The organism is Amphritea sp. HPY (assembly GCF_050870985.1).
Lineage (GTDB): Bacteria > Pseudomonadota > Gammaproteobacteria > Pseudomonadales > Balneatricaceae > Amphritea.
The window spans coordinates 3,849,488-3,907,158 of sequence record NZ_CP194015.1; the positions used below are offsets into that span (position 1 = coordinate 3,849,488).

Genomic DNA, 57,671 nt, shown 5'->3' on the forward strand with positions numbered 1-57,671 from the left:
CCGGTGACTACCAAAGTCCAGCCCTGGGGTAACCGCTATTTTTTCCTGTTCCAGCAGTTCCCAGCACAAGTCAAACGTATTATCGGTCAGGTGCGAAGCATCAGCGTACACGTAGAAAGCACCTTCCGGCGTCAGCGGCACTTCAAAGCCGAGCTCCCGCAAGCCTGCAACCAGCAGGTCACGACGCTTGCGAAACTCCTCCCGGCGAGACTCCAGGATATCAATAGTTTCCGGCTGAAATGCGGCCAATGCGGCATATTGGGCAACGGTTGGCGGTGAAATAAACAGGTTCTGAGCCAGGCGTTCTATCTCTGGCACCGCATTCTCCGGTACTACGGTCCAACCAAGGCGCCAACCGGTCATACCGAAATATTTAGAGAAGCTGTTCAGCACAAAGGCATCCTGATCCACTTCCAGAACAGAGGTCGCATCGAAACCATAGGTCAGACCGTGATAAAGCTCATCTACCACCAGATGGCCACCGCGACTGCGCACGGTCTGTGAGATCAGCTCCAGCTGTTCCTTATGTACTACGCTACCGGTTGGGTTGGCAGGAGATGCCAACAGGATACCGGCGGTACTTTCCTGCCAGTTCTGTTCAATCAATTCAGGCGTTAGCTGAAAGTTATCACTGGCATCGACCGGCACCAGCTGCCCCCGCGCTTCGATCAAACGCAGAAACTGACGATTACAGGGATAACCGGGATCTGCCATCATGAAGGTCTGCCCCGGGTTTGCCAGCGTCGCAAACACCATCAGCAAAGCGCCCGATGCACCGGCGGTCACCATCACTCTTTCCGGTGCAATATCCAGCCCGTAACGCTGTCCATAGAATTGCGCGATCGCTTTGCGCAGCTGAGGAATACCTGCGGCCGGTGTGTATTGGGTCTGCCCTGCTCTGATCGCTTCAATTCCAGCTTCAGCAATCGGCGCGGCGGTTGGAAAGTCAGGCTCACCTGCTCCCATGTGCACTACATCATGGCCCTGGGCATCAAGCTCTTTCGCCCTTTTAAGTAGATCCATCACTTTAAATGACTCGATATCTGCGACCCGGTCCGACCAGTTAATCATGTCAAAGCATCCTAAACTGCGTTATCTCAAAGAAACCGAATTATACATTAGTACTAATATCAGCGCTGTTCTAAACTGCTATATTGATTCGATAGGGATGTGGCGCAGCACAAGCGGGCCATACAAGCTATTGATCAAACTGGCGAAAGCGCCACTAAAAAGTAGATATGAACAGTTTTTCATTGCGAGGGCTGGTCTAACCAGCAAGGTTCTGGTAACTTCAGCTCCCTTCTGATATTAGGATTAAGTCGGTTTCCGATCCCTATATAAACCGGCCACACAGATCAGGCGGAGATGCCTGATTATAAAGAGAGAAGCGAGGCAGCAATATGCCGAATCAAGAAACACAGTTCACTCACTTTGAGCCTTATCCGATCAACAAGGATGAGGAGTACATGAATGAACCTCAAAAAGACCACTTCAGAGCGATTCTGAACTCCTGGAAGCAGGAGCTGATGGAAGAGGTCGATCGTACAGTAAGCCATCTGCAGGAAGATGCGACCAACTTTGCTGATCCTAGTGACCGCGCAAGTCAGGAAGAGGAGTTCAGCCTCGAACTGCGCACCCGTGACCGCGAGCGGAAGCTGATCAACAAAATATCTAAGGCGATGGATAGCATCGACGAAGATGACTATGGCTACTGCGATGCCTGCGGTGTTGAAATCGGCGTTCGCCGACTGGAAGCACGTCCGACAGCATCACTTTGCATCGACTGCAAGACGCTGGCTGAGATCAAAGAAAAGCAACTCGGTATCTGATCGGTAAGCGGTCAGCATAGCGCTGACCGCTGTCCTGATGACTTATATCGGTCGCTTTGCACCATCCCCTACCGGCCCTTTGCATTTCGGCTCCCTGCTCGCCGCCCTGGCCAGCTATCTTGATGCCCGAGCCAATCAGGGGCAATGGTTTCTTCGTATTGAAGACCTCGATCCGCCCCGGGAGATGCCTGGCGCTACGGATCTTATTCTGTTCTGCCTGGAAAAGTTTGGTTTCGAGTGGAATGGCAGTGTAATCCGCCAAAGTGATCGCAGTGAAATTTACCAGGACCGGTTACAGGCACTTCTTAAAAGTGATCTGGCATACCGCTGCAACTGTTCACGACAACAGATCAAACAACGCACCGGCAGCAGCCTTTACGACCGTTTCTGTTATAGCCATCCACCAGCAAAAACAGAACTATGCGCAGTGCGCTGCCTGTGTGATACCGATATTCCTTTTCAGGATCTTATTCTCGGCCAGCAACAATTCCCGGAATACACAGATGATTTCGTAATTCACCGCCGTGACGGATTATTCGCTTACCAACTGGCAGTAACAGTCGATGATGCAGAACAAAACATAAGTCATATTGTAAGGGGCTCCGACCTGCTGGACTCCACCCCTAAACAGCTACATCTGCAACGTCTTTTCAATTACCCTCAGCCCCTTTATGCTCATATTCCTGTCGCAACCAATTCACAGGGTCAGAAACTGAGCAAGCAAACTTTTGCCCGACCACTCAACCAATCAGACCCGGTACCGCAACTCGGGCAGGCACTGCAGTTTCTGGGCCAGCAACCGGAACCCGACATACTCTCCTGTCCGGCACCAGAACTGTTGCGATGGGCAACCGAAAACTGGAAGATTGAACGCATACCGGCCAGCACTGCTATCGAATGGAAGGAGGCAGACTAACATGCATTTTTACCGCCTGCTGATCGTGCTGCTCCTGGGCAGCTACCTGCTAGCTCCGATCATGGAAGATTGGTGGCTTGATGGTAGTGCCGCCTGGTATCGCCCGTTTATTATCTGGGCAATGCTGATCCTGTTCGCCGCGATACTTGAATGGAGACGTCGCTACGATGAGTTCTGACACTAGCAGACCCGAACTGGAGACGCGCAGCGTATGAATTTTAATCTCGGTGAACTGCTGCTGATCGGCCTGACCTACCTGACCTTTCTATTCGGCACAGCTTATATTACAGAGCGCGGCTGGATCTCCAAGAAAGTGATCTACCACCCGATCACCTATGTACTCTCTCTGGGGGTATTCACCAGCGTCTGGACTTTCTATGGTACTTTCGCCATGGCAAAAACGTCTGGGAATAGCTTTCTAGCTTCATATCTTGGTGCCAGCGCTGCCTTTTTCTTCGCTCCAGTAATTCTGATTCCGATACTGCGAATCACCCGCACCTATCAGCTCAGTTCGGTGGCGGACCTGTTTGCTTTTCGTTTCCGCTCCGGCCCGGCCGGGACCCTGACGGCAATTTTCAGTGTTATAGGCACATTACCCCTGATATCCATTCAGATTCAGGCAGTAGCGGACTCCCTCAACATCCTCAATGACGATCTCACTCCGAATCAGATCGCCATGGGATTCTGTACCATTATTGCCCTATTCTCTATTCTGTTCGGCGCACGTCATCCGTCACTGCGGCAAAACCGTACCGGCCTGATCGTCGCAATCGCCACCAGCTCACTGATTAAGTTGATCGCCCTGTGCGGTATCGCACTGTTCGCGCTATTTTCGATCCTTGACGGCCCTGAAGGGCTGAACAACTGGCTGATCAGTAATCCACAGCATCTTGAGCCATTCAACACGCCTCTGGATAGCGATACCTGGCGTACCATGCTGCTGGGGTTTTTCTCCGCGGTATTGGTGATGCCCCATACCTTTCATATGATGTTTACAGAAAACACCTCCTCCAACAGCCTGTATAAAGCAAGCTGGGGAGTGCCGTTATACCTGTTCCTGTTAGCACTGGCGGTACCACCAATTCTGTGGGCAGGCATCAAACTGGGCGTAACAGAAGACCCCTCCTTTCTGATTCTACACCTGGGCATGGCACTCAACTCCGATATCCTCACTGTACTGGCATTTATCGGCGGCCTGGCCGCCGCGACTGGCGTTATCATAGTCGCCACAATTGCCCTGGCCTCAATGCTCCAGAACCATGTGATCCTGCCCCTGATTCCACCAGCCAGTAGCCGCCAGTTTTATCCCCGCTTGCTCTGGTTGCGTCGGGCGCTGATTATAGGCCTGATGCTTGGTAGCTACCTGTTCTACACCGAGGTGGGTATCCGCCATAACCTGCTCTGGCTCGGCACACTGACATTTATCGCGTTTATGCAATTCCTGCCCGGCTTACTGGCCACCCTGTTCTGGCCCGGAGCCAACCGGACCGGTTTCTGCCTGGGACTGATCGCCGGCATGGCTATCTGGACTATCAGCATCATGTCAAAGTTACTGATCTCTCCAGAGCAGGCAATTGCCGGTGAACTACTGTTTGAACAGGAGTGGCATGAACTGGCAATCTACTCACTGGCGGCCAACATCTGTGTATTCCTGATCACATCCCTACTTACCCAAACATCCGATGAAGAGCTGCGCGGTGGCCACGCATGCCTTTACAACATGCAGCGCCCCCTGGCCGCCACCCTGAATATCCGCCATAGCAGCGAGCTGGTTGAACTATTAAGCCGACGTTTAGGCCGTGAAGCCGCACAACGGGAGATCAATACCGCCCTGCAGGAACTGAACCTGCACAGAGAGGAACTGATCCCTTTCGACCTGATGCGCCTGCGCACCCTGGTGGAAAACCGGCTCAGCGCACTACTTGGCCCTGTTGAAGCAAGTGCCCTGCTCAATCCCACCAGCGGCCAACCCTTATGGGACGATTTCCGTACCCGGGACATCCACCTGCTGGAAGGCCAGCTGGAAAATTATCAGGCCCGGCTGACCGGCCTTGCTGCGGAGCTGGACAACCTGCGCCGGCACCACCGTATGACATTACAGAAACTACCGATCGGTGCCTGCTCTCTGGATGATAAAGGCCAGGTAATATTCTGGAATGCGGAGATGGAGCACTTCACCGATTTACATACATCCTCTGTCCTCAGTAAGCGGCTCGATCAACTCCCCCCTCCCTGGGGCGAATTACTAGCAGACTTCTCTCATCAGGATCGGGCTCACCTGCTGTCCCACCACTTGCAATTAGACGGGGAAAACTGCTGGATCAGTTTGCACAAAGCAAGCCTGGCCGAAGACACCGAGGCGATGGTTATTCTGCTGGAAAATGAGACTGAAAATCAGATATTGGTAAACCGACTCTCCCATAACGAACGCCTGGCATCAATCGGCCGCTTTGCCGCCGGTGTGGCCCACGAAATCGGCAATCCGGTCACCGGCATAGCCTGTCTGGCACAAAATCTGAAATACGAGACCGACAACGAAGTCATCCTGGAAAGCGGTGAGCAGATAGTGGAACAGACCCACCGCATCACCCGCATAGTGCAATCTCTGATTCGCTTTGCCCATACCGGACAGGGTGATACCCACCAGTCCCAGGAGCTGGTCCCCCTGCATGAATTGGTCGCTGAAGCGATCCATCTGGTATCTTTAGATAGCCGGGGTAAGCAGATACAATTTCATAACGATATTGAGTCCAGTCTGATGGTTACCGGCGATCCACAGCGACTACTGCAGGTATTTGTCAATTTGATCAACAATGCCTGCGACGCCTCTGAAGCCAGCTCAAACATCTGGACCGAAGCAGAGCTGACCGACAACTCAATAAAGATCCTGATTACTGATGAGGGCAGCGGTATCGCCCCCGAGCATCAGGCAAAACTGTTCGAACCGTTCTTCACTACCAAAGATCCAGGCAAAGGAACCGGCCTCGGCCTGCCTTTAGTCTATAACATCATCGAAGAGCATTATGGTAGTATTAGTCTATTGAGTCCCGCCAATAAAAATCAGAACACAGGCACTCAGGTGGTTATCACCCTACCCAGAAGCTCTCAGGATACACAGTTGCAGCAACAATCCTGACTGAGCCAATATCTTGGAAGCAAAGGTAAACCGAATGAGCCGTATTCTGATCGTAGAAGATGAAACGATTATCCGTTCCGCATTGCGACGCCTGCTGGAACGACACGACTATAATGTCGAAGACGCAGCCTCCGTTGACGAGGCTACCCGTCAATTCAACCTTAATGAATTTAGCCTGATCATCAGCGACCTGCGCCTGCCCGGCGCACCGGGAACAGACCTGATCGACCTGGCGAAAGCCGTGCCTGTGGTCATTATGACAAGCTACGCCAGCATGCGCTCTGCCGTTGATGCTATGAAGCTGGGCGCCGTCGATTATATCGCCAAGCCGTTTGATCACGATGAGATTCTGGAAACCATTGCCAACATTATTAAATTACGTGGTGATGCTCAGCCGGCAAAAAACAACGAATCCGAATCCCCGGCATCGAAAAATCAGATGGTGGGTAACTGCCAGCCGATGCAGGATCTGTTCAAGCGCATAGGCAAAGTCGCAAGAACCGATGCTACGGTTCTGATACAAGGCGAATCAGGTACCGGTAAAGAACTGGCAGCCCGGGCTATTCATCAGCAAAGCGCTCGCGCAGATTCACCGATGGTGTCTGTAAACTGCGCATCCATTCCTGAAACCCTGATCGAGTCTGAGTTATTTGGCCATGAGAAAGGCGCTTTCACCGGAGCTGATAACGCCCGCAGCGGACTGATCGAAGCTGCTGATGGTGGCACCCTGTTTCTCGATGAGATCGGCGAACTACCGCTGGAAGCCCAGGCCCGCCTGCTACGCTTCCTGCAGGAGGGTGAAATCCGCCGGGTTGGTGCCGTACATTCAAAACAGGTTAATGTTCGCCTGATAGCAGCGACCCACCGCAACCTGAAAGCACTGGCCAAGAGTGGCGGGTTCCGCGAAGACCTCTACTACCGACTCTATGTAATGGAGCTACAGATGCCTCCGTTACGTGCCAGAGGCGAAGATATTATTGAGATCGCACAGCAGTTTTTACAACAGAGCTGCCAGAAACTAGGCTCCAGCCTGCTTCAATTCAGTCCAGACGCCCACAATACGATGCTTCGCTACCAATGGCCTGGCAATGTTAGGGAGCTGCAAAATGCAATTGAGCGGGCGGTAATACTGGCCGAAGACCATATGATCACGACTGATTTGTTGGGTTTAGATATCGAGCCTGTATCACTGGCGTCACTGGAGAGTAATTACGCCAGCGGTAATAGCTTAGTAATGAACACCAGCGGCGAACAGATCGCTGAGAGAGCTGACAGCAACCTATCACTGGATGATTACTTCCAACGCTTTGTACTGGAGAACCAGGAGGCTATGAGCGAAACAGCGCTGGCTAAAAAACTGGGCGTTAGTCGCAAGTGCCTGTGGGAACGTCGCCAAAAGCTGGGCATTCCACGTAAACCAAAGAAGTAAGCGTATAGGTCGCACCGCTATCCTGATTTAGTCGCAATCAGGATAGCAGTCTTATCCCCTAAAAGTGTTACTTTTACCCCCGTTACGCAATTGCAGCATGAGTAGTCTGGTAACACTTTCCGTAACGCAGGGGTAACAAAAATGGTTTAGATACATTTAACCTTCACAAGATATACTTAGCAAACAACGACTTACGAACTATGGCACAACACATGCTTCATTAACGAGCAACAAGAAAAAAAATACTTAAAGCAAACACTCACAATAAAAATAAAACCCAGATTGTGCGCTGAATAAGTAACCCGCCTCAAACAATAATAATAATGAGGCTTACAAGCTGATCGCTGATTTTGACACCTTAATACAACGGTCCCGAATCAGTGCTCTTAGAAACAAAAACAACAAGCTAAGACTAGCGTTGTTGTCCGATAGGCGGTCAGCTTACCCATCCTCTTGTTACATCTTTTTTCTTCTGTAACCTCTTCTATGCTGTTTTCTCCTATTTATCTCCATTGATTGAAAATTAGCCTGACATCGCTTATATCAACAGCGTTTCATGATATTATGCGCGTCTCATAATTCAGCCAGTACCCTCTCGGATATGAATAAGAAGGCAACTCCATTGATCGGCAATATAGTTAGACGTCTGTTTGGGCGCAATGCGACAGAGCAAGATACCACTCCTTCGCAAACCGATAACAACGCAAAGCGACGCCTAATCTCCGAAGAGGAGCACAGAATTCCGCGCCGCAATCTCAATGATGCAGCGATGAAAACGGCTTACCACCTGCAGGATGAAGGCTACGAAGGCTATCTGGTCGGCGGCTGTATCCGCGACCTGCTGTTGAAGAAACGCCCCAAAGACTTTGATGTTGCGACTGACGCAACTCCGGAACAGGCTCACGCCCTGTTCCGTCGTTCCCGTCTGATTGGACGCCGCTTTAAACTGCTGCATGTTCGTTTTGGCCGCGATCTTATAGAGGTGGCGACTTTCAGGGCCAGCCACGATAGCCAGCCGAAGAATGGTGACGGCGAGCACGGACGCCAGAGCGACAGTGGCCTGATCCTGCGTGACAATGTATATGGCACCATAGAGGAAGACGCTCTGCGCCGTGACTTTACCGTCAATGCTCTCTACTACTGCCCGAAAGACCACTGCGTTTACGACTTTGCCAACGGCTATAACGACCTGCTGAACAAAACCCTCCGTATGATCGGCAACCCGGAAGCACGCTACCGCGAAGATCCGGTACGCATGCTCCGCGCTGCCCGCTTTGCCGCCAAGCTGGACTTTACAATAGAGCCTGCCAGCGAAACCCCAATCCCAGAGCTGGCCTATCTTCTGAAAGATATCGCTCCGGCCCGGCTGTTTGATGAAGCATTGAAAATATTTCAGTCAGGCCATGGTGTGCAGTCCTACCACCAGCTACGCAAGCATAATCTGATGGATCCTTTGTTCGGTCAGACCAATGACTGCATTGATAATCCGGGCAACTATCCGGTTGAGAAACTGGTACTCAATGCCCTCAGCAATACCGATCGTCGCCTACAGCAGAACAAGAGCGTCACCCCGGCCTTCCTGTTTGCCGCCCTGCTTTGGTACCCAATGCAGCGCCGCATGGAACAACTGCAAAAAGAAGGTATGCACTCGGTACCGGCAATGCACGAAGCGGCCAATCAGGTGATTGGAATGCAGATCAGACAGACGGCCATTCCACGACGTTTTTCCACCCCGATCAGGGAGATCTGGGAGTTGCAGCTGCGCCTGCCACGTCGCCAGGGCAAACGTGCCGAGCGTTTGGTAGAACATCCCCGCTTCAGAGCAGCTTACGACCTGCTGGTACTAAGAGAGAACAGCGGTGAAAACCTCGACGGACTGGCTGCCTGGTGGACCGACTATCAGGCCAACAACCCGCAAAGCCGCAACACTATGACCCGTGACCTGGGTGCAGACGAACAACCTCGCAAACGCCGCAGGCGTCGTCGCCCGGCCAAGAAAAGCGGACCACAAAGCGGTGAGTGATAGCTGGCAAACATGTTATATCGGTCTGGGTAGCAATCTGGATAGCCCCCGTGAACAGGTTTCCAGCGCCCTGACCGAGCTTACCCAACTACCGCAGTGCCGTAACCTTAAGCACTCCAGCTTATACCGCAGCGATCCGGTCGGCCCTGCCGGTCAGCCAGACTATATTAATGCGGTAGCCTGCCTCGAAACCTGTCTCAGCCCACTACACCTGCTTGATGCACTGCAAGGTATTGAACAAGCCCACCAGCGCGTTCGGATTCAACACTGGGGGCCGAGAACGCTTGATCTTGATCTGCTTCTTTATGGCGATCAGGTGATCCAGAATCAACGACTCACCGTGCCACACGCCTTTATGAAAGTGCGCAATTTTGTGCTCTACCCCCTCGCAGAAATCGCTCCGAACTTATCACTTCCAGATGGAACTCAGCTGTTAATACTGCTGAAAGACATCGAAATCGGCACGCTTGAAAAAATTTAATACAGCAAAAAGACCATTAAAAACAAACGCTTATTTTATTCCTTTCGCTTATGCACAATAGAGAATAGTTAAACTGATACTGCATAGGTATAATCCCTTGCCGTGTGAGTAACAATTGACAGGTTCCTCTTATGAGCAGCATTACCCTACATACGCTTATGGCCCGTAAACAGGCCGGTGAAAAATTTGCAGTTCTGACTGCATATGACGCCTGCTTCGCCAATCTGATCAGCACCGCGGGTGTTGAAGTGATGCTGGTGGGCGACTCCCTGGGCATGGTACTACAGGGCAATGACAGCACCCTGCCAGTTTCTGTTGAAGAGATGGCATATCATACCGCGGCGGTGAAAGCAGGAAATCAAGGCTCCATGATCATGGCTGACCTGCCATTTATGAGCTACGGCACCCCTGAACAGGCGATGGATAGCGCAGCCGCCTTAATGCAGGCCGGCGCCAACATAGTCAAACTGGAAGGCGCTGCCTGGCTGGACGAGACAATTTCGTTGCTGGCAGAACGTGGTATTCCGGTATGCGCCCACCTTGGCCTGACCCCTCAGACAGTAAACGTTCTGGGCGGGTATAAGGTTCAGGGACGTGATAATTCCGCCGCTAAACAGATGATCGAAGACGCTGTACGGCTTGAAAAAGCAGGCGCTGGAATGCTATTGCTGGAATGCGTACCAGCTCTTCTGGCCGGAGAGATTACCCGCGCGGTAGACATCCCGGTTATCGGTATCGGCGCTGGTGCAGATACCGACGCACAGGTACTGGTTATGCACGACATGCTGGGGATCACTCCCGGCCGCAAGCCGAGGTTCGTAAAGAACTTTATGGCTGAAAGTGAAGATATCGCCGGCGCCGTCAAAGCTTACGCTGATGCAGTTAAGCAAGGCAACTTCCCGGGACCCGAACACGGATTTGAATAATCATGCAAACGATTCACTCTATTGCAGAGCTTCGCGCTGCTCTGAATGCAGAACGTAAAGCCGGTAAACGAATCGGTTTTGTACCGACCATGGGCAACCTGCATACTGGTCATATCCAGCTGATTCATCAGTCTAATGCGACTGCGGATATCACTGTGGCCAGCATCTTTGTAAACCCGCTGCAGTTTGGCGAGAACGAAGATCTGGATGCTTACCCCCGCACTATGGCTTCCGATCAGGACAAACTGGCCGCAGCCGACTGCGACTACCTGTTTGCGCCGAACATCGAGGAGATGTATCCCAACGGGCAGGTTATTCAGACTCAGGTTGAAGTACCAGGCATCTCGGATATTCACTGTGGAACGACTCGTCCGGGTCATTTCCGCGGTGTTGCTACCGTTGTCTGTAAACTGTTTGGCATGGTACAGCCTGATGTGGCTATCTTCGGTGAGAAGGATTTCCAACAACTGATGGTAATCCGCCGCATGACTGAAGACCTGTTTCTGCCGGTAGAGGTTCAGGGATCACCCATCGCCCGGGCTGAAAACGGTCTGGCCCTGAGCTCACGTAACGGCTACCTCAGCGCCGAAGAACTTGCAATTGCGCCAACCCTGAATAGCACTATCCGCGAGACGGTTAAGCAGATCACAGCCGGCCGCAGAGACTATGCCCAGCTTCAGGAAGAAGCACAGGACGCTTTGGAGGCCGCAGGCTTCCAGCGGGACTACTACAGCATCTGTCGGCGTCACGACCTGCAGCCACCAACCAGTACCGACTCTGAACTGGTTCTGCTGGCGGCAGCCTACCTTGGCAAAGCCCGCCTGATCGATAACATGATTATCGATATCTGAATCACAACGCGCCATCAAATATGATGGCGCGCCCCACTTCTACTTTCGCTGTTCTCCTCCATTAGTTTATTGTGCCATCGTCGGATTGGTTATCTGATCACCTGCTGATAGCGTTGACACAGGTTCCTGACGCGGTATTCATTAGTTATTCCTTAATGCCACCTAACCGGGTTACCCCCATTGCAGTTGCCTGTTGTCTATGTTGTACTGCACTGCACCATATTTAAAATCACTACAAAACAAGACTACAGAGCGATATTCGGCGGTCCGATTTTTATTATCCGATCTGCCAAAAAATGGTCACAGCGGTGGCTAGACTACTGTAGCGATTAGACAAGCAAGAGGTAATATCATGCGTGACGTTGTTGTTGTAGCTGCCGGTCGTACGGCTGTCGGTAATTTTAATGGTTCATTAGCTTCCGTTACGGCCAGCGATCTGGGCGCTACCGTAATCAAGGGCCTGCTGGAAAAATCCGGTGTTCCGGGCAATCAGGTTGATGAAGTCATCCTGGGCCAGGTCCTGACTGCTGGCTGCGGCCAGAACCCTGCACGACAGGCGACTATCAATGCCGGCCTGCCTGTTGAAGTATCGGCGATGACCATCAACAAAGTTTGTGGCTCAGGTCTGAAGGCGATTCAGCTTGCTACTCAGGCGATTCGCTGTGGTGACGCCGAAATCATCATCGCTGGCGGCCAGGAAAACATGAGCCAGTCAGCTCACGTTCTTCCTAACTCCCGCAATGGCGCCCGCATGGGTGACTGGAAGATGGTCGATACCATGATCAAAGACGGTCTGTGGGATGCGTTTAACGACTATCACATGGGCATCACTACCGAGAACATCGTTGAGAAATACGGTTTCACCCGTGAACAGCAGGATGCATTTGCAGCCGCATCTCAAAACAAAGCCGAAGCTGCTCAAAAAGCAGGCAAGTTCGAAGATGAGATCATTCCGGTTGTGATTCCTCAGCGTCGCGGCGACGATATTGTATTCGATACTGATGAGCAGCCACGTCACGGTGCAACTGCTGAAGCACTGGGCAAACTTCGCCCTGCATTCAAGAAAGACGGCAGTGTAACGGCGGGCAATTCCTCTACCATCAACGATGGTGCTGCAGCGGTAATCCTATGCTCTGCTGAAAAAGCAGCTGAACTGGGCCTGCCAGTGCTGGCAACTATCAAAGCATACGCATCTGCCGGTGTTGATCCATCCATTATGGGTACGGGTCCGATCTGCGCGACACAGAAAGCACTTGATAAGGCTGGTTGGTCTGTTACCGACCTGGATCTGGTTGAAGCCAACGAAGCCTTTGCTGCACAGGCCATGTCTGTAAACAAAGACCTGGACTGGAATACCGATATCGTTAACGTTAACGGCGGCGCTATCGCGCTGGGGCACCCTATCGGCGCTTCCGGCTGCCGTATCTTTGTATCCCTGCTACACGAGATGGCACGTCGCGATGCTAAGAAAGGCCTGGCGACATTATGCATCGGTGGCGGCATGGGTACTGCACTGGCGATCGAACGCAGCTAAGCCAACCTAAGGCTAGCCCGAAAAAACCGCGGATTATCCCGCGGTTTTTTTTTACCAACCAAATTAGCAACCAGTCTCTATACTTTCTGTATAACTCTGGCTTGGCTGATCGACATGAAATATAAATATCTTGGCATAACCGTAGCTACCTTGTTAACAATAACTGCTGTCCTTATTCTCACCTGGAATAGCCTGCTCAACTTGTTACCGGGTGAAAAGGCTTATCTGTTTGCTAAAGTGCAAGCATTGCCACCCAGGGCTACACAACAGCTTATTCCCTACTACGGCCCTCACCCTCGCAACTGGCTCCGTACAGAAGATACATTCAGCTACCCTATCGCACTTGGAGAAACAGGACCGGTCAGCCCCAGGAAGGATATTCCTCTGCAATACCCTTTCTCCTGTGACGGTGAACGTTCAAAGCTGGGACAGCCAATAATAGATAACAGCCAGGGCTGGGGGATCAAAGTATCCCGGACAGATACTGCATCAAGCTCTGCCGACAGCCCCGGATACAGTAAAGATTGCCTACACCCAACCCAGGCCTGGTATCTGTACAATCGCATTGGCACTGAAAAATTCTACCCATTGGAACAGGCCAACGGCGATATTGCCAAAGTGGATATTAACGGCGTCAGCAGCGACTTTATTATCCGGGTTGAGATGGGCACTATTAATCGCTTCCTATACGTTATCGCCGCTCTTAAAGGCCCCGATGGCAGCCTGAAACAGCCTGACTCCCAGCTATGGAATGATCGCCTGATCTACCAGTTCAGGGGCGGCGTCGGTATCGGCTATCGGCAGGGAAGAATCAGTCCGGAAGCGATTCCAGAACGCCGCTACCAGCAGCTAAAACTAGGCTATGCCATCGCTTACTCAACCGCCAATCAGACATCAAATCATTATGATATATGGCTCGCAGAAGATACCGCCCTGAGGGTTAAAAATCAGTTCAGCGCGCTCTATGGCCGGCCTTTATACACTATAGGCATAGGCGGCTCCGGCGGTGCCATTCAGCAATACCTTATCGGCCAGAACGGCTCCTCGCTGCTTGATGGAGGGCTTGCGCTGTACTCCTACCCAGACATGCTGAGCCAGACCTTATATGCATTCGATTGTGAACTACTGGAATATTACTTCGATGTTATGGCAGAGAGTCCGCGCTGGCGCAACCGCCAGCAACGCCAGCTAGTGGAAGGACTGAACAGCAACGAATACCCAGCCGACAACAGAGCATATATCTATGAGGCGGCAATGGTCGCCCAGGGACTGCTTCCTCGCTGGCCGGATAGCAGCAGCGAATGCGTACGTAGCTGGCGCGGCTTAACACCGCTGGTCAACAATCCACAATATGCGCACTTCCTGCCCCGCTATAGCAAAACTGTACAGAAACAGACCCACTGGAGCCACTGGGACAGTCTGGAATACATATACGGAACCCGTCCTGATGGTTACGCCATGAGAACCTGGGATAATGTTGGCGTGCAATACGGCTTAAATGCCGTTCGTAAAGGCCAGATAAGCATCAGGGAGTTCCTCCACCTGAACGCCAGCATCGGCGGCTGGAAGCAACCCAACGAGATGATTCAGGAACAGTTCTGGCGCCTCAACGGACAAGGATCATTCTGGGACTTCAGCCCATGGAGCCATCACAACATGAACCTGAGCCCGGATGGCGGTAAAACTCCGGCAGTCAGGACCCGGGCGGATCTGCCGGCTATTCAGGCGGCTTACCAGGCAGGTCATATCTTTATCGGCCAGCTGAACATACCGGTAATCGACCTGCGCCACTACCTTGAACAGGAACTTGATATGCACCATAGCAGCGCCTCCTTCTCAACCAGGCTCAGACTGTTACAACGGCAAGGGCACCACGACAACCAACTAATATGGATATCAGATAAGCACTTCGATCCGACCCCTCAGGCGCTTGAGGCGATGACACAATGGCTGGATAACCAGCGCTTATACGACTCCACAGACCCGCAGCTAACCCGTCCGGATAGCATTAATGATCGCTGTTATGATCAGGATGGGGAAATTATCGCGAACGGAGCAACCGTATGGAATGGCCATTGGAACCAACAATCAGAGGGCCCCTGCATGGCACAATACCCCATCTACAGCACGTCGAGAACTGAGGCCGGTGAAAGTCTTCGCGGTGATATTTTTAAGTGCCAGCTAATGCCGGTCGCACAGGCAATTGAGAGTGGTCTGTATGAGCCAATAGATATGGGCCCACAACAAGCCCGTCTGGAACAGATCTTTGCAGAAGGAGTGTGTGATTACTCTAAGCCAGATCAGGGGCTACCTGAAGGGCTATTGTTAAACTAACAATAGTGGAACTTACGCTAGCCGAATACAATGATCAGGCAGTGGCTATCGCGCCCTTACCGACCCCTTCGTATGCCCGCACCATCACGTCACGGTCCGGATTGCCCAGCTTAACCTGCTGCGCCAGATGATTAGCTATCTGCTCAACCGTGGTCTCTGTATCAATCAGATAACAACGTTCCGCTGGAAGGCGAATTTCGAATTCGCCCTGGGGCGCCTGATAACGATAGTGATGCTCCGCCGCCGGCGCTGTCACAAGGTGATTAGTCGTGCCAATATAGATATCACGAAAAGCCTCAGCCCAGCGCTCTTCCAGCAGACTGTCCCGCTCACCGTCGAGGTAAATCTCAAGCCGCGAGCGATGACCATGGGCAATTCGCTGGCAATTGCCATCGTGCTGCTGCAAGCCGTGACTATAGTGATAAAACACGCCACTGATCGCTTCCGGTACAAAGCTTATTTCCAGCCCTTTTACCTCCTCTGGAAACAGCGCCAATAACTGATCTTTACACCAGCGTGCCAAACCGGTTTCACTGATCTGCTCCAGCTCCACCAGCGCAATCGCCTGCTCAGGGGAGCGGCAATAAAACTCACCGCCTTCCGGATACTGCCAACTAACCGAAGTTTCACCATTATCACGGGTTACCGTCAGGTTATCCATTGCCGCAGGCACTACCAGCGCATGATCGATATAGGTATCGAACCATTGTTTAACGGCTTTTTTTACAATACCAAAATCGCAAATCATACCCTGCTCATTGAGACTCCCATCGAGTACCAGCTGGACCAGCCAGGACTCACCCAGCAGGCCCCGTTGCGGATGTAGGTAGGAGAAATCAACATTAGTCAGGTTATCAACGAACAGCTTCACTTGGCATCACACAGGGTCAGATTTGAAAGGTCGCTATATTATCGCATTACTGCTGTTTTTGCATTCTACACAGGTTCCTCAGGGAACCTTAGAACAAGCTACGTGCCTGAGGTATACTAGCGCTCTTTTTATTGCAGAGCAGATCGATAACGATGCGACTGGACAAATATCTCAGCCAGGCCACCGGTTTACCCCGTAGCCTGACCAAACGCCAGATTAAATGTAAGAACGTTGAGGTCAACGGCGAGGTCAATCAGGATCAGGGTTACCAGGTTAAAGCCGGTGATGAAGTACAAATGGAGGGCCGCATTCTGCCCCCACCAGGCCCTAAGTATCTGATGCTAAATAAACCGCAAGGCACCGTCTGCGCGACAGAAGATGCCGAACATCCGACGGTCATCGACCTGCTGGACCTGCCGAATATTAAAGGGCTGCACCCGGCGGGCCGTCTCGATATCGACACCACCGGACTGGTACTTCTTACCGATGACGGTCAGTGGTCGCATCGTGTTACCTCACCGAAGCAGCTTTGCGATAAAACTTACCTTGTCACTACTGCTGACCCGATCCCTGAGACGGTTATTGCACAGTTCGCAGAAGGCCTGGAACTGCGCAACGAGGATAAACCAACCTTGCCGTCAGAGCTGGAGATCCTGGATAGCCACACTGCCCGGGTCACTTTACACGAAGGCCGTTACCACCAGGTGAAACGAATGTTTGCTGCGACAGGCAACAAAGTTACCGCACTGCATCGGGAAAAAGTCGGCAGTATTACACTGGACCCGGAGCTGGAACCCGGCGAATACCGCTTCCTGACCACTGACGAGATTAAAACTATCTGATGAATGATGCCGCCTTCGACCTGCTCAAACCCGAGCTGGATACTGCCTCTGGCAATGCCCTGTGGATCGCCGACGAAAACGCACTGCGACCTGCTCAGTTAACTGCCGCAAACCAGGCCGTTGCCGTAATCAGCAATCGCTTCGACCTGTGCCAGCGTTTAAAAAGTAATGGCTGGAACTGCAGTTTCAGCGATTTTGATCTTTCGGTTTACCCGGACCGGTCTGTTGATCGCATCTACTACCGGATTTCGAAAGAGAAGCCTGTGGTACATCACATCATCAATGAAGCCTTGCGCTGCCTTAAAGTCGACGGTGAACTTTACATTACCGGCCTGAAGAACGAAGGTATTAAAACCTACCTGACTAAAGCAAAGGGGCTTTTTGACGGTCAGATAGAACTGAGTAAATCCGACAAAAACACCTGGATGGGATTACTGAAGCGTCCGAGTACAGCGGGCAGCGAACCACTGGACGATCAGGATTACTGCCAGCTGCGAGAAGTCGCCAGCGATGAACGCTTCAGCTATATCAGTAAACCCGGGGTATATGGCTGGAATAAAATTGATAAAGGCAGCGAATATCTGATCAGCGAGTTGGATCAGTTTATCGCAGAAATGGCCAAACCACCGGAGCGGATTCTGGATCTCGGCTGCGGCTACGGCTATCTGTCACTTAACTGCCAACAGCTGAATGCAGAAATAACCGCGACAGATAATAACGCCGCCGCAATCGCCATCTGTAAAGAGAACTTCAAACGCAACGACGTCTCCGGCAAAGTTATCGCCGCAGACTGCGCCGCTGATATCGATCAGAAGTTCCCGATGGTAATCTGCAATCCGCCGTTCCATCAAGGCTTCAGTATTGACGGAGACCTTACCGAACACTTCCTGCAAGCAACACGCAGAAAGCTGGAACCTAACGGAATTGCCTGTTTCGTAGTCAACCTGCACATTCCGCTTGAACGCAAGGCAAAAAAGCTGTTCACCACAGTCAGAACCATTGCCGACAATGGCAGCTTCAGACTGGTTATGCTGGCTCGACCTAAATAAATCACTGTAAATCAATAATTTCTGAGGAGTTGGGGATGGCCCTCACCTATCTTAAACAAACCTGGTTTTTCTTCCGTGCAAACCTGCAGCCGATCATGAAGATTCAGCTGCCATTTATCATACTGATCAGCCTGATCAGTATGACAGCGATGCAATCGGTCGACGCTGAAAACCCACAGATGAACGGCTCAATCATGATGTTCTATCTGACCAGCCTGATCTTTTTACCCCTGTATGCAGGGGCGACCATCGCTTATCTTGAGTCGGTTGTAAATGACGATCCGATCACTCTTGGCGCAGCATTAAAAATCGGCCTGACACGCTGGGGACCACTATTCCTAACAAAGCTTGTCAGCGCCGTCGGCATAGTTATCGGCCTGTTCCTGTTTTTTGTTCCGGGTATCTACGTCATGGTGCGCTGGGCATTTGCCGAGTACCACTGTGTAATCCAGAAATCAGGCCCGACTGACGCCCTGAAAGACAGCTGGGATGATACCCAGCCTTACTTCTGGCACCTGCTTAACGGCCTGGCGATGCTGTTTGCGATTCTGGTCGGTGCGAACCTCATGATCGAATGGCTACTCGCCAGCGTTGGCATTGAATCCATGCTGATTCGCGGCCTGCTGGATATCGTTTTCGCATTCCTTAACTGCCTCTATAGCATCTATGGTTTCCGCCTGTACTGCGTTATGCGCGAAGAAGCATAATCCGAAAAGGGCAGACCGCATCGCAAGCGATGCTAGCTAGATGCAAAGCAGAGCTTTGCTTGACAGAACGGAAGGTAAACCTTCCTGCTAGTGGCTAGAAAAAACAAAAACCGCCATCAGGCGGTTTTTTAATATCAAAACACAAGAGTAGCTTACACGGCTTATAGGCTTAACCTGTCAGCCTTAAACCCCTCCTCCCCCCGACTACCCACCAATATCCGTAAAGAAGGCTTTCATGTTTTTTCTAGCAACTAGCAGGGGCCAAAGGCTCCGTTTTAGCCAGAGGCGAAGCCTCAATCTAGCCACTGCCTTTTAATCTACCCACAGATATAGCTTGAAAATGCTGTGAATAACTATTGGATAACCCACTAAAAGCCACTAGTTAAAGGGCTTTCAGCGAATGCATAAAAACTAATCAGCACTCATCACCTGGATAATTCCCACACTAGTTCAGGGTTGATTTAACTTGATAAAAATAGATAATGAGAATCATTATCATTAAACAGAAGGAACTCTGCTATGTCTGCGCTGACCATAAACGCCTGGCTGGAGAGAGAAAAACCGGTAATCACACTTGTTAGCAGCCTGTCCGGTAATACTATCGCCGAATGGCGCGACTCCGCTGTCGCAACATTGATTGAAGACGGCACTGTAACGCTATCAGAGCTCTGTTCGGACAGCCAGAAAGTACAGCAGCAAACCGCCCACGAACTACTGCTGACAGCCTGCGCTACCAGCCTTTGCGCCCGCCGCGGCAACAACTGTTTCAGTTGCATTACCGGCAGGCTATTAGCAAGCTATATGAGCACAATAACAACACTGCAGTGCGCGGCTGAGACGCCACCACCGATCAAACGAGTGGCTGGCTAACATCCTTAAATTAAGCCTACGGCCGTACGAGCCGGGTCACAGAAACAAAAAAACCCGCAAATGCGGGTTTTTTTAGTTAACCATCAATGATGGCCTGGCAGTTAAGTGAGTCTTATTCTACTGACTCGTCCTGCTCCAGATCACGCATGGTCAGCTTAATACGACCACGAGGATCAACATCCAGAACCTTAACTTTCAGGACGTCATCCATCTTGATGTAATCGGTCACTTTCTCGATACGCTTGTTAGCGATCTGTGAAATGTGAACCAGACCATCTTTACCCGGCAGGATATTGATGAATGCACCAAACTCTTCCAGACGTACAACCTTACCTTCGTAGATCTTACCTACTTCAGCTTCAGCAGTGATCTCTTTAACGCGATCTGTTGCCAGCTTAGCCGCAGCCTTATCAGCTGCGTAGATACGTACCAGACCAGTATCTTCGATATCGATAGTTGCACCGGTCTCTTCAGTCAGTGCACGGATAGTTGCACCACCTTTACCGATGACATCACGGATCTTCTCAGGGTTGATCTCGATAAGGGTCATTGCAGGCGCATTGTCCGGCAGCTCTGGACGAGCATAACCGATAACCTTCGCCATCTCTTTCAGGATGTGAGCACGTGCTTCGTACGCTTGCTCAAGTGCGATATCCATGATCTCTTCGGTAATACCAGTGATCTTGATATCCATCTGCAACGCAGTAATACCTGCTTCAGTACCGGCAACTTTAAAGTCCATGTCACCCAGATGATCTTCGTCACCCAGGATATCGGTCAGTACAGCGAAACGCTCGCCTTCTTTAACCAGACCCATCGCGATACCAGCAACTGGTGCCTTCAGAGGTACACCCGCATCCATCATAGACAGGGAAGCACCACATACGGAAGCCATAGAGCTGGAACCGTTAGATTCAGTGATCTCGGAAACAACACGGATAGTGTACGGGAACTCTTCCTGTGTCGGCAGAACCGCAGCAACACCACGACGCGCCAGACGACCATGACCAATCTCACGACGGCCAGCAGACATCATACGACCCGCTTCACCAACAGAGTATGGAGGGAAGTTGTAGTGCAGCATGAATGGATCACGACGCTCGCCTTCCAGCGCATCGATGATCTGCTGATCACGTGCTGTACCCAGAGTACAAGTCACAACAGACTGAGTTTCACCACGGGTAAACAGAGAAGAACCGTGAGTACCGGTCAGTACGTCGATCTCAACTTCGATTGGACGGACAGTCTTGCCGTCACGGCCGTCGATACGTGGCTGACCATCAACGATACGACCACGTACAATTTCTTTTTCCAGTGAGCTGAAGATACCGGAAACTTCATCCGCAGAAGGCTGGCCTTCTTCTTCGCCACACAATTCTTCGGCGGCTTGCGTCTTCAGAGCGCTCAGAGCAGCCTGACGCTGCATCTTATCAGCAGTCTGGTAAGCATCAGCGATACCTGCGCCCGCGACACCACGAACCTGTTCGATCAGCGCTTCGTTCTTCTCAGCAGGATTCCACTCCCACTTCTCTTTGCCCGCTTCAGCAGTCAGTTCGTTGATCGCATTGATCACTACCTGCATCTCTTCGTGAGCATAAACAACCGCACCCAGCATCTCGTCTTCAGACAGCTCCTGAGCTTCAGATTCAACCATCAGAACCGCATCGGAGGTACCGGCAACAACCATGTCCAGCATGGAGCCTTCCAGCTCTTCAAACGTTGGGTTCAGGAAGTAACCCTGCTCTTCGGTGTAACCAACACGTGCGCCACCGATAGGACCCTGGAACGGGATACCGGAGATAGACAGTGCAGCAGAAGTACCGATCATTGCTGCGATATCCGGATCATTCACCTTATCAGCAGACATTACGGTACAGATAACCTGTACTTCGTTCATGTAACCTTTCGGGAACAGAGGGCGGATCGGGCGATCGATCAGACGAGAAGTCAGTGTTTCCTTCTCAGAAGGACGCGCTTCACGCTTGAAGAAACCACCCGGGATACGACCGACTGAGTAGTACTTCTGCTGGTAGTGTACAGACAGCGGGAAAAAGTCCTGACCTGGACGGCCTTTTTTAGCGCCTACGACGGTACACAGAACCTGTACACCAGCCATAGTAACCAGTACAGCACCAGTTGCCTGGCGAGCAACGCGTCCGGTTTCCAGAGTTACTTCATGTTTACCGAACTGAAATGTTTTAGTAATTGCTTGTGGCACGATGTAATTCCTTACTTAATGCAAAACAAAAAAATACCTGTATCACGCAACATCGGCCTCTTTTAGCCAGTACTCTGCTGAACTCTTCTGTCGAATTCGTGTATTAAACTTACCAAAGCTCACCAGAGTACAGGCTGGTTGATGTTTAACGTTTTACAGACCTCGGTTTTTTTTCGAGCTTATAAAAAGAACCGGGGTCATCAAAGATGACCCCGGAACATTATCTTAGCGACGCAGACCCAGACGAGCAATCAGCTCTACGTAACGGGTAACGTTTTTCTTCTTCAGGTAGTCCAGCAGCTTACGACGCTGGTTTACCATACGGATCAGACCGCGACGGGAATGGTGGTCGTGGATGTGACCCTTGAAGTGAGACTGCAGACCAACGATGTTGTGAGTCAACAGAGCAACCTGTACTTCCGGAGAACCAGTGTCGCCTTCGCTCTGAGCATAGTCAGCAACGATCTCAGCTTTCTTTTCAGCAGATAATGCCATTTTTAAAACTCCTAATATGAATATGCACACCACTTAGTGGTGGTATTTAAAGTCGCGTTGGACCGAGCATATTTTCAGTACAACGTCAGATTGCCGGTGCCGCCTAAGCCACACCAGCAAATTCAATATCCGGTTATTGGGTACTCATCAGGCGACGTGGCAGCAACTGCCCACTTTCACTGATCTCACCAATGCCGAGAAACCGCTCACTGGCCGCATCAATGATACGCACCAACGGCTGTGCAGGACACTCACCAGGTGAAAAGTCCAGCACTACACTCTGACCAAAGCAGAGTGTCCGGGTCTGTGCTTCATCCAGCAACAATTCAGGTGCGGATTCAACAGGACTCCAGGGCGGCAATAATAACTCATCCAGACGCATTTGTATGCTTTCAGGACTCGCCTCACTACCCATATCGGCGACAAGTTGCTCAAGATCAGCAAGAGGCATCATCGCTTCTGCTTTGTAAGGCCCCGAATCGAGGCGGCGCAGCATCTGCACATGGGCTCCGCAACCGAGCATTTCGCCCATATCCTGCACTATCGAGCGGATATAGGTACCTTTACTGCAGCGAATATCAAGGTCTACCTCGTCACCACGGAAATCCAGCACCTGAATCTCGTAAACCGTGATCTGGCGACTCTTAACTTCAACTTCGATACCCTGGCGCGCCAGCTTATACAGCGGCTGACCATTATGCTTTAGGGCAGAAAACATGGATGGGACCTGAGTGATCAGGCCGGTAAACTGACTTTGCAGCAGCTGATCGATCTGCTCCAGACTGAGATCGTCCGGTACTGGACGCTCTTCAACAACCTGCCCGTCAGCATCACTGGTATCGGTACGCTGCCCCAGCTTAGCCGTGGTCAGGTAGCGCTTATCAGCGTCCAACAGAAATTGAGAAAACTTGGTGGCTTCGCCAAAGCATAGCGGCAACATACCGGTAGCCAGTGGATCCAACGCACCGGTATGACCTGCTTTAGCAGCACCATAGATTCGTTTAACTATTTGCAGTGCCCGGTTCGACGATATCCCACCCGGCTTATCGAGTAGGAAGATACCGTTGACCGACCGGCCTTTTGCCCGTCTAGCCAATGGTTATTCTCCGTCTTGCGGATCAGTAGCAGCACCGTCTTCAGGCCCGCGCCCCTGATCTTCCCGGGTAGCTTTGAAGATCAGGTCATTGAGACGACGACCCCGATCAACGCTCTCATCGAAATGAAAACGAAGTTGCGGCATAACCCGTAACTTTACTTTCTTCGATAACTGCCCCCGCAGGAAGCCTGCCGCGCTATTAAGAACCTTAAGGGATTCTTTAATAGCACCGGCCTGATCATCTTGTTTACCCATCGCCATAACAGTCACGTAGACATCGGCATAGCCGAGATCTTTAGCTATTTTTACATAGCTGATAGTGACCATACCGAGGCGAGGATCTTTAATTTCACGCTGAACCAGCTGGGCCAGGTCCTTCTGGACCTGGTCAGCTATTCGTTGTGTACGACTGAATTCTCTTGCCATGATATCTCGTAATTACCGCTTACAACGTTCGCTTAACTTCAACAGTGTCGAAGACTTCGATCTGGTCGCCGACTTTAACATCGTTGTAGTTCTTCACGCCGATACCACATTCCATACCCTGGCGAACTTCAGCGACATTGTCTTTAAAGCGACGCAGAGATTCCAGCTCACCTTCATAGATAACCACGTTTTCACGCAGTACCCGGATACGTTTGTTACGGAACACAGTACCTTCAGTCACCATACAACCGGCAACCGCACCGATCTTAGGTGCACGGAAGACATCACGTACTTCAGCAATACCAACAATCTCTTCTTTGAACTCAGGAGACAACAGACCCGTCATCGCCATCTTCACATCATCGATGATGTCGTAGATAACGCTGTAATAACGCAGTTCAATCTCTTCACGCTCAACGATCGCACGCGCCTGAGCATCAGCCCGGACATTAAAGCCGATCATGATAGAGCTGGAAGCCAGTGCCAGGTTAGCATCGGTTTCTGCGATACCACCCACACCACCGGATACGATATTAACCTTAACTTCATCGGTGCTCAGGTCGCCCAGAGAACCTATCAACGCTTCAAGTGAACCACGTACGTCGGTCTTCAGGATAATGTTAAGTGTCTTAACATCGCCGGCCTGCATGTTCTCAAACAGGTTCTCCAGCTTCGCCTGCTGCTGACGCTGTAGTTTAACCTCACGGTATTTACCCTGACGGAACAAGGCAACTTCACGTGCCTTCTTCTCGTTAGAGACTACAGTGAACTCATCACCCGCACCTGGCGTTCCATCCAGCCCCAGGATCTCAACCGGGATAGAAGGACCAGCATTCTTAACCGGCTTACCGTTCTCATCCAGCATGGCACGAACTCGACCATACTGCAGACCAGCCAGAACAATATCACCCTGATTCAGGGTACCGTTCTGAACCAACAGCGTTGCAACCGGACCGCGGCCTTTATCAAGACGGGATTCTACAACAACACCCTTACCTGGAGATTCAGGTACAGCGGTCAGCTCCAACAACTCGGCCTGCAGCAGCACTGCATCAAGCAATGCGTCTACACCTTCGCCGGTTTTAGCTGAGACATTGACAAACTGTACATCGCCACCCCAATCCTCAGGGATTACATCACGCTGTGCCAGCTCGTTTTTAACACGATCAGGATCGGCTTCTTCTTTATCGATCTTGTTGACAGCGATTACCAGAGGCACTCCCGCTGAGCGAGCATGGTTCACTGCTTCTTCGGTCTGCGGCATTACACCATCATCCGCGGCAACAACCAGGATAACGATATCTGTCAGCTGTGCACCACGCGCACGCATCGCCGTAAAGGCTGCGTGTCCCGGCGTATCAAGGAAGCTGACCATACCGTGACCGGTTTCAACATGATAAGCACCGATATGCTGCGTAATACCACCGGATTCACCGGAAGCAACACGGGTTTCACGAATATAATCGAGCAGCGATGTTTTACCGTGGTCAACGTGACCCATTACAGTAACAACCGGTGCACGACCAACCTGCTCACCAACAACATCTTCACTACCGGCGCTTTCGATCAGCTGATCTTCAACAGTGTTTTCCTGCATAGGTACTGCAGTATGACCCATCTCTTCAACTACCAGTGTTGCAGTATCCTGATCGATGACGGAGTTGATAGTTGCCATAGCACCCATCTTAAACATCACTTTAATCAGGTCCGCAGCCTTAACCGACATTTTCTTGGCCAGTTCAGCAACCGTAATCGACTCAGGAATCGCAACTTCATGAATTACCGGAGCAGTTGGCTTCTCGAATGCCTGAGTTGTAGCACTGGTCATTACCGGCTTACGGGAAGGCTTACCGCCACGGCGATTACCACCGTCACGACCACCACCCTTGCGAGATAGTTTCTTGTTACCGCGGCCCGCAGCTGGCTTATCCTGGCTACGGAAATTCTTCTCACGCTTAGCCTTATCAGCTGCAGGTTTAGCCGCCGCAGGCGCACCTGCAGGCTTAGCGCCCGATGGTGCCCCCGCTGGCTTAGCTTTAGCAGCAGGCTTCGCGGCACCAGGCCGTGCTGGTGCTTTAGGCTTCGCAGCCGGTGCAGCATCACGTTTAGCTTTTGCTTTAGCTTCGGCTTCAGCCTTTAAACGTGTCTCTTCACGCTGCTTTGTCTGAGCAGCTTCCAGGTCGGAATCACGACGTGAGCGCTCGTCCTTCTCAGCCGTACGAACAGCATCATCCTGCTGTTTTGTATTATCCGCTTCATCGCGCTTAACGTAGGTACGTTTTTTACGTACTTCTACGTTGATCATTTTCTTGCCGGAAGCACCAGCAACTTTAATCTGACTGGTGGTCTTACGCTTCAGCGTAATTTTCTTCGGCTCGCCTGCTGCTTTTTCACCGTGGCTACGCTTCAGGTGATCCAGCAATTTCTGACGCTCATCTTCGCTTACGGAAGCGCTTGTGTTCTTACCTGAAATGCCGGCTTCCTTCATCTGCGAAAGCAAACGATCAACGGGAACGCCAACTACTTCGGCAAGCTGTTTTACTGTGACTTCTGCCATCTGGGTTATTCTCCTCCGTTGACCTTACTCTTCGTCCGCAAACCATGGTGCGCGAGCAGTCATAATTAATTCAGCGGCTTTCTTTTCATCAAGCTCTTCAATATCCAGCAGGTCATCAACACCCTGCTCAGCCAGATCTTCCATCGTTACAATGCCTTTGCTGGCAAGAACAAATGCCAGGTGACGTTCCATACCGTCCATTTCCAGCAGATCTTGTGCAGGCTCTGCGTTGTCCAGTACTTCTTCATCCGCAATTGCAAGATTTAGCAGAGCATCTTTAGCACGAGTGCGTAGCTCTTCAACGATATCTTCGTCAAAACCTTCAATTTCCAGCATCTCGTCTACAGGTACGTATGCAACCTCTTCCAGAGAGGTAAAGCCTTCGTCAACCAGTACCTCTGCGACATCGTCGTCAACATCAAGGTGCTTAACAAAAACTTCCAGAATTGAACCGGCTTCGGACTGCTGTTTCTCAGTCGCTTCGTCTTCAGTCATGACATTGAGCTTCCAACCAGTCAATTCAGACGCCAGACGAACATTCTGACCGCTACGACCAATCGCCATCGCCAGATTTTCCTGAGCGACAGCAACATCCATCGAACGGGTTTCTTCATCAACAACGATAGAAGCCACTTCAGCAGGAGACATCGCATTGATAACCAGCTGCGCCGGATTGTCATCCCACAGAATGATATCAACACGCTCGCCACCAAGCTCATTGGAAACAGCCTGCACTCGGGCACCACGCATACCCACGCAGGCGCCAACAGGATCTATACGACCATCGTTGGTTTTAACAGCGATCTTAGCGCGGGAACCAGGATCCCGGGCTGCGGCACGGATATCGATAACCTCTTCAGAGATCTCCGGAACTTCGATATGGAACAGCTCGACCAGCATTTCTGAGCAGGAACGGCTCAAAATAAGCTGCGGTCCGCGACCCTCTGTACGAATTTCTAACAGTACCGCACGGATACGATCACCCATACGGAATGTCTCACGCGGTAACAACTGATCGCGCGGCAAAACCGCTTCGGCATTATTACCCAGATCAACAATAATATTATCGCGGGTCACTTTCTTAACTGAACCAGAGATCAGCTCACCCAGGCGATCACTATACAAAGCGACAACTTTAGCGCGTTCAGCTTCACGTACTTTCTGTACAATTACCTGCTTCGCAGTTTGTGCAGCAATACGCCCGAACTTAACCGACTCAACCTGCTCTTCGTGAACATCGCCCGGCTGCAGGCTGGTATCGATCTCTTCAGCTTCCTGCATGGTCAGCTCAGTACCCAACAGTGGCACTTCTTCATTGCTGACAACATTCCAGCTACGATAAGTTTCATAGCCTCCTGTTTCACGGTCGATTACGACACGAATTTCTGCATCTTCGTCGTAACGTTTCTTGGTCGCGGTTGCCAGCGCCAATTCAATCGCCTCAAAGATCACCTCTTTAGAGACATCTTTCTCGTTAGAAACCGCTTCTGCAACCAGTAGAATTTCTTTATTCATCAACTGCCCCAACCTAAAAATTCAATTCTTTTTATGCTCTCAGAACTGAGGAACAATGTTTGCCTTCTCGATATGATCGATAGGCAACAGGTATTCATCCTGATCCACGATCAATACAATATCTTCATCTTCAATACCGCTGAGCACGCCTTTAAAATTGCGACGCCCATCAAACGGCATGCGCAGCTTAAGCTGTACAACATGACCAACATAAGCTTTATACTGCTCGAGTGTGAACAACGGACGATCCATTCCCGGAGAGGAAACTTCAAGGGTGTACTCACCACTGATAGGATCTTCTACATCCAGCACACCGCTTACCTGACGGCTTACTTTGGCACAATCTTCAACATCGATCCCGGCTTCGGCATCGATATAGATACGCAACATGCTATGGCGTCCTTGAGACAACATCTCAAAGCCCCAGAACTGATAACCCAGTGCTACCACTGAAGGCTCAATCAACTCTTGTAACTGATTCATTTTTGCTGACACGCAAAACCTCTAAATACGCTTGCTCTGCAAACAAAAAATGGGTCAAAGACCCATTTCCACATACAGCCTTACCAGGCCGCAAGTACGAAAAAGCCCCTAAAAAGGGGCCAATCAACGTACTTCTTGATCGACAATCTCAAGCCTGCCTATAAAACATGACAGCTGACTGAAATTGGTAGCGGGGGTCAGACTTAACTGACAACCTTCCCCGGCGGTTATAAAAAACTCAACCCGAAGCTGTCTTTTTATATACCTGAAAGAGTACGTTCTTATTACTCTTGAACTTCTGAAAAGTGGTAGCGGGGGCCAGATTTGAACTGACGACCTTCGGGTTATGAGCCCGACGAGCTACCAGGCTGCTCCACCCCGCATCAGAATTCGGCGAGAATTATACTCTCACCTTGCCAGCAATACAATGACTGCCGAACTTTGAATTAGTACCAATAACATCCCGGAGATACTAACCGGCCAGTAACAGCGATCAATTGGACTGTACAGCAACGCCAGCTACTGCTGATCAACGTGGGACAAAGCCCCATCAAGGAATAAAAAAAGCGCCCTGACAGGACGCTTTTTAAATATGGTGCCGAAGGCGGGACTTGAACCCGCACGACCATTAGGTCACCACCCCCTCAAGATGGCGTGTCTACCAATTCCACCACTTCGGCAAAAACTTTATTACTCTGCTGGAGGTACGTCAGCATCACCCGCAGGTAATGACTGTTCTTCCAACACTGGCAACTCTTCCTGAGCCTGACTAGAAGCACTTTCGATCAACTCTGCCGCAGGTACGCCTGCATCAGTGACCGATGTCGCTTTATCTTTAGCAAATACCGCCAGGACAAAACTTGTAACAAACAAGCCTACTGCCAGGACTGCAGTCATCCGCCCCAGGAAGGAACCACTACCCTGACTACCAAATACTGTCTGAGATGCACCAGCACCAAATGAAGCACCAGCTTCAGCGCCTTTACCCTGCTGTAACAAAACCAGAGCAATGATACCGGCAGCCAGCAAAACGTGTATAGCAAGAACCAGAGTTTCCATCTATTTTTCCACTTACTTACGACTATCTGCAGCAGCTGCGCAGATTGTCAAAAATTCATCAGCTTTTAATGATGCGCCACCAATCAGGCCGCCATCAATATCAGTTTGAGCCAGAAGCTCAGCCGCGTTACCAGCATTCATACTACCGCCATATAAGATCGATAGCTGTTCAGCAATAACTTCATCGTTCTGCGCCAACTGCTTACGAATAGCAGCATGGACTTCCTGGGCTTGTTCTGGTGTCGCAGTAAGACCCGTTCCAATTGCCCAAACCGGCTCATAAGCGATAACAGCATCGCTCAGACCGTTAATGCCAACCCGATCAATAACCGCAGCAACCTGAGCACCAACCACCTCGATTGTCTGCCCGGCTTCGCGCTGTCCCAGGGTTTCACCGACACAAAGAACAGGTACTATACCTGCCTCTTTCGCAGCAGCAAACTTCTCTGCAACTAACAGATCGGTCTCACCAAACAGACTGCGGCGTTCAGAGTGCCCCAGAATTACGTATTCACAACCCAGATCCTGCAGCATCGCCAGTGAATTTTCACCAGTAAATGCCCCTTTAGGCTGCTCGCATACATTCTGCGCACCTACAGAGATCGGCGCAGAGCCAAGCCACTGTTTCACCTGTGAAATATAGACCGCAGGTGGACATACCAGCGTAATGACGCCAGCACTATCTTTAGCGCCCGCAGTCAATCCAGCCAGCAAGTCTCTGATCGACTCACTGGTACCGTTCATTTTCCAGTTACCGGCAACTATCGTCTTACGCATGGAGTTCTCTCTGAGTAAAGCGGCGCACATAGTACCCAGTTTAAAAATAAGTTACAAGCAGACTGAGCCCCTAAGAGCAAAATAAGCCGCACTTATTTAATTACGCTCTCGACAGTTTGCGCTAAGTCCTGAGCCAATCCACTAACCCAATCGGCATCATCGCCTTCCACCATAACCCGAACCAATGGTTCAGTCCCGGAAGGGCGCAACAAGACCCGCCCCCGATCGCCTAATCTCTTTTCAATATCTGCAATCGCAGCCTGCACCTCAGGCAAACCAACCACGTCTTTCTTCTCAGTCAGACGGACATTGATCATTGTTTGCGGCATTTTATTCATCGCCAGCTTCAGAGCATGCAAAGACAGATCATTTTCTGCCATCGCCTTCAATACCTGCAAGGCCGCAACAACACCATCGCCAGTTGAAGTCAGATGACGACACACCAGATGACCGGAAGACTCACCACCCAGATACCAATCCTTTTCAGCCAGACCCGCCATCACATAACGATCACCAACATTAGCCCGCATAAACGGTATACCAGCCTGCTTAAACCCTTGCTCAAGGCCAAAGTTACTCATCAAAGTACCGACGACCCCACCACGCAGTCGGCCCTGGCGCTTCAGCTCCATGGCGATAATAAACAACAGTTCATCACCATCAACCTCTTCCCCCTTGTGATCGACCATAATAACCCGATCACCATCACCATCCAGAGCTATACCCAGATCAGCCTGTTCAGCGGTTACTACTTTCTGCAGCAGCCTGGTTGAGGTTGCACCGCAGTCCTCATTGATGTTTATTCCATCCGGCGAGGATGCAATCTCAATCACCTCCGCGCCTAATTCTGCGAATACTTTCGGTGCTATATGATAGGTCGCACCATTGGCACAATCGACCGCGATCTTCATGCCACGCAGGCTCATATCGCTGGACACCGTACCTTTACAAAATTCGATATAGCGACCGGCAGCATCATCAATTCGCCGAGCCTTGCCCAGCTCGGCGGATTCAACCGTGGTCATCGCCATATCCATCTGAGCTTCTATCGCGTGCTCAATTTCATCGGGCAGCTTAGTACCCTGTTCGGAGAAAAACTTGATGCCGTTATCATAAAACGGGTTATGAGAGGCACTGATAACAATACCAGCATTACAATGGAAGGTACGGGTCAGGTAAGCGATTGCCGGCGTTGGCATCGGCCCGAGCAATAGCACATCAACCCCTGCAGCAGCCAGGCCAGCCTCAAGGGCGGACTCAAACATATAGCCAGAAATACGGGTATCTTTTCCGATTATTATTTTACTGCGCCCTTCGCGGGCAAAAACCTTACCTGCAGCCCAGCCCAACTTAAGCATAAAGTCAGGCGTAATTGGTGCTGTACCAACCTTACCGCGAATACCATCTGTACCAAAATAACGCTTACTCATTACGATTCCTGTTTTTTCATCATAAAAAGATCCATGCGATCAAGCTTTATTCACTAAAGCTTCATTCATTACGGCTTCGCACATCCGTACAACGTCCACTGTTTCTCTAACATCATGCACCCGAAAGACTGCTGCCCGCTTCATCATCCCGATAGCAACTGTTGCCAATCCACCGGCAAGCCTTTGATCCACCGGCCGGTTCAGCACGTGATCTATCATACTCTTACGGGAAGTCCCCAGCAGCAATGGCAAATTTAAACTATGCAACTGGTCCAGTTGATTCAGCAACCGCAGATTATGCTCCAGACTCTTACCAAACCCAAACCCGGGATCAAGCAGAATCTGATTCCGAGCGATCCCTGCATCCATGCAGAGGCGGGTTCGTTGCTGCAAGAAGTCCGCCACCTCGTCAAGAACATCAGCGTACTCTGGGGCATCCTGCATCGTCGCAGGATTCCCTTTCATGTGCATAAGACAGACCGGCAATCCTGTTGCCGCCGCTGCCGCAACAGCACCCGGCTTGCTCAACGCACGCACATCATTAATCAACCCGGCGCCTAAACTGGCTGCTTCAGTAATTATCTCAGGAGAACTTGTATCGACGGAAATAACCACATCGACTTCAGCATTCAGTCGCTCAACGACGGGAAGCACACGATCCTTCTCTTCCTGCAAAGAAACCGGTGATGCACCGGGCCGGGTTGATTCCCCCCCTATATCAACAATACTGGCTCCATTAGCCACCATTTCTGCAGCCCGGGCTATGGCACCATCCACCGAAAGCCGCTGCGCCTGATACAAACTTCCGCCATCAGAAAATGAATCCGGCGTCACATTGAGAATCCCCATCACCTGAGGCCGGGTCAGATCCAACACTCTCTGGCCGAATTTAAAAGCAGTAAGGCCCGCCATATCATCTCCAGCAACGATACGTTATAAATGCAAAAAGGCCAGCCACCGGGGCCAGCCTTTAGTTTTCAATTACATCCTAGCAATTACAACCTGGTTTCAGTGTATATTCTGATCCGGTGCATCCGCGCCTGGTTCATCTGACTCACCTGAACGAGAATCATCTGAAGGCGACTCATCTGAACGCGATTCGTCAGACTGTTCTGGTTTAGCTTTTGCCTCTTCAGGCTTAGCTGAACTCTCGCTTTCATCCCAACCATCTGGCACAGTAACAGGCTTGCGGTCCATCAACTCATCGATCTGCGCACTATCAATGGTTTCAAATTTCATCAGAGCCTGAGTCATCGTTTCCAAGATATCCCGGTTATCTTCCAGCATCTGATACGCTTTAGCGTAACACTCATCGATTATACGACGAGTTTCGGCATCGATCTTACGCTGGATTTCTTCCGACATCCCCTTGTTTGGCTGACCATAACCACGGTTAAACGGATCCTGTTCTTCATCATCATATAACAGTGGACCCAGCTCATCACTCAAGCCCCAACGCGCCACCATATTCCGCGCCAGACTAGTCGCCCGCTGAATATCATTAGACGCGCCTGTGGTAACACCATCTTTGCCGAGCGTCATCTCTTCAGCAATACGACCGCCATACAGACTGCAGATATTCGCAATCAGCATTTTACGGCTGTGGCTGTAACGATCCTCTTCCGGCAGAAACATAGTCACACCCAAAGCTCGGCCACGAGGAATTATCGAAACTTTATATACCGGATCATGCTCGGGCATCAGACGCCCGACAATCGCATGTCCCGATTCGTGATAAGCCGTATTCAAGCGCTCTTCATAGGACATAACCATCGATTTACGCTCGGCGCCCATCATGATTTTGTCTTTAGCCCTCTCAAACTGCTCCATTCCCACTGTACGCTTAGTGGCACGAGCAGCAAACAGGGCTGCTTCGTTAACCAGGTTAGCCAAGTCTGCGCCAGAGAAACCAGGAGTACCACGGGCAATCAGATCCGGCTTAACATCATCACCGAGTGGTACTTTTCGCATATGTACTTTAAGAATCTGCTCACGACCGCGAATGTCAGGAAGACCGACATGCACCTGTCGGTCAAATCGACCTGGACGCAACAGTGCCGGATCCAGAACGTCAGGCCGGTTAGTCGCAGCAATCACGATCACGCCTTCAGTACCTTCAAAACCATCCATCTCAACCAGCAACTGGTTCAGAGTCTGCTCTCGCTCGTCATTACCGCCACCCATGCCAACACCACGGTGACGACCCACGGCATCAATCTCATCGATAAATATGATACAAGGCGCATTCTTCTTCGCCTGTTCGAACATATCCCGAACCCGGGATGCACCAACGCCGACAAACATCTCAACGAAATCGGAGCCTGAAATAGTAAAGAAAGGTACTTTGGCTTCACCGGCGATCGCCTTGGCAAGCAACGTTTTACCGGTACCCGGATTACCCGACATCAATACGCCACGGGGGATATGACCACCCAGACGCTGAAATTTACCGGGATCACGGAGATAATCAACCAGCTCTTTTACCTCTTCCTTTGCTTCTTCAACACCAGCAACGTCATCAAAGGTAGTTTTAATCTGGTCCTGCCCCATCATTCGGGCTTTTGACTTACCAAAGGACATTGGTCCGCCCTTACCGCCACCACCGCCCTGCATCTGGCGCATAAAGAACATGAAGATTGCCAGAATAATGAGTATAGGGAAGCTGGCAACCAGCAACTGAGTCCAGACGCTCTGTTTCTCAGGCTGTTTACCTTCGATGATTACATTGTGATTATAAAGATCTTCAACCAGCTTAGGGTCCTGCAGCGCAGGCCGAACCGTCTCGAAGCGTTCGCCATTCAGACGCACACCTTCAATGGTATAGCCATCGATGATCACTTTACTGACACGATCACTCTTAACTTCTGAAATAAACTCAGAATAGTTCAGCGACTGAGAACTGGTCTCGCCATTAAAATTATTGAATACGGTCAACAACACTGCCGCTATTACCAGCCACAGGACCAGATTCTTTGCCATATCGTTCAAAGGTAAACCCTCTGTTTGCTCAGATTTGTGTCAGTCAGTTATTCCAACTGCCTAAAACTACAGTAGTTAGATTATATTGGCCACATTATGGCCGGAAATTTCTACCCACCAGATAAACCTCACGGGATCTGGGCCGGGACGATTCCGGCTTACGGGTATACACACGGTCAAAACTATTACGTGCATCATTCATATACTGATCAAAGCCTTCACCCTGGAAAACTTTAGCGACAAAATCGCCACCCGGACGTAATACCTGACGGGCCATATCCAACGCCAGCTCAACCAGATACATAGCAGCGGGCTGATCAACCGCACTCATACCACTCATATTGGGGGCCATATCTGAAATTACAAGGTCTGCCAGCTGATCGCCAAGCGTTTCGAGAATTTCGTTCAACACCGACTCTTCAGTGAAGTCCCCCTGTACGAACTGAACACCGGGCAAAGGATCCATCGGCAATATATCAGAAGACACCACCCGACCATTATCCCCGACCAGCTCAGCCGCTATCTGAGACCATCCTCCAGGCGCTGCACCAAGGTCAACCAGCGTCATCCCCGGCTTAATCAGCTTATCCTTCTCATTCAGCTCGACCAGCTTAAAACTGGCACGAGAGCGATAACCAAGCTCTTTTGCTTTTTTGACATACTGATCATCAAAGTGTTCCTGCAACCATCGCCCGCTGCTTTTTGATCTTGCCACCTAAAGACACCCTTCAGATTATGAGCCAACGCTACTTTATATGGCGTAACTCAGGTAAAATTACATTTATCTTATTATCTGCGGCCTATGGCGCGCACTATTTCAAAGGCTAAGTATTTTAGTATGAGCTTAACCCCTACGCAAAAGAAGCAGTTCCGTTCTATCGGTCACAAGCTGAACCCGATCATCACTATTGCCGGAAACGGCCTTAGTGAAAACATTCTACTGGAAGCCGATCGCGCCCTGGAAGACCACGAACTGATCAAAGTAAAGTTCGCTGTCGGCGACCGCACTATTAAGAAACAACTGATTCAGGAGATGAGCCAGATTGTCGAAGCGGTAATCGTACAAGAGATCGGCAACGTCGCCCTGCTCTATCGTGCAGCACAGAAGCCTAATCCAAAACTATCTAACCTGCTGCGCTAATCACCTCAGGTTAGATCCATAGCACCAGAAAAGTTCCGTCAAACGAACCTGGCAACTATGAGTACAAGCTTTATATTATAAAAAAACCGCCATCGGCGGTTTTTTTTGCTCGCAGCTATCAGATATGATGTACCTGATCAACTTCATACTCAACACCACCGCCAGGAGTCTGCACTACAACCACATCCCCCTCTTCCTTACCGATAAGCGCCCGGGCAATTGGCGAACTGATAGAGATTTTACCACTTTTGATATCTGCCTCGTCATCTCCCACGATCTGGTAACGTACAGTACCATCGGTATCCAGGTTGATGATCTCAACCGTAGTACCGAAGATAACCTTACCAGTATGTGGAATCTGCGTAACATCAATCACCTGAGCGGAGCCAAGCTTACCTTCCAGCTCCTGAATCCGCCCTTCGATAAACCCCTGCTGCTCGCGCGCAGCGTGGTATTCAGCATTCTCTTTCAGATCTCCGTGCTCTCGAGCTTCAGCAATAGAAGCGATCACCGTAGGACGCTGGACAGTTTTCAGGTCGTCCAGTTCATCACGCAGTGATTTTTCACCCTTCACGGTCATAGGGAATTTTTGCATTTTAATATCTTCTCAACTCAGTGCAGATCTTGCAGACGGCGTACGGCTTTTTCTTCACCATACTTCATCGCCATAGTCATCGCATCAGCACCTGCCAGCGTAGTACTGTACGGCACTTTATGCTGCAACGCGGAACGACGAATCTCAGCAGAATCAGCAATTGCTTTGCGACCTTCCGTAGTGTTGATAACGTAGGCGATCTCATCGTTCTTAAGCATATCAACGATATTCGGACGACCTTCCATTACCTTGTTGACCAGTTCAACCTGCAGACCTTCCTGCTCCAGCAGGGTTGCAGTGCCACGAGTAGCAACCAGAGTAAAACCAAGATCAACCAGATCACGGGCAACAGGCAAGACACTCTGCTTATCCACTTCGCGAACAGAGATAAACGCCTTACCCTTCACAGGCATCCGCTCGCCAGCACCCAGCTGCGCCTTCATGAAGGCCTCGCCAAAGGTATCACCAACACCCATAACCTCACCGGTAGACTTCATCTCCGGCGACAGGATCGGATCAACACCCTGGAACTTATTGAATGGGAATACCGCTTCCTTGACGTTAAACATCTCAGGTACGATCTCTTCAGTAAAGCCGATCTCTTTCAGAGTCTTACCAGTCATCACCTGAGCACCGATCTTAGCCAGAGAAACACCGATACACTTTGATACAAATGGCACAGTACGAGAAGCCCGAGGGTTAACTTCGATGACGTAGATCTCGCCATCCTGATAAGCCAGCTGAGTATTCATCAGACCAACAACACCCAGCTCCAGCGCCATCTTCTTCACCTGCTCACGCATCTCATCCTGCACGTCAGCCGGCAAACTATACGGAGGCAGGGAGCATGCAGAGTCACCGGAGTGAACACCCGCCTGCTCGATGTGCTGCATGATGGCACCGATTACAACTGTTTCGCCATCGCATACCGCGTCGATATCAATCTCTACAGCCGCATTCAGGAAGTGATCAAGCAGCACCGGAGCGTCATGTGACACCTGAACAGCAGTATTCATATACTGGCGCAGTTCAGCCTCTTTGTAGACGATCTCCATGGCACGACCACCCAGCACATAGGATGGACGCACAACCAATGGATAACCCAGTTTCTCAGCTTCGATAACCGCTTCTTCGAGAGAGCGAACAGTCGCGTTTTCCGGCTGTTTCAGCCCCAGACGCTTAAGCATCTGCTGGAACTGCTCACGGTCTTCCGCACGGTCAATCGCCTCTGGTGAGGTACCGATAATTGGTACACCTGCCTGTTCCAACGCTAACGCCAGTTTCAGCGGAGTCTGCCCGCCGTACTGTACGATAACGCCTTTAGGCTGTTCAACATTGACGATCTCCAGCACATCTTCCAGTGTAATTGGCTCGAAGTAGAGACGATCAGACGTATCATAATCGGTAGAAACCGTCTCAGGGTTGCAGTTAACCATGATAGTTTCATAACCATCTTCACGAGCAGCCAGAGCAGCATGTACACAGCAGTAATCAAATTCGATACCCTGACCGATACGGTTAGGACCACCACCGATAACCATAATCTTGTCGCGGTCTGAAGGCTTCGCTTCACACTCTTCTTCATAAGTAGAGTACATATAAGCGGTATCAGTAGAGAATTCAGCCGCACAAGTATCAACGCGCTTGAATACAGGGCGAATATCCAGCTTATGACGATGCTTACGCACCTGCTTCTCAGATACACCCAGCAGCGCTGCCAGACGTTCGTCAGAGAAGCCTTTGCGCTTCAGACGGAACAACGCATCTTTATCCAGCCCGGACAGAGCCATCTCAGACACACGCTGCTCTTCTTTAATAAGGTCTTCAATCTGAACAAGGAACCATGGGTCGATACCCGATAGCTCGTACAGCTCTTCCATCGACATGCCCAAACGGAAAGCATCGCCCACATACCAGATACGCTCAGCACCTGGCTGCTTCATCTCATGGATGATATCGGAACGCGCGTCTTCGCTGCTCAGATCGACAATAGGATCGAAACCTGTAGCACCAACTTCCAGACCTCGTAACGCTTTCTGAAGGGATTCCTGCTGCGTACGGCCGATCGCCATGACCTCACCAACAGATTTCATCTGCGTAGTAAGACGGTCATTTGCCTGCGGGAATTTCTCGAAGGTGAAACGAGGAATCTTTGTAACAACATAGTCGATTGCCGGCTCGAATGAAGCTGGCGTGGCACCGCCGGTAATATCGTTCTGCAGCTCATCCAGGGTATAACCTGCAGCCAGCTTTGCAGCGACTTTAGCAATAGGGAAGCCGGTTGCCTTAGAAGCCAATGCAGAGGAACGGGATACCCGCGGATTCATCTCAATAATGACAAACCGGCCGGTCTCAGGACACTGTCCGAACTGTACGTTAGAACCACCAGTCTCTACACCAATTTCACGCAATACAGCCAAAGAGGCATCACGCATAAACTGATACTCTTTATCAGTCAGCGTCTGAGCAGGGGCAACAGTGATCGAGTCGCCGGTATGAACACCCATGGCATCAAAGTTTTCTATCGAACAGATGATGATGCAGTTGTCGTTAGTGTCACGCACAACCTCCATCTCATATTCTTTCCAGCCGATCAGTGACTCATCGATCAACAGCTCGTTAGTCGGAGAAAGATCCAGACCACGCTCACAGATTTCGATAAATTCTTCTTTGTTATACGCGATACCACCACCGGTACCACCCATAGTAAAGGATGGACGGATAATGCTCGGGAAGCCCAACTGAGCCTGCACCTGCAGAGCCTCTTCAAGGCTGTGGGCAATCGCCGCACGCGGACACTCCAGACCGATAGACTTCATCGCCTTATCGAAACGATCACGGTCTTCCGCTTTATCGATAGTATCCGCGTTGGCACCGATCATCTCAACGCCAAACTGCTCCAGTACGCCTTCACGCTCCAGATCCAGTGCGCAGTTCAATGCCGTCTGACCACCCATAGTCGGCAGCAGCGCATCCGGGCGCTCTTTTTCAATAATTTTGGCAACAGTTTTCCACAGAATCGGTTCGATATAAGTGGAATCGGCCATTGCCGGATCGGTCATAATGGTTGCTGGATTAGAGTTCACCAGAATAACGCGATAGCCCTCTTCACGCAGGGCTTTACAGGCCTGGGCACCGGAGTAGTCAAACTCACAGGCCTGACCGATAACGATAGGCCCCGCACCGAGGATCAGAATACTTTGTATGTCCGTACGTTTTGGCATGTGTAAATAACCGATCGAATTGTGTTAAATCTTAAAGCTGCCCGGGGTTATATCACCGGGCAGAACGTCGTAGCTCTGCTTATCAGCCCTGCTTACGAGCTTCAATCGCACTTATAAAGCGATCAAACAGCGGCGCTACATCACGTGGCCCCGGGCTTGCTTCAGGGTGACCCTGGAAGCTGAAGGCGGAGCGATCAGTACGCTCAATACCCTGCAGAGAGCCATCAAACAGCGACTTATGCGTCGCGCGCAAAGTAGCAGGCATAGTGTCTTCATCGACAGCAAAACCATGGTTCTGACTGGTAATCATTACCTGTTTAGAATCCAGATCCTGAACCGGGTGGTTAGCACCATGATGACCAAACTTCATCTTCACAGTTTGAGCACCTGACGCCAATGCTAATAGCTGATGCCCAAGACAGATACCAAATACAGGCAGATCAGTATCACAGATCTCCTGGATCGCTGTAATTGCATAATCACATGGCTCCGGGTCACCGGGGCCGTTAGACAGAAAGACACCATCCGGGTTCAGCGCCAGAACATCAGCAGCTGGCGTTTTAGCAGGCACAACCGTAAGGCGGCAACCACGCTCAACCAGCATACGCAGGATATTACGCTTAACACCAAAATCGTAAGCAACAACATGGTGCGGTAGCTCAGACTCAGCAACGTCCTGATGACCTTCAACCCGATCCCAGGTAGTGGATGTCCAGCTGTACTGCTCAGAAACGGTCACTTCTTTCGCCAGATCCATCCCTTTAAGACCAGGGAAAGACTTAGCAGCAGCCAGTGCCGCCTCTTCGCTAATATCTTCGCCAGCCATTACGCATCCAGACAGAGAACCTTTCTCACGCAGAATACGGGTTAGACGGCGGGTATCGATATCAGCGATACCAACGATATTATTAGCTTTAAGGTATTCATCCAGGCTCTGCTGATTCCGCCAGTTACTGGCCAGCAAAGGCAGGTCACGGATCACAAGACCTGCAACCCATGTTTTAGAGGACTCTTCATCCTCTGAGTTAGTGCCCACGTTACCAACATGTGGATATGTCAGGGTCACAATCTGACGGCAATACGAAGGATCCGTCAGAATCTCCTGATAACCAGTCATAGAAGTGTTAAAAACTACTTCACCACTGGACTGTCCATCCGCGCCAATAGCGATTCCCCGGAAGATACTACCGTCTTCAAGGGCCAGAATGGCTGGTCTTGTCAAATCAACCTCCCCGCTTAGAGCGCAAAATCTAAACAGAATTAATAAACTTAAGTTGCAAAAAAGCGAGGTAGAACAAAATGCCCACCTCGCTTTTCTGTTGAGAATTCTTTATATGCATTTACTGCATTCAAACCGGCGGTATTTTAGTCTATTACAACAGTATTGTCTATCGCCCATCACCACGAAAAAAGCAGTGGCTAAAAAAGCAGAACGTCACTCCGTGACTCGCTAGAACGGAAGGCACGCCTTCCTGCTAGTAGCTAGTGGCTAGAAAAAACGTTCTTAACTGAATGCGGTGAAAACGCAGGTGTAAGGGAAAGCGGTTGGTTTTCAGGTGTTGCTTTTGACTTGCCTTTGACTGTCGCTTTTGACCTGGCTTTTGATTTTTCTAGCCACTAGCAGGTGCGCTTGCGCGCCGTTCTAGCTAACCAAACTTGTTTGGTGGTCTAGCCACTGTCTTTCGTTTTGGCACCGCCAAAACGAAAAAACCCCGATCACAAAGTGATCGGGGCTTTCCGTAATTAGGTGCTTGGCGATGACCTACTCTCGCATAAGGAAACCCTACACTACCATTGGCGCTAAGACGTTTCACTTCCGAGTTCGGTAAGGGATCGGGTGGTTCCATCTCGCTATGGTCGCCAAGCAAAAACTGTTAACAAAAGTAATCCTGTAAGAGAAGGAGAGTACAAGCTCTAATCCTTCGTCTGTTCTTATCGAACAGTGTATCTTAATCTATCAGCTCAACAAACGCTTTTGGCGTTATATGGTCAAGCCTCACGAGCAATTAGTACTGGTTAGCTCAACGCCTCACAACGCTTACACACCCAGCCTATCAACGTCCTGGTCTTGAACGGCTCTTCAGGGGGCTCAAGGCCCCAGTGAGATCTCATCTTGAAGGGGGCTTCCCGCTTAGATGCTTTCAGCGGTTATCCTGTCCGAACATAGCTACCGGGCAATGCCATTGGCATGACAACCCGAACACCAGAGGTTCGTTCACTCCGGTCCTCTCGTACTAGGAGCAACTCTTCTCAAATCTCAAACGTCCACGGCAGATAGGGACCGAACTGTCTCACGACGTTCTAAACCCAGCTCGCGTACCACTTTAAATGGCGAACAGCCATACCCTTGGGACCGGCTTCAGCCCCAGGATGTGATGAGCCGACATCGAGGTGCCAAACACCGCCGTCGATGTGAACTCTTGGGCGGTATCAGCCTGTTATCCCCGGAGTACCTTTTATCCGTTGAGCGATGGCCCTTCCATACAGAACCACCGGATCACTAAGACCTACTTTCGTACCTGCTCGACGTGTCTGTCTCGCAGTCAAGCGCGCTTTTGCCTTTATACTCAATGCATGATTTCCGACCATGCTGAGCGCACCTTCGTACTCCTCCGTTACTCTTTAGGAGGAGACCGCCCCAGTCAAACTACCCACCACACAATGTCCTCGATCCCGATAAGGGACCTGAGTTAGAACCTCAATATTACCAGGCTGGTATTTCAAGATTGGCTCCACCTGAACTGGCGTCCAGGTTTCAAAGCCTCCCAGCTATCCTACACAAGTAATATCAAAGTCCACTGCGAAGCTATAGTAAAGGTTCACGGGGTCTTTCCGTCTAGCCGCGGATATACGGCATCTTAACCGCAATTTCAATTTCACTGAGTCTCGGGTGGAGACAGTGTGGCCATCGTTACGCCATTCGTGCAGGTCGGAACTTACCCGACAAGGAATTTCGCTACCTTAGGACCGTTATAGTTACGGCCGCCGTTTACTTGGGCTTCGATCAAGAGCTTCGCCGAAGCTAACCCCATCAATTAACCTTCAAGCACCGGGCAGGCGTCACACCCTATACGTCCACTTTCGTGTTTGCAGAGTGCTGTGTTTTTAATAAACAGTCGCAGCCACCTAGTATCTTCGACCACCAACAGCTTAGGGAGTAAATCCCATCACCGTCAGCGGCGTACCTTCTCCCGAAGTTACGGTACCATTTTGCCTAGTTCCTTCACCCGAGTTCTCTCAAGCGCCTTGGTATTCTCTACCTGACCACCTGTGTCGGTTTGGGGTACGATTTCTTGTTATCTGAAGCTTAGAGGTTTTTCCTGGAAGCATGGCATCAACCACTTCGTCCAAAAGAGGACTCGTCATCAGCTCTCAGCCGTATGAGATCCCGGATTTTCCTAAGATCTCAGCCTACTGCCTTAAACACGGACAACCAACGCCGTGCCGGCCTAGCCTACTCCGTCACCCCATCGCAATAACAAAAAGTACAGGAATATTAACCTGTTTCCCATCGACTACGCTCTTCAGCCTCGCCTTAGGGGTCGACTCACCCTACCCTGATTAGCATTGGATAGGAACCCTTGGTCTTCCGGCGGGGGAGTTTTTCACTCCCCTTATCGTTACTCATGTCAGCATTCGCACTTCTGATACCTCCAGGATGCTTCTCAGCTTTCCCTTCAACGGCTTACAGAACGCTCCTCTACCACGCAATAAATTGCGTCCGTAGCTTCGGTGTATGGTTTGAGCCCCGTTATATCTTCCGCGCAGGCCGACTCGACTAGTGAGCTATTACGCTTTCTTTAAAGGGTGGCTGCTTCTAAGCCAACCTCCTAGCTGTCTGAGCCTTCCCACATCGTTTCCCACTTAACCATAACTTTGGGACCTTAGCTGACGGTCTGGGTTGTTTCCCTTTTCACGACGGACGTTAGCACCCGCCGTGTGTCTCCCATAATTGCACTCTACGGTATTCGGAGTTTGCATCGGGTTGGTAAGTCGGGATGACCCCCTAGCCGAAACAGTGCTCTACCCCCGTAGGTGAGATATGAGGCGCTACCTAAATAGCTTTCGAGGAGAACCAGCTATCTCCGAGCTTGATTAGCCTTTCACTCCGATCCACAAGTCATCCGCTGGCTTTTCAACGACAGTCGGTTCGGTCCTCCAGTTGATGTTACTCAACCTTCAACCTGCCCATGGATAGATCGCTCGGTTTCGGGTCTAATCCTAGCAACTGTACGCCCTATTAAGACTCGGTTTCCCTACGGCTCCCCTAAACGGTTAACCTTGCTACTAAAATTAAGTCGCTGACCCATTATACAAAAGGTACGCAGTCACGGTCTCAAGGACCGCTCCCACTGCTTGTACGTACACGGTTTCAGGTTCTATTTCACTCCCCTCACAGGGGTTCTTTTCGCCTTTCCCTCACGGTACTGGTTCACTATCGGTCAGTCAGGAGTATTTAGCCTTGGAGGATGGTCCCCCCATATTCAGACAGGATATCACGTGTCCCGTCCTACTCGATTTCACTGTAAGTAAGTTTTCGCATACGGGGCTATCACCCACTATCGCCACACTTTCCAGAGTGTTCTGCTAACTACATTACAGCTTAAGGGCTGGTCCCCGTTCGCTCGCCGCTACTAGGGGAATCTCGGTTGATTTCTTTTCCTCCGGGTACTTAGATGTTTCAGTTCCCCGGGTTCGCCTCTCAAAAGTTATGTATTCACTTAAGAGATACCCAGCTTATACTGGGTGGGTTTCCCCATTCGGAAATGTTCGGATCAAAGCCCATTTACCGGCTCCCCGAACCTTATCGCAGGTTAACACGTCCTTCATCGCCTCTGACTGCCAAGGCATCCACCGTGCACGCTTAGTCACTTGACCATATAACCCAAAAGGGTCTGATCGAAGAGACTGATAAAACTTCATGTCATTTTTCAATGACGATGAAATAACGATACATTTACGCCGGATTAGCGCTTGTACATATTTTTCATTCTCGTTACAGGATTCAATTGTTAAAGAGCGTTTAAAGCAAAAAGCTTTAAAAGATAGTCACTTAAGCAGTGAGTATGTTTTAGAGCTTTTGGGTATTCTTCAGTTAAGAAGAAATGGTGGAGCTATGCGGGATCGAACCGCAGACCTCCTGCGTGCAAAGCAGGCGCTCTCCCAGCTGAGCTATAGCCCCAGTTGCTCTCTCTAAAGAAGATCAGATAATTCGTGTGAACGCTTGCTAAGATTTCGCTATCGTTTAAGGAGGTGATCCAGCCCCAGGTTCCCCTAGGGCTACCTTGTTACGACTTCACCCCAGTCATGAACCACACCGTGGTAACCGCCCTCCCGAAGGTTAAGCTAGCTACTTCTGGTGCAATCCACTCCCATGGTGTGACGGGCGGTGTGTACAAGGCCCGGGAACGTATTCACCGCGACATTCTGATTCGCGATTACTAGCGATTCCGACTTCATGGAGTCGAGTTGCAGACTCCAATCCGGACTACGACCGGTTTTCTGAGATTAGCTCCCCCTCGCAGGTTTGCAGCCCTCTGTACCGGCCATTGTAGCACGTGTGTAGCCCTACTCGTAAGGGCCATGATGACTTGACGTCGTCCCCACCTTCCTCCGGTTTGTCACCGGCAGTCTCCTTAGAGTTCCCACCATTACGTGCTGGCAAATAAGGACAAGGGTTGCGCTCGTTACGGGACTTAACCCAACATTTCACAACACGAGCTGACGACAGCCATGCAGCACCTGTCACAGAGTTCCCGAAGGCACTAAGCTATCTCTAGCGAATTCTCTGGATTTCAAGAGTAGGTAAGGTTCTTCGCGTTGCGTCGAATTAAACCACATGCTCCACCGCTTGTGCGGGCCCCCGTCAATTCATTTGAGTTTTAACCTTGCGGCCGTACTCCCCAGGCGGTCTACTTAGTGCGTTAGCTGCGCCACTAAGAGATCAAGTCTCCCAACGGCTAGTAGACATCGTTTACGGCGTGGACTACCAGGGTATCTAATCCTGTTTGCTCCCCACGCTTTCGCACCTCAGCGTCAGTATCAGACCAGGTGGTCGCCTTCGCCACTGGTGTTCCTTCCTATATCTACGCATTTCACCGCTACACAGGAAATTCCACCACCCTCTTCTGTACTCTAGTTTGCCAGTATCAGATGCAGTTCCCAGGTTGAGCCCGGGGCTTTCACATCTGACTTAACAAACCGCCTACGCGCGCTTTACGCCCAGTAATTCCGATTAACGCTTGGACCCTCCGTATTACCGCGGCTGCTGGCACGGAGTTAGCCGGTCCTTCTTCTGCAGTTAACGTCACAGGATGCCGCTATTAACGACACCCCTTTCCTCACTGCTGAAAGTGCTTTACAACCCGAAGGCCTTCTTCACACACGCGGCATGGCTGCATCAGGCTTGCGCCCATTGTGCAATATTCCCCACTGCTGCCTCCCGTAGGAGTCTGGACCGTGTCTCAGTTCCAGTGTGGCTGGTCATCCTCTCAGACCAGCTACGGATCGTCGCCTTGGTGAGCCATTACCTCACCAACAAGCTAATCCGACGCAGACTCATCTAATAGCACGAGGTCCGAAGATCCCCCGCTTTCTCCCGTAGGACGTATGCGGTATTAATCCAAATTTCTCTGGGCTATCCCCCACTACTAGGTAGATTTCTACGCGTTACTCACCCGTCCGCCGCTCGTCATCTTCTAGCAAGCTAGAAATGTTACCGCTCGACTTGCATGTGTTAGGCCTGCCGCCAGCGTTCAATCTGAGCCATGATCAAACTCTTCAGTTTAAATCAAGAATGTCGGAAAAAGACATTCTGTAAATCTAGCTCAAAGTACTAAACAACTACATGTAAATGAATTCACATATGGTCGCTTTGTCTTTGATAAAGCTTTTGTGCTCCATCTCAACAAGCGCCCACACGAATTATCTGATCAATCTGTTAAAGAGCGTTGCCTGAGTGACTCAAACCGTTGCCGGTGTGTCGCCTCAAGCGAGGTGCGTATTCTACTCAACACCCTGTTGAAGTCAACCGTTTTATTTGAGAAGTTGTAATAAACTTACAAACAAACCGTTGTGCTTCATGTTGCGATTAATCCGTTTAAAAAACACTGTTTTTCAAAGAGTTAAACTCAACACCTCAAGCTGTCTCAGTGGCCGTTGCCGGCTGCTGTCTCAAGCGAGGAAGCGCATTCTACATCCCTCGGCAGAGGAGTCAACAGGGGAGGCACAAAATAGTGTCGTTTTTATGAAAAACATCGCACTACGAAAAGACAAGTGGCTAGACCGCGACTACGTCGCTAGCTAGAACGTCGCTACGCGACTGCTAGTGGCTAGAAGCCCCCTTCTTAATAGATAAAGGTGACAACGTACTTTGTAAGCAGGGTTTGTGTTTTTTCGCATTTTCTTAAACCAAAAAAAACGCCTTCCGGCGTTTTTTTTTGGTTTTGCTTTTTCTAGCTACTAGCAGGAAGGTTCACCTTCCGATCTAGCAAGTCGCGCAGCGACGTTCTAGCCACTTAGCGAAGCTTGCTTTCCGGTCTAACTATTCGCAAAGCTTCGCTTTGCTAAGAGTATTGCAGCGGCACTATTGTGCCCCACATAATCACTGTTACCGCTAGCAATCCTACCAGTACACAGAGTCCTACCGTCAAAATTGACGCGGAGAAAAAGAATGCCCGGTCTTCCGGAATCTGCATAATTTCTGGTACACCGGTAAACAGCAGATACACGGTGTAACACACAGCTGCCAAGCCTACTATCACATTCAGCCATAATACCGGGTATAGACCTACTATCCCTGCCAGGAACATTGGTGTTGCTGTAAATGTAGTCAGCACCATACACTCATCGATCGTTACATTGCCGCCATAGGTCTTTTCCATCCAGTGAATAACATAGGCGATAAAGCCTACCGCCACCCACATTGCTGCATAAAATGCCACTGCAGCCATGAAAGCACTACCCATGGTTAGCTTGACGAACTCTCCTCCAGCGACACTCCATCCTATCTGCGTCGTACCTATGAACAGCGCTAACGCCGGTATCGCTGCCAGAATGCTGATCTGCGATAAAAAGCAGTGCATCATGGAATAGTGCTCTTTCCTGATATCCTGCCACTCATGTTTAGGGTCATATAGCACACCCCACATATGTTGAATAAACATAGACTTGCCTCCTAAGACTGATCACCCTCAGCCTTAATTTTGGTTTCTCGGTTTAAGGTTTTACTCCTTCAGTTCTTTCTCAGTTGTGATTGCTTTAGTCATCTAATTCTTTTCAGACAAAAATTACGCTGTAATGATCCAGCAACAGCACTACGAATAACCACATAATGTATTTGATGCTATACCAGAACATCGCCAGGGGAGCCTGTTTATCCCGGCCCTTATACACCCGTACAGCCCACTGCATGAAACGTAAATTTAATACTGACACTCCTATAAGATAGATCATTCCACTCATTCCGGTCATAAATGGAAATACCGTTGTAACAATCATCAGCAAGCTATAAAGCATAATTTGTAAACGGGTATAGGCTTCACCATGGGTCACTGGCAACATCGGGACGCCGGCACGGGCGTATTCATCTTTCTTATGAATACAAAGAGACCAGAAATGGGGTGGCGTCCAGGCAAAGATTATCAGCACGAGCAACAAACTGTCTGGCTCCACTACTCCAGTCACTGAAACCCAGCCCAATAGCGGTGGAGCTGCACCCGCAATCCCACCAATTACAATATTCTGCGGCGTAGCCCGCTTCAGATAAACCGTATAAATCAGTGCGTAGCCTATCAATGCCATTAAAGTCAGCCACGCTGTCAGAGGATTAACCAGCCAGATTAGAATCCCTTCCCCAATCAGGCCAATCGCCGCCGCGAACAGCAATGCATGCACTGGTTCAATTTTTCCCTGAGGTAGTGGCCTGCGATGAGTACGACACATTTTTGCATCAATCTTACGATCCATTACATGGTTTACTGCAGCGGCAGATCCTGCAACCAGCCCGATACCCAGAGACGCCCAGATAACAATATCTAACGGTGGCATATATGGCACAGCCAGGAACATACCGACGACAGCCGTCAATAACATTACTAACACGACTCTTGGCTTACAGAGCTCAAGATAATCCCGCCAGACTATCTCTTTCACTTGTGAATTCGCTGGTATATCAGCCATGAATTACCTCCATACGATCATCCGTCAACCTGACTTTTTCGGTCCAGGAGCAGTGTCTTCGATGCAGTTTTTCAACCAAAGCAGGCAGAGCAATAACAGAACCGCGCCACTGTGATGAGCCATTGCCAGCAACAAAGGTAATGCCAGCACGACATTTGCGATACCAAGCCCCAACTGTATTACCAGAAGCAATAACAACACAGAGGCAGGTTTTCGCAGGTTATGGCGCATCATTGTTATGCCGATAAGCAGCAACAACGCTATGGCAACAATCAGTCCTCCGACACGATGCGCCATCTGAATAGCTGCCCTGGCCGGTTGCGGTAGCATACCGCCCTGGTAATCCGGACCTATCTCTGTTTCAACATTGAATCCCGCAATAAAATCCAGTTCCGTTTTAATGTCAGCCTGGCAATACAACCAGTGAGTACATGACCAGCCAGCATAATTAGTACTGGTCCAGCCACCCAGCGCCAGCTGCATAAAAAGCAATACCACAGCAACAGAAGCAATTTGCTTAGCGGGTTTCAAAGCAATATTCAGTTTTGAACGAGAGGCGCTTATCTCATAGCCTTCAGATTCCGACAGGCGTAATAGCTTAAGCTTTTGTAATAACCCGATCAGCAAAGCCAGAGTCAGCAAACCTCCCAACAAGTGCAGGGTTACAACTATAGGTAACAGCTTTAACGTGACTGTCCACATACCGAATAATCCCTGAATCACCACCAGCAACAACAAGCTAACCGAATGCCAAAAAGGATAGTTTTTCCGATCCTTATTTAATCCGGCTACACCAACAAGAATCATTGCCACCAGCCCCAGGCCGCTTGCAGCATAACGATGGGTCATCTCAAGCCAGCCCTTATCGATATCAACCCGTAGACCACTGAACTCTTGCTCAGCACGGGTAATCTCTTCGCTGGTTTCTGGTACAACTAACTTACCGAAGCACCCAGGCCAGTCCGGGCAGCTCAAACCTGCATCGTTGAGCCGGGTCCAACCTCCCAGCGTGATCACCACAAGCGCCAGAATGATTGCCAGTCGTGTTAGCCAGATTGCCTGATGCTTAACAGGTTGCTTCAACATTTACTGCTCACCTTACTCAGCCCACTCTAGACACCCTGAGTAGTCGTTTGAGATCTTTTAATATCGCTTGCGGTTGTTGATCCAGCCGATAGCCAGTAACCAGATTTCCCAGCGGATCAACCAGGATCATCGTATCGGAAAATCCCGCTTTTTCATTCAGAACCCTATGCCACTGCAGGCGATCACGATCTTTGCCCAAAGCGGTATGAATATTTGGCAAATATTCATTCCAGTCACGACATATCTGCTGACAACGGCTACTTTGCAATAAAAGTAAACGCCACCGCCCGTTAGCTATATAGGGCAGTCCCTGCTCATCAATTAATTGCAGAGAGGACAACACCAGTCCTTCTGGTTGCAGGGTTCCCTGATTAGTTCTACCCTCAGGCTGAGCAAATCCACTGGAGTAGCTAACCATGGCAGCAAACAGCGGTATTAGTGCTACAGCCCATATCAACCAGAATACTGAGTGCTTCTTCATACTGTCTCCTTACGTATGCTGTTGACCCACCAATCACGGATCAGCCAGCTAATACCTGTCATTAGCACAAGCGCCAGACCGAACCACTGCAACGCATATGCCTGATGCTTTGCCGGGGGCATATTGACCACCTGCCAGTCGGTTACAAGCTCAACCGTCAACGGCTCAGCCACCCTCAGCACAGCAGGATAAAGCGCCCCGCCTAATGCTTCCCCAGCCCTCTTCAGATCTAACTGCTGAATCCTTACCGGCCATGTTTTCTGCCAGTTATCCACACCCAGCAACAAGCCTTTACTTCCTTCAACCAGATTCCCAATCATCTCAACGGAGTCGGTAGGCAATTTCACTTCAGGTAAAATTGCCCTATCCAGATCACCAACGACCCAGCCTAGATTAACCAGAATTCCCATCGATCCATGCTGTGGATAAAATCCGGCTATCACCTCATACCCGACACGCCCCTCACGAACCTTGTTATCCAACAGAAACAAATGCCTTGTATCTAAAATCCCGTTTAAGCGAATCCGAGTTCCGGCGACCGGCTCTGTCGGCAGCTGCAGTAAAGGCTCATTCTGCTGCCAACTCTGCAGGATAAGCGCCTTCTCTTCGGCCCGCTCAAGCTGCCAGAAGCCTAATCCGATCAATGCCGGCACCAGCAGTAACGCAAAAGTTGCAATGAATAACTTGAACCCTTTAACGGTCTGAACTTTACTCATAGCAGTAATCCTGAAGGTACTGAGTCATGCTAAAGTCCATTATTCTGCTTCTGTTTGCAGCCATAGTTATTTCCCTTTTTTCCGGGCTCTGGTTCCTGCTACAAGATCAGAGTCGCTCCCAACGTACGGTCAACTCTCTGATTATTCGCGTCTCTTTAGCTTCCGTTCTGTTACTACTACTTATTTACGGTTTCTATAGCGGCGAAATCAGCTTGCGATCCCCCTTCCCGGTGCCAACGTCATAACTTGCTCAGGCAACGCTTCAGATAACATAAACAAACAGGAACAACCCGATCCATACCACATCAACAAAATGCCAGTACCAGGACACCGCTTCAAAACCAAAATGGTGGTCCGGCTTAAAGTGCCCTTTCAATACCCGCAATAAAATAACCACCAGCATCAGTGCCCCCAGAGTTACATGCATACCGTGGAAGCCAGTCAGGATAAAGAAAGTGGCTCCGTAGATTCCCGCATGCAGAGTCAAACCCAGCTCGTTATACGCTTCAGCGTACTCAATCGCCTGAAATGTCAGAAAAGCAGCACCTAGCGCTATCGTTATGGCCAACCACAGACTGACCTGCGAGCGTCGATTCTGTTTCAGCGCCTTATGAGCCACAGTGACGGTAATACTGGAAGAAACCAGCAACACAGTATTAAGAAGCGGCAGATGCCAGGGATCGATTACCCCCTGAGGACCGGGGAAAGCTTGCATGTCCGGCGTTTTCATCAATGGCCAGGTTGATTCAAAACCCTGCCAGAGAATATTTGCCATTCCCTTTGCTCCTTCTCCCCCAAGCCAGGGCACAGAGAGGTTCCTGACATAGAAAAGCGTTCCAAAAAAAGCAGCAAAAAACATAACTTCAGAAAAAATAAACCAGCTCATCCCCCAGCGAAATGAACGATCCATCTGATCAGAATAAAGCCCGGCATGGCTTTCATCGATCACATGGCCGAACCAGCCAATCAGGATAAGTCCCATGAACAGGGCTCCGGCAAGCAGTAATATCAGGCCAAAGCCGCCACCAGCGTCAGCGGACAATGAATTGATCAAATTCCCCGCGCCAAAGGTGATCATGAACAGAGCGATTGAGGCCAGTATCGGCCATTTACTCTGCGCTGGTACATAGTAAGTCTCGGTGGTCATAGAGAGTCCCTCCGCAAGCTATCGCCTTCAGAAGCAGCCTGCTGTTGTCGGGTAACATCAAAAATGGTGTAGGACAACGTGATTGTTTTGATATGTTGCGGCAATTCACGATCTATCATCAGTATCAGCGGCATCTCACGCTGCTCTTTACTGTTGAGCGGCTGCTGCTCGAAACAAAAGCAGTTTATCTTGTGCAGATAATCGGCCGCCTCTGCCGGTGCTACGCTAGGTACAGCCTGCGCAATCATGAAATTAGCTGTAGGATTGAAAGCCAGATAATGAGTCTGTTTCATCTCTCCGGGAAAGACCTGAAGCTGATTTACCGCAGGCGTAAAACGCCATGGCATGCCTTCATTATTTACCGCTATCAGCTGCACGTTTATCTTCCGGCCAGTATCAACCATCGTCTCTTCGCTGACCGGACCTGTGTTATAAATCTTGCCGTTTAGCCCGGTCACCCGGCAAAATACGTCATACAAGGGCACCAACAGAAATCCAAAACCGAACATCAACACCGCACCTAAAATAAGGTTGCGGGTGAGACGCCGATTCTTCTGCTGCAGCTGATCCATAAGTCATGACCTAATCAATAACAGGAGGCTTGCTGAATGAGTGGTAAGGGGGCGGAGAAGGCAAAGTCCATTCCAGACCATGGGAGCCCTCCCAGACTTCGGCGCTGGCTTTCTGACCGCCCCGAATACAACAAACCAGGTTGTATACAAATATCAGCTGGGACAGGCCGAAGATAAACGCACCAACCGTTGCCACCATATTAAAGTCAGCAAATTGCAGAGCATAATCGGGAATCCGCCGTGGCATCCCCGCCAGACCAAGGAAGTGCATCGGGAAAAACGTGATATTTACTCCGATAAAAGAAACCCAGAAATGCACCTTACCCATGGTTTCGTTATACATATGGCCCGTCCACTTCGGTAGCCAGTAATAGGCTGCGGCCATTATTGAGAAAATCGACCCGGGCACCAATACATAATGGAAGTGAGCGACAACAAAATAGGTATCGTGATACTGAAAATCGGCCGGCGCTATCGCCAGCATCAAGCCAGAAAAGCCGCCGATAGTGAATAACACCACAAACGCCAGAGCAAACAACATCGGGGTTTCAAAAGTCATTGAGCCCCTGAACATAGTCGATACCCAGTTAAACACCTTCACCCCGGTCGGCACCGCAATCAACATAGTGGTATACATGAAGAACAGTTCACCAGCCAACGGCAACCCCACCGTAAACATATGATGGGCCCAAACGATAAATGACAAGAAGGCAATTGATGATGTGGCATACACCATGGATACATACCCAAACAGCTTCTTGCGCGCAAAAGTTGGAATAATCTCAGAGACAATACCGAAGGCCGGCAGAATCATGATGTACACTTCCGGATGGCCAAAGAACCAGAACACATGCTGAAACAGTACCGGATCACCACCACCGGCTGCGTCGAAGAAGCTGGTACCGAAATGTATATCCATCAACATCATAGTGACCACGCCAGCTAACACCGGCATAACCGCGATCAGAAGGAAGGCCGTGATCAGCCAGGTCCAGACGAATAATGGCATTTTCAAAAATGTCATTCCCGGCGCTCTTAGATTAAGAATTGTGGCAATGACATTAATCGCACCCATAATCGAGCTGATCCCCATCATGTGCACGGCAAAGATAAAGAAAGTGACGCTGGGAGGCGCATAAGTAGTGGATAGAGGAGCATAGAAAGTCCAACCGAAGTTAGGCGCCCCTCCCTCCATGAACAGGGTGGAGAGCATCATTGCGAAAGCAAAGGGGAGGATCCAGAAACTCCAGTTATTCATCCGCGGCAGAGCCATATCCGGCGCTCCTATCATCATCGGTACCATCCAGTTAGCCAGACCAACAAAAGCGGGCATCACGGCGCCAAAAACCATAATCAGACCGTGCATAGTGGTCATCTGATTAAAGAATTCAGGCATTATCAGCTGTAACCCGGGCTGGAACAGCTCAGCCCTGATAGTTAACGCCATACAGCCACCGATAAAGAACATCAGCAGACTGAATAACAGATACAAAGTACCTATATCTTTATGGTTGGTAGTATATAGCCAGCGGGTAATCCCCCGGGCCGGACCATTATGGTGTGCGGTGCTAGCTGTCTGATCCAGGGTAGCCATAAACGCCTCCTACTCCAGTCGCTGTTGTATTTGCTGCGGAGTCACTACAGAGCCCTGATTACCCCAGCTATTTCGCTCATAGGTAATTACCGCAGCCAGATCAGAGACACTCAGCTGCTCAGCATAAGCCTGCATGGCAGTGCCCGAACTACCTTTGAGTACGATATCAATATGTGCTTCCGGCTCAGCATTCAATAACGGACTACCGGCCAGCGCCGGGAAGGCCCCCGGTATGCCCTGACCGTTCGCCTGATGACAGGCGGCACAACTGACCTTGTAAACCTCCTCACCCCGGTGCATCAGCTCATCTTTACTCCACTCTTTTTCCGCAGCAGCCTGCTGCTGCTCACGGGCCTGTGCAAAGCTGGTAAGCCACAGCTGATAATCCGCTTCTGATTTAGCCTCAACCACTATTGGCATAAAACCATGATCACGACCACATAGTTCTGCACACTGCCCCCGGTACACGCCAGGCTGATCCACTTTAGTCCAGGCCTCGTTGATAAAGCCAGGTATTGCATCCTGCTTCACGGCTAAAGCGGGCACCCACCAGGAGTGAATCACATCATTTGAAGTCAGCAAAAATCGAACTTTCTTACCGACAGGAATTACCAGTGGCTTATCGACTTCCAGCAGATAGTTCTCCCCTTTCAGGCTTTCATTTCCGATCTGCTCCTTGGGCGTAGCCAGATTGCTGAAGAAATCGACATCCTGATTGAGATACTGGTAACGCCATTTCCACTGATAACCGGTAATCTGAATATCTAAATCAGATTCAGCCTTGTCGTATATTTCAATCAGTGTACTGCTGGCTGGAATAGCCATAGAGACAAGAATAAAAAACGGGATAACAGTCCAGAGCACTTCGACCCAGGTATGCTCATGAAAATGAGCCGCTTTAACCCCCCGGGATTTACGATGATAAATAATTGACCAGAGCATCACGCCAAAAACGACTATAGCGATCACGACACAGATATAAAAAATGGTCATATGAAGGCTATAAACGGACCGGCTTATCTCCGTCGCACCTTCTTTCAGATTTAGCTGCCAGTCAGCACTGGCTGACGAGGCAAAAAAAAGCCCTGCATACAGCAGGGCCCATCTGTAACTTCGCATTGGCTGGCCCCCTTACTGTTTTGTTTCAAACAGCTTGCCCAAGCCCATACTCTACGATTCCACAATGTCCCGGAGAACAGCTTGGTTATCAGCCAGTATAGCAGCTGAAAATCAGGGTCAAGTCGAAAAGCCAGATAAGCCGGAATCGGAAGACAGCAGAACACCCTTCCCATAGGGAAAGATAAAATAGTTATATTCTCCTGAAAAAAAACTCTAACCAGCTAGCGTAATCAACAACCAGTACAACAAAGTAATGAGCGCGACAAGAAAAGCAGCAGCAGCCAACAAACTTAGCAACAGTGAAGGAGCCGGCACCTTAAAGGGCTTACGCCGGTCATCCGGAGGCTCTGCAAAAAGCAATTCAACTATCTTAAAAAACCGAAAACTCAACAACTTAACCAGTTCAAGTATTTTTTCGGGTAGCTGTTCAGGTAACATCACCATCCCTACCTATACACCGGCCTGATTCAACCAATACCACATAGCCGAATCAGCCACGGCGAAAATCTTTATCTTTGTTTTTTAAGATATAGTCGATAACCCAGCATCCACGCCAGTATCAATGCATATAATAATTGTTCATAAAAACTGGCACGGATCTGCCAGAAAAAATGCAACATCACTAACAAGCTAACCGGATAGATCAACTGATGTATCATTTTCCAGCGTGCCCCGAGGCGTCGCATCATCTTTTTAGTTGAGGTAATACCTAGCGGAAGTAATAACAGAAATGCACTAAATCCAGCGATAATATAAGGTCGTTCCGTCAACTCCCGAAGCAGAATGTCAATCCGCCAACCGACCAGAAAAGTAGCAAAACTAAGAATATGCAGCACGACATAGAACAAGGCATACAGCCCCATCATACGACGAAACTTTATTATCCAGACCCAGCCAAACAGATGTCTTAGCGGTGTAACTGCCAACGTTATCCAAAGCATATTCAGTGCCCAGGTGCCCATATAGTCGACAATATATTTTGCCGGATCGGCACCCAGATCATTATCAAAACCACTGCGAATAATCAGTAACAGGGGGAGCAAAGGAAGCAGAAAAAAGGTCCACCAGCGGATCATCCTGAAAACGGGCAGAGCCCTTCCCTCTATCAACGCCATAACGTCAGAACCACTGCTTCAGGTCCAGCCCCCGATACATAGAAGCGACCTGCTCGGCATAGCCATTAAAGGGTTGAGTATCAATGATATTAGGACTAAGAAGAGGAGAAGGCAGGCGCCGTTCTGTCGCCTGACTCCAGCGTGGATGATCGACCAGGGGATTAACGTTAGCATAAAAGCCATATTCATCCGGCGCTGTTTTATTCCAGCTGGTCAGGGGCATCGTTTCGGTGAAATGAATCCGCACTACAGACTTTATAGATTTAAAACCATACTTCCAGGGTACAACCAGCCTCAGTGGCGCACCGTTCTGAGGAGGTAGCGCATTACCATACATTCCAACGGTCATCAGCGTCAGTGGATGCATCGCCTCATCAATCCGTAAACCTTCAACGTATGGCCAATCGATAGTACCAAATGAACTGCGCTGCTCAGGTAGTTGCTCTTTATCCAGTATTGTCTCGAATAAAACATACTTCGCTTTTGAAGTCGGTTCGAAACGCTTAATTAGTTCAGACAACGGAAAACCCAGCCAGGGAATAACCATCGACCAGGCCTCTACACAACGCAGCCTATATACACGATCTTCCAGTGCGTGGGGCGCCAGAATATCTTCCAGGTTATAGTTACCCGGCTTGACCACTTCGCCACTGATTTCGACTTTCCATGGGTCTGTTCTGAACTGCTGGGCATAGCGAACCGGATCCCGCTTATCAGTACCAAACTCGTAGAAGTTATTATGAGTGATCGCATGATAGTAAGGCGCCAGTGCTTCACCGCTGGAAAAATCCTGGTTACGGATTGCTGCGGTAATCTTTGGCTGCAACCACTGAGGACCCTTATAGCGGGGCAGATCATCGGGTATATC

46 protein-coding genes, 3 tRNA genes and 3 rRNA genes (2 of these 52 running past the window's edge) are annotated in these 57,671 nt (G+C 50.2%); 17 read left to right on the forward strand and 35 right to left on the reverse strand.

Annotation, left to right across the window (positions count from 1 at the left end):
- On the reverse strand, nt 1–1,071 hold the 5' portion of the coding sequence (locus ACQUQM_RS17065) for a pyridoxal phosphate-dependent aminotransferase (RefSeq protein ID WP_432471079.1). Its footprint begins 87 nt before the window's first position; 1,071 of the gene's 1,158 nt are visible here — the first part of the coding sequence; its start codon is at nt 1,069–1,071; the stop codon falls past the left edge of the window.
- A gap of 329 nt (nt 1,072–1,400) precedes the next feature.
- Between ACQUQM_RS17065 and dksA the strand changes: the two genes are divergently transcribed.
- The 11 genes from dksA to ACQUQM_RS17120 all read left to right on the forward strand — a co-directional run bounded on the left by dksA (nt 1,401) and on the right by ACQUQM_RS17120 (nt 15,459).
- Entirely contained in the window at nt 1,401–1,829 is a 429-nt protein-coding gene (gene dksA, locus ACQUQM_RS17070; RefSeq protein WP_432471080.1) for an RNA polymerase-binding protein DksA, read from the forward strand.
- Nucleotides 1,830–1,866: 37 nt separating this feature from the next.
- Nucleotides 1,867–2,745, forward strand: coding sequence for a tRNA glutamyl-Q(34) synthetase GluQRS (gluQRS, locus tag ACQUQM_RS17075; protein WP_432471081.1), 879 nt, complete (start codon nt 1,867–1,869; stop codon nt 2,743–2,745).
- 1 nt (nt 2,746) lies between these two features.
- Nucleotides 2,747–2,923 carry a hypothetical protein gene (locus ACQUQM_RS17080; protein ID WP_432471082.1) on the forward strand — a complete coding sequence of 59 codons (177 nt, stop codon included), beginning with the start codon at nt 2,747–2,749 and terminating at the stop codon, nt 2,921–2,923.
- A 33-nt stretch (nt 2,924–2,956) separates the two neighbouring features.
- Nucleotides 2,957–5,881: a sensor histidine kinase gene (locus tag ACQUQM_RS17085; RefSeq protein WP_432471083.1), complete on the forward strand. Its 2,925-nt coding sequence runs from the start codon at nt 2,957–2,959 to the stop codon at nt 5,879–5,881.
- A gap of 34 nt (nt 5,882–5,915) precedes the next feature.
- Nucleotides 5,916–7,310: a sigma-54-dependent transcriptional regulator gene (locus ACQUQM_RS17090; RefSeq protein ID WP_432471084.1), complete on the forward strand. Its 1,395-nt coding sequence runs from the start codon at nt 5,916–5,918 to the stop codon at nt 7,308–7,310.
- 601 nt (nt 7,311–7,911) lie between these two features.
- Nucleotides 7,912–9,333 carry a polynucleotide adenylyltransferase PcnB gene (gene pcnB / locus ACQUQM_RS17095; RefSeq protein WP_432471085.1) on the forward strand — a complete coding sequence of 474 codons (1,422 nt, stop codon included), beginning with the start codon at nt 7,912–7,914 and terminating at the stop codon, nt 9,331–9,333.
- Nucleotides 9,326–9,814, forward strand: coding sequence for a 2-amino-4-hydroxy-6-hydroxymethyldihydropteridine diphosphokinase (gene folK / locus ACQUQM_RS17100; RefSeq protein ID WP_432471086.1), 489 nt, complete (start codon nt 9,326–9,328; stop codon nt 9,812–9,814). The genes pcnB and folK overlap by 8 nt, the downstream gene beginning before the upstream one ends.
- Before the next feature lie 131 nt (nt 9,815–9,945).
- Entirely contained in the window at nt 9,946–10,740 is a 795-nt protein-coding gene (gene panB / locus ACQUQM_RS17105; protein ID WP_432471087.1) for a 3-methyl-2-oxobutanoate hydroxymethyltransferase, read from the forward strand.
- A 2-nt stretch (nt 10,741–10,742) separates the two neighbouring features.
- Nucleotides 10,743–11,591 (forward strand): pantoate--beta-alanine ligase, encoded by an 849-nt coding sequence (panC, locus tag ACQUQM_RS17110; protein ID WP_432471088.1) that lies wholly within the window; start codon nt 10,743–10,745, stop codon nt 11,589–11,591.
- Nucleotides 11,592–11,943: 352 nt separating this feature from the next.
- On the forward strand, nt 11,944–13,125 hold the full coding sequence (locus tag ACQUQM_RS17115; RefSeq protein ID WP_432471089.1) for an acetyl-CoA C-acetyltransferase: 1,182 nt from the start codon (nt 11,944–11,946) through the stop codon (nt 13,123–13,125).
- Nucleotides 13,126–13,239: 114 nt separating this feature from the next.
- Entirely contained in the window at nt 13,240–15,459 is a 2,220-nt protein-coding gene (locus tag ACQUQM_RS17120) for a DUF6351 family protein (RefSeq protein ID WP_432471090.1), read from the forward strand.
- Nucleotides 15,460–15,493: 34 nt separating this feature from the next.
- Here ACQUQM_RS17120 and ACQUQM_RS17125 read toward each other — a convergent pair whose 3' ends face one another.
- The gene (locus tag ACQUQM_RS17125; RefSeq protein WP_432471091.1) at nt 15,494–16,330 is read right to left on the reverse strand and encodes a 6-carboxytetrahydropterin synthase; all 837 of its coding nucleotides are present in this window, start codon (nt 16,328–16,330) and stop codon (nt 15,494–15,496) included.
- A gap of 152 nt (nt 16,331–16,482) precedes the next feature.
- Here ACQUQM_RS17125 and rsuA point away from each other — a divergent pair, with 152 nt between their 5' ends.
- The 4 genes from rsuA (at nt 16,483) to ACQUQM_RS17145 (ending at nt 19,798) form a co-directional block, all read left to right on the forward strand.
- Entirely contained in the window at nt 16,483–17,172 is a 690-nt protein-coding gene (gene rsuA, locus ACQUQM_RS17130) for a 16S rRNA pseudouridine(516) synthase RsuA (RefSeq protein ID WP_432471092.1), read from the forward strand.
- Complete coding sequence (locus tag ACQUQM_RS17135) at nt 17,172–18,221, forward strand: methyltransferase (protein ID WP_432471093.1); 1,050 nt, start codon at nt 17,172–17,174, stop codon at nt 18,219–18,221. Before rsuA ends, ACQUQM_RS17135 begins: the two co-directional genes overlap by 1 nt.
- A gap of 35 nt (nt 18,222–18,256) precedes the next feature.
- Complete coding sequence (locus ACQUQM_RS17140; RefSeq protein ID WP_432471094.1) at nt 18,257–18,928, forward strand: hypothetical protein; 672 nt, start codon at nt 18,257–18,259, stop codon at nt 18,926–18,928.
- 519 nt (nt 18,929–19,447) lie between these two features.
- The gene (locus ACQUQM_RS17145) at nt 19,448–19,798 is read left to right on the forward strand and encodes a hypothetical protein (RefSeq protein WP_432471095.1); all 351 of its coding nucleotides are present in this window, start codon (nt 19,448–19,450) and stop codon (nt 19,796–19,798) included.
- Nucleotides 19,799–19,910: 112 nt separating this feature from the next.
- On the opposite strand, the gene pnp is transcribed toward ACQUQM_RS17145, so the two are convergent.
- The 15 genes from pnp to rlmE form a co-directional block, all read right to left on the reverse strand.
- The gene (pnp, locus tag ACQUQM_RS17150; RefSeq protein WP_432471096.1) at nt 19,911–22,016 is read right to left on the reverse strand and encodes a polyribonucleotide nucleotidyltransferase; all 2,106 of its coding nucleotides are present in this window, start codon (nt 22,014–22,016) and stop codon (nt 19,911–19,913) included.
- A gap of 225 nt (nt 22,017–22,241) precedes the next feature.
- Nucleotides 22,242–22,511, reverse strand: coding sequence for a 30S ribosomal protein S15 (gene rpsO / locus ACQUQM_RS17155; protein ID WP_432471097.1), 270 nt, complete (start codon nt 22,509–22,511; stop codon nt 22,242–22,244).
- A 133-nt stretch (nt 22,512–22,644) separates the two neighbouring features.
- Nucleotides 22,645–23,607, reverse strand: coding sequence for a tRNA pseudouridine(55) synthase TruB (gene truB / locus ACQUQM_RS17160; RefSeq protein ID WP_432471098.1), 963 nt, complete (start codon nt 23,605–23,607; stop codon nt 22,645–22,647).
- A 3-nt stretch (nt 23,608–23,610) separates the two neighbouring features.
- Nucleotides 23,611–24,033, reverse strand: coding sequence for a 30S ribosome-binding factor RbfA (gene rbfA, locus ACQUQM_RS17165; RefSeq protein ID WP_432471099.1), 423 nt, complete (start codon nt 24,031–24,033; stop codon nt 23,611–23,613).
- A 19-nt stretch (nt 24,034–24,052) separates the two neighbouring features.
- The gene (infB, locus tag ACQUQM_RS17170; protein WP_432471100.1) at nt 24,053–26,590 is read right to left on the reverse strand and encodes a translation initiation factor IF-2; all 2,538 of its coding nucleotides are present in this window, start codon (nt 26,588–26,590) and stop codon (nt 24,053–24,055) included.
- A gap of 24 nt (nt 26,591–26,614) precedes the next feature.
- The gene (gene nusA, locus ACQUQM_RS17175; RefSeq protein WP_432471101.1) at nt 26,615–28,105 is read right to left on the reverse strand and encodes a transcription termination factor NusA; all 1,491 of its coding nucleotides are present in this window, start codon (nt 28,103–28,105) and stop codon (nt 26,615–26,617) included.
- Between the two features lie 39 nt (nt 28,106–28,144).
- The gene (gene rimP / locus ACQUQM_RS17180; RefSeq protein WP_432471102.1) at nt 28,145–28,600 is read right to left on the reverse strand and encodes a ribosome maturation factor RimP; all 456 of its coding nucleotides are present in this window, start codon (nt 28,598–28,600) and stop codon (nt 28,145–28,147) included.
- A gap of 294 nt (nt 28,601–28,894) precedes the next feature.
- Nucleotides 28,895–28,971 (reverse strand) — tRNA-Met (locus tag ACQUQM_RS17185).
- 210 nt (nt 28,972–29,181) lie between these two features.
- Nucleotides 29,182–29,268 (reverse strand) — tRNA-Leu (locus tag ACQUQM_RS17190).
- Nucleotides 29,269–29,278: 10 nt separating this feature from the next.
- Nucleotides 29,279–29,647, reverse strand: a complete 369-nt coding sequence (secG, locus tag ACQUQM_RS17195) for a preprotein translocase subunit SecG (RefSeq protein ID WP_432471103.1) — start codon at nt 29,645–29,647, stop codon at nt 29,279–29,281.
- Nucleotides 29,648–29,659: 12 nt separating this feature from the next.
- Nucleotides 29,660–30,424 carry a triose-phosphate isomerase gene (gene tpiA / locus ACQUQM_RS17200; protein ID WP_432471104.1) on the reverse strand — a complete coding sequence of 255 codons (765 nt, stop codon included), beginning with the start codon at nt 30,422–30,424 and terminating at the stop codon, nt 29,660–29,662.
- Between the two features lie 92 nt (nt 30,425–30,516).
- A complete protein-coding gene (gene glmM, locus ACQUQM_RS17205; protein WP_432471105.1) occupies nt 30,517–31,854 on the reverse strand; it encodes a phosphoglucosamine mutase in 1,338 nt (445 codons plus the stop codon).
- 39 nt (nt 31,855–31,893) lie between these two features.
- The gene (gene folP / locus ACQUQM_RS17210; RefSeq protein WP_432471106.1) at nt 31,894–32,766 is read right to left on the reverse strand and encodes a dihydropteroate synthase; all 873 of its coding nucleotides are present in this window, start codon (nt 32,764–32,766) and stop codon (nt 31,894–31,896) included.
- A gap of 96 nt (nt 32,767–32,862) precedes the next feature.
- Nucleotides 32,863–34,833 carry an ATP-dependent zinc metalloprotease FtsH gene (gene ftsH / locus ACQUQM_RS17215; protein WP_432474842.1) on the reverse strand — a complete coding sequence of 657 codons (1,971 nt, stop codon included), beginning with the start codon at nt 34,831–34,833 and terminating at the stop codon, nt 32,863–32,865.
- A gap of 94 nt (nt 34,834–34,927) precedes the next feature.
- Nucleotides 34,928–35,548, reverse strand: a complete 621-nt coding sequence (rlmE, locus tag ACQUQM_RS17220) for a 23S rRNA (uridine(2552)-2'-O)-methyltransferase RlmE (RefSeq protein ID WP_432471107.1) — start codon at nt 35,546–35,548, stop codon at nt 34,928–34,930.
- Between the two features lie 123 nt (nt 35,549–35,671).
- On the opposite strand from rlmE, the gene ACQUQM_RS17225 reads away from it, so the two are divergent.
- Nucleotides 35,672–35,974, forward strand: coding sequence for a YhbY family RNA-binding protein (locus ACQUQM_RS17225; RefSeq protein ID WP_432471108.1), 303 nt, complete (start codon nt 35,672–35,674; stop codon nt 35,972–35,974).
- A 118-nt stretch (nt 35,975–36,092) separates the two neighbouring features.
- Here the strand turns inward: ACQUQM_RS17225 and greA are convergent, their stop codons facing one another.
- The 12 genes from greA to ACQUQM_RS17285 all read right to left on the reverse strand — a co-directional run bounded on the left by greA (nt 36,093) and on the right by ACQUQM_RS17285 (nt 51,256).
- Nucleotides 36,093–36,569, reverse strand: a complete 477-nt coding sequence (greA, locus tag ACQUQM_RS17230; protein WP_432471109.1) for a transcription elongation factor GreA — start codon at nt 36,567–36,569, stop codon at nt 36,093–36,095.
- Between the two features lie 17 nt (nt 36,570–36,586).
- Nucleotides 36,587–39,793 carry a carbamoyl-phosphate synthase large subunit gene (gene carB / locus ACQUQM_RS17235; protein WP_432471110.1) on the reverse strand — a complete coding sequence of 1,069 codons (3,207 nt, stop codon included), beginning with the start codon at nt 39,791–39,793 and terminating at the stop codon, nt 36,587–36,589.
- A gap of 82 nt (nt 39,794–39,875) precedes the next feature.
- Nucleotides 39,876–41,015, reverse strand: coding sequence for a glutamine-hydrolyzing carbamoyl-phosphate synthase small subunit (gene carA / locus ACQUQM_RS17240; protein ID WP_432471111.1), 1,140 nt, complete (start codon nt 41,013–41,015; stop codon nt 39,876–39,878).
- Between the two features lie 527 nt (nt 41,016–41,542).
- Nucleotides 41,543–41,658, reverse strand: a 5S ribosomal RNA gene (gene rrf, locus ACQUQM_RS17245).
- A 120-nt stretch (nt 41,659–41,778) separates the two neighbouring features.
- A 23S ribosomal RNA gene (locus ACQUQM_RS17250) occupies nt 41,779–44,671 on the reverse strand.
- Between the two features lie 228 nt (nt 44,672–44,899).
- A tRNA-Ala gene (locus ACQUQM_RS17255) sits at nt 44,900–44,975 on the reverse strand.
- A 64-nt stretch (nt 44,976–45,039) separates the two neighbouring features.
- Nucleotides 45,040–46,580 (reverse strand): 16S ribosomal RNA (locus ACQUQM_RS17260).
- The 16S, 23S and 5S rRNA genes sit together here with 1 tRNA gene alongside, the layout of an rRNA operon.
- A 778-nt stretch (nt 46,581–47,358) precedes the next feature.
- Entirely contained in the window at nt 47,359–47,958 is a 600-nt protein-coding gene (locus ACQUQM_RS17265; RefSeq protein ID WP_432471112.1) for a Yip1 family protein, read from the reverse strand.
- 112 nt (nt 47,959–48,070) lie between these two features.
- Nucleotides 48,071–48,973 (reverse strand): heme o synthase, encoded by a 903-nt coding sequence (cyoE, locus tag ACQUQM_RS17270; RefSeq protein ID WP_432471113.1) that lies wholly within the window; start codon nt 48,971–48,973, stop codon nt 48,071–48,073.
- Between the two features lie 24 nt (nt 48,974–48,997).
- On the reverse strand, nt 48,998–50,059 hold the full coding sequence (locus ACQUQM_RS17275; RefSeq protein ID WP_432471114.1) for a COX15/CtaA family protein: 1,062 nt from the start codon (nt 50,057–50,059) through the stop codon (nt 48,998–49,000).
- A gap of 16 nt (nt 50,060–50,075) precedes the next feature.
- Entirely contained in the window at nt 50,076–50,540 is a 465-nt protein-coding gene (locus tag ACQUQM_RS17280; RefSeq protein WP_432471115.1) for a hypothetical protein, read from the reverse strand.
- Complete coding sequence (locus ACQUQM_RS17285; RefSeq protein WP_432471116.1) at nt 50,537–51,256, reverse strand: SURF1 family protein; 720 nt, start codon at nt 51,254–51,256, stop codon at nt 50,537–50,539. The genes ACQUQM_RS17280 and ACQUQM_RS17285 overlap by 4 nt, the downstream gene beginning before the upstream one ends.
- Nucleotides 51,257–51,282: 26 nt before the next feature.
- On the opposite strand from ACQUQM_RS17285, the gene ACQUQM_RS17290 reads away from it, so the two are divergent.
- Nucleotides 51,283–51,501 (forward strand): DUF2909 domain-containing protein, encoded by a 219-nt coding sequence (locus ACQUQM_RS17290; protein WP_432471117.1) that lies wholly within the window; start codon nt 51,283–51,285, stop codon nt 51,499–51,501.
- 17 nt (nt 51,502–51,518) lie between these two features.
- Here ACQUQM_RS17290 and ACQUQM_RS17295 read toward each other — a convergent pair whose 3' ends face one another.
- From ACQUQM_RS17295 to msrP, 6 genes are all read right to left on the reverse strand, one after another.
- Nucleotides 51,519–52,403, reverse strand: a complete 885-nt coding sequence (locus ACQUQM_RS17295; protein WP_432471118.1) for a cytochrome c oxidase subunit 3 — start codon at nt 52,401–52,403, stop codon at nt 51,519–51,521.
- Complete coding sequence (locus ACQUQM_RS17300; protein ID WP_432471119.1) at nt 52,400–52,975, reverse strand: cytochrome c oxidase assembly protein; 576 nt, start codon at nt 52,973–52,975, stop codon at nt 52,400–52,402. Before ACQUQM_RS17300 ends, ACQUQM_RS17295 begins: the two co-directional genes overlap by 4 nt.
- 10 nt (nt 52,976–52,985) lie before the next feature.
- Nucleotides 52,986–54,569, reverse strand: coding sequence for a cytochrome c oxidase subunit I (ctaD, locus tag ACQUQM_RS17305; protein WP_432471120.1), 1,584 nt, complete (start codon nt 54,567–54,569; stop codon nt 52,986–52,988).
- A gap of 9 nt (nt 54,570–54,578) precedes the next feature.
- Nucleotides 54,579–55,688 carry a cytochrome c oxidase subunit II gene (gene coxB / locus ACQUQM_RS17310; protein ID WP_432471121.1) on the reverse strand — a complete coding sequence of 370 codons (1,110 nt, stop codon included), beginning with the start codon at nt 55,686–55,688 and terminating at the stop codon, nt 54,579–54,581.
- Nucleotides 55,689–56,197: 509 nt separating this feature from the next.
- A complete protein-coding gene (locus tag ACQUQM_RS17315) occupies nt 56,198–56,803 on the reverse strand; it encodes a sulfite oxidase heme-binding subunit YedZ (protein ID WP_432471122.1) in 606 nt (201 codons plus the stop codon).
- Between the two features lie 4 nt (nt 56,804–56,807).
- Nucleotides 56,808–57,671: the 3' portion of a protein-methionine-sulfoxide reductase catalytic subunit MsrP gene (msrP, locus tag ACQUQM_RS17320; RefSeq protein ID WP_432471123.1), read on the reverse strand. 153 nt of this gene lie beyond the right edge of the window; the window shows 864 of its 1,017 coding nt (coding positions 154–1,017); the start codon falls outside the window, past its right edge; its stop codon occupies nt 56,808–56,810.

What these genes read in the sequence shown, in the direction of transcription:
- rpsO (WP_432471097.1), bottom strand. Translation starts at nt 22,511, where the DNA reads ATGGCATTATCTGCTGAAAAGAAAGCTGAGATCGTTGCTGACTATGCT.
- ACQUQM_RS17290 (WP_432471117.1), top strand. Translation starts at nt 51,283, where the DNA reads ATGCTAAAGTCCATTATTCTGCTTCTGTTTGCAGCCATAGTTATTTCC.
- coxB (WP_432471121.1), bottom strand. Translation starts at nt 55,688, where the DNA reads ATGCGAAGTTACAGATGGGCCCTGCTGTATGCAGGGCTTTTTTTTGCC.
- ACQUQM_RS17145 (WP_432471095.1), top strand. Translation starts at nt 19,448, where the DNA reads ATGTCTGCGCTGACCATAAACGCCTGGCTGGAGAGAGAAAAACCGGTA.
- secG (WP_432471103.1), bottom strand. Translation starts at nt 29,647, where the DNA reads ATGGAAACTCTGGTTCTTGCTATACACGTTTTGCTGGCTGCCGGTATC.
- infB (WP_432471100.1), bottom strand. Translation starts at nt 26,590, where the DNA reads ATGGCAGAAGTCACAGTAAAACAGCTTGCCGAAGTAGTTGGCGTTCCC.
- ACQUQM_RS17090 (WP_432471084.1), top strand. Translation starts at nt 5,916, where the DNA reads ATGAGCCGTATTCTGATCGTAGAAGATGAAACGATTATCCGTTCCGCA.
- ACQUQM_RS17280 (WP_432471115.1), bottom strand. Translation starts at nt 50,540, where the DNA reads ATGAAGAAGCACTCAGTATTCTGGTTGATATGGGCTGTAGCACTAATA.
- greA (WP_432471109.1), bottom strand. Translation starts at nt 36,569, where the DNA reads ATGCAAAAATTCCCTATGACCGTGAAGGGTGAAAAATCACTGCGTGAT.
- carB (WP_432471110.1), bottom strand. Translation starts at nt 39,793, where the DNA reads ATGCCAAAACGTACGGACATACAAAGTATTCTGATCCTCGGTGCGGGG.
- panB (WP_432471087.1), top strand. Translation starts at nt 9,946, where the DNA reads ATGAGCAGCATTACCCTACATACGCTTATGGCCCGTAAACAGGCCGGT.
- ACQUQM_RS17085 (WP_432471083.1), top strand. Translation starts at nt 2,957, where the DNA reads ATGAATTTTAATCTCGGTGAACTGCTGCTGATCGGCCTGACCTACCTG.
- folP (WP_432471106.1), bottom strand. Translation starts at nt 32,766, where the DNA reads ATGGCGGGCCTTACTGCTTTTAAATTCGGCCAGAGAGTGTTGGATCTG.
- ACQUQM_RS17140 (WP_432471094.1), top strand. Translation starts at nt 18,257, where the DNA reads ATGGCCCTCACCTATCTTAAACAAACCTGGTTTTTCTTCCGTGCAAAC.
- ACQUQM_RS17225 (WP_432471108.1), top strand. Translation starts at nt 35,672, where the DNA reads ATGAGCTTAACCCCTACGCAAAAGAAGCAGTTCCGTTCTATCGGTCAC.
- rsuA (WP_432471092.1), top strand. Translation starts at nt 16,483, where the DNA reads ATGCGACTGGACAAATATCTCAGCCAGGCCACCGGTTTACCCCGTAGC.
- glmM (WP_432471105.1), bottom strand. Translation starts at nt 31,854, where the DNA reads ATGAGTAAGCGTTATTTTGGTACAGATGGTATTCGCGGTAAGGTTGGT.
- ACQUQM_RS17295 (WP_432471118.1), bottom strand. Translation starts at nt 52,403, where the DNA reads ATGACCACCGAGACTTACTATGTACCAGCGCAGAGTAAATGGCCGATA.
- ctaD (WP_432471120.1), bottom strand. Translation starts at nt 54,569, where the DNA reads ATGGCTACCCTGGATCAGACAGCTAGCACCGCACACCATAATGGTCCG.
- ACQUQM_RS17300 (WP_432471119.1), bottom strand. Translation starts at nt 52,975, where the DNA reads ATGGATCAGCTGCAGCAGAAGAATCGGCGTCTCACCCGCAACCTTATT.
- ACQUQM_RS17315 (WP_432471122.1), bottom strand. Translation starts at nt 56,803, where the DNA reads ATGGCGTTGATAGAGGGAAGGGCTCTGCCCGTTTTCAGGATGATCCGC.
- ACQUQM_RS17275 (WP_432471114.1), bottom strand. Translation starts at nt 50,059, where the DNA reads ATGTTGAAGCAACCTGTTAAGCATCAGGCAATCTGGCTAACACGACTG.
- ACQUQM_RS17285 (WP_432471116.1), bottom strand. Translation starts at nt 51,256, where the DNA reads ATGAGTAAAGTTCAGACCGTTAAAGGGTTCAAGTTATTCATTGCAACT.
- tpiA (WP_432471104.1), bottom strand. Translation starts at nt 30,424, where the DNA reads ATGCGTAAGACGATAGTTGCCGGTAACTGGAAAATGAACGGTACCAGT.
- rbfA (WP_432471099.1), bottom strand. Translation starts at nt 24,033, where the DNA reads ATGGCAAGAGAATTCAGTCGTACACAACGAATAGCTGACCAGGTCCAG.
- ftsH (WP_432474842.1), bottom strand. Translation starts at nt 34,833, where the DNA reads ATGGCAAAGAATCTGGTCCTGTGGCTGGTAATAGCGGCAGTGTTGTTG.
- pcnB (WP_432471085.1), top strand. Translation starts at nt 7,912, where the DNA reads ATGAATAAGAAGGCAACTCCATTGATCGGCAATATAGTTAGACGTCTG.
- nusA (WP_432471101.1), bottom strand. Translation starts at nt 28,105, where the DNA reads ATGAATAAAGAAATTCTACTGGTTGCAGAAGCGGTTTCTAACGAGAAA.
- ACQUQM_RS17115 (WP_432471089.1), top strand. Translation starts at nt 11,944, where the DNA reads ATGCGTGACGTTGTTGTTGTAGCTGCCGGTCGTACGGCTGTCGGTAAT.
- ACQUQM_RS17080 (WP_432471082.1), top strand. Translation starts at nt 2,747, where the DNA reads ATGCATTTTTACCGCCTGCTGATCGTGCTGCTCCTGGGCAGCTACCTG.
- ACQUQM_RS17120 (WP_432471090.1), top strand. Translation starts at nt 13,240, where the DNA reads ATGAAATATAAATATCTTGGCATAACCGTAGCTACCTTGTTAACAATA.
- dksA (WP_432471080.1), top strand. Translation starts at nt 1,401, where the DNA reads ATGCCGAATCAAGAAACACAGTTCACTCACTTTGAGCCTTATCCGATC.
- panC (WP_432471088.1), top strand. Translation starts at nt 10,743, where the DNA reads ATGCAAACGATTCACTCTATTGCAGAGCTTCGCGCTGCTCTGAATGCA.
- cyoE (WP_432471113.1), bottom strand. Translation starts at nt 48,973, where the DNA reads ATGGCTGATATACCAGCGAATTCACAAGTGAAAGAGATAGTCTGGCGG.
- ACQUQM_RS17265 (WP_432471112.1), bottom strand. Translation starts at nt 47,958, where the DNA reads ATGTTTATTCAACATATGTGGGGTGTGCTATATGACCCTAAACATGAG.
- ACQUQM_RS17135 (WP_432471093.1), top strand. Translation starts at nt 17,172, where the DNA reads ATGAATGATGCCGCCTTCGACCTGCTCAAACCCGAGCTGGATACTGCC.
- gluQRS (WP_432471081.1), top strand. Translation starts at nt 1,867, where the DNA reads ATGACTTATATCGGTCGCTTTGCACCATCCCCTACCGGCCCTTTGCAT.